The sequence below is a fragment of the Variovorax saccharolyticus genome, from assembly GCF_030316765.1.
GTDB classification, from domain to species: Bacteria; Pseudomonadota; Gammaproteobacteria; order Burkholderiales; family Burkholderiaceae_C; genus Variovorax; species Variovorax saccharolyticus.
Window position 1 is genome coordinate 54,571 of sequence record NZ_JASZYT010000014.1, and the last position, 57,671, is coordinate 112,241.

At 63.2% G+C, this 57,671-nt stretch carries 47 protein-coding genes and 4 pseudogenes (2 of these 51 only partly in view); 22 read left to right on the top strand and 29 right to left on the bottom strand.

The window, feature by feature from the left end:
• The 3 genes in view from QTI45_RS31525 to QTI45_RS31535 are tightly spaced (each overlapping or abutting the next) and all read left to right on the top strand, a layout consistent with a single transcriptional unit that may run on beyond the window.
• Positions 1–954: the 3' portion of a cytochrome P450 family protein gene (locus tag QTI45_RS31525; RefSeq protein ID WP_286657161.1), read on the top strand. It extends 354 nt beyond the left edge of the window; 954 of the gene's 1,308 nt are visible here — the last part of the coding sequence; its start codon lies beyond the left edge, outside the window; the stop codon is at positions 952–954.
• A complete protein-coding gene (locus tag QTI45_RS31530; protein ID WP_286657162.1) occupies positions 951–2,792 on the top strand; it encodes a hypothetical protein in 1,842 nt (613 codons plus the stop codon). Before QTI45_RS31525 ends, QTI45_RS31530 begins: the two co-directional genes overlap by 4 nt.
• Positions 2,789–4,183: a Dyp-type peroxidase gene (locus QTI45_RS31535; RefSeq protein ID WP_286657163.1), complete on the top strand. Its 1,395-nt coding sequence runs from the start codon at positions 2,789–2,791 to the stop codon at positions 4,181–4,183. Before QTI45_RS31530 ends, QTI45_RS31535 begins: the two co-directional genes overlap by 4 nt.
• A 224-nt stretch (positions 4,184–4,407) precedes the next feature.
• Here the strand turns inward: QTI45_RS31535 and QTI45_RS31540 are convergent, their stop codons facing one another.
• The 3 genes and pseudogenes from QTI45_RS31540 to QTI45_RS31550 form a co-directional block, all read right to left on the bottom strand.
• The gene (locus tag QTI45_RS31540; RefSeq protein ID WP_286657164.1) at positions 4,408–4,839 is read right to left on the bottom strand and encodes a hypothetical protein; all 432 of its coding nucleotides are present in this window, start codon (positions 4,837–4,839) and stop codon (positions 4,408–4,410) included.
• 166 nt (positions 4,840–5,005) lie between these two features.
• Positions 5,006–5,464, bottom strand: a complete 459-nt coding sequence (locus QTI45_RS31545; RefSeq protein ID WP_286657165.1) for a DUF6691 family protein — start codon at positions 5,462–5,464, stop codon at positions 5,006–5,008.
• Between the two features lie 10 nt (positions 5,465–5,474).
• Positions 5,475–5,687, bottom strand: a pseudogene (locus QTI45_RS31550) (YeeE/YedE family protein); the annotation flags it as partial.
• Between the two features lie 1,045 nt (positions 5,688–6,732).
• Here QTI45_RS31550 and QTI45_RS31555 point away from each other — a divergent pair.
• Positions 6,733–7,323, top strand: a complete 591-nt coding sequence (locus QTI45_RS31555) for a plasmid pRiA4b ORF-3 family protein (RefSeq protein WP_286657166.1) — start codon at positions 6,733–6,735, stop codon at positions 7,321–7,323.
• Positions 7,320–7,577 carry a hypothetical protein gene (locus QTI45_RS31560; protein WP_286657167.1) on the top strand — a complete coding sequence of 86 codons (258 nt, stop codon included), beginning with the start codon at positions 7,320–7,322 and terminating at the stop codon, positions 7,575–7,577. The genes QTI45_RS31555 and QTI45_RS31560 overlap by 4 nt, the downstream gene beginning before the upstream one ends.
• 456 nt (positions 7,578–8,033) lie before the next feature.
• On the opposite strand, the gene QTI45_RS31565 is transcribed toward QTI45_RS31560, so the two are convergent.
• From QTI45_RS31565 to QTI45_RS31580, 4 genes are all read right to left on the bottom strand, one after another.
• Positions 8,034–9,083 carry a hypothetical protein gene (locus QTI45_RS31565; RefSeq protein WP_286657168.1) on the bottom strand — a complete coding sequence of 350 codons (1,050 nt, stop codon included), beginning with the start codon at positions 9,081–9,083 and terminating at the stop codon, positions 8,034–8,036.
• Positions 9,037–9,756: an SIR2 family NAD-dependent protein deacylase gene (locus QTI45_RS31570; protein ID WP_286657169.1), complete on the bottom strand. Its 720-nt coding sequence runs from the start codon at positions 9,754–9,756 to the stop codon at positions 9,037–9,039. The genes QTI45_RS31565 and QTI45_RS31570 overlap by 47 nt, the downstream gene beginning before the upstream one ends.
• A 164-nt stretch (positions 9,757–9,920) precedes the next feature.
• On the bottom strand, positions 9,921–10,856 hold the full coding sequence (locus QTI45_RS31575) for a helix-turn-helix transcriptional regulator (RefSeq protein ID WP_286657170.1): 936 nt from the start codon (positions 10,854–10,856) through the stop codon (positions 9,921–9,923).
• A 102-nt stretch (positions 10,857–10,958) separates the two neighbouring features.
• A complete protein-coding gene (locus tag QTI45_RS31580; protein ID WP_353621356.1) occupies positions 10,959–12,605 on the bottom strand; it encodes a nuclease-related domain-containing DEAD/DEAH box helicase in 1,647 nt (548 codons plus the stop codon).
• A 338-nt stretch (positions 12,606–12,943) separates the two neighbouring features.
• Here QTI45_RS31580 and QTI45_RS31585 point away from each other — a divergent pair, with 338 nt between their 5' ends.
• From QTI45_RS31585 to QTI45_RS31610, 6 genes are all read left to right on the top strand, one after another.
• Positions 12,944–13,702 (top strand): hypothetical protein, encoded by a 759-nt coding sequence (locus tag QTI45_RS31585; protein ID WP_286657172.1) that lies wholly within the window; start codon positions 12,944–12,946, stop codon positions 13,700–13,702.
• A gap of 65 nt (positions 13,703–13,767) precedes the next feature.
• Positions 13,768–16,089 (top strand): AAA family ATPase, encoded by a 2,322-nt coding sequence (locus QTI45_RS31590; protein ID WP_286657173.1) that lies wholly within the window; start codon positions 13,768–13,770, stop codon positions 16,087–16,089.
• Between the two features lie 129 nt (positions 16,090–16,218).
• The gene (locus QTI45_RS31595; RefSeq protein WP_286657174.1) at positions 16,219–17,466 is read left to right on the top strand and encodes a hypothetical protein; all 1,248 of its coding nucleotides are present in this window, start codon (positions 16,219–16,221) and stop codon (positions 17,464–17,466) included.
• Positions 17,463–19,442 carry a phospholipase D-like domain-containing protein gene (locus QTI45_RS31600; protein ID WP_286657175.1) on the top strand — a complete coding sequence of 660 codons (1,980 nt, stop codon included), beginning with the start codon at positions 17,463–17,465 and terminating at the stop codon, positions 19,440–19,442. The genes QTI45_RS31595 and QTI45_RS31600 overlap by 4 nt, the downstream gene beginning before the upstream one ends.
• A complete protein-coding gene (locus QTI45_RS31605) occupies positions 19,439–22,921 on the top strand; it encodes a C-terminal helicase domain-containing protein (protein WP_286657176.1) in 3,483 nt (1,160 codons plus the stop codon). The genes QTI45_RS31600 and QTI45_RS31605 overlap by 4 nt, the downstream gene beginning before the upstream one ends.
• A gap of 128 nt (positions 22,922–23,049) precedes the next feature.
• Complete coding sequence (locus QTI45_RS31610) at positions 23,050–23,853, top strand: NYN domain-containing protein (RefSeq protein WP_286657177.1); 804 nt, start codon at positions 23,050–23,052, stop codon at positions 23,851–23,853.
• 154 nt (positions 23,854–24,007) lie between these two features.
• On the opposite strand, the gene QTI45_RS31615 is transcribed toward QTI45_RS31610, so the two are convergent.
• Both QTI45_RS31615 and QTI45_RS31620 read right to left on the bottom strand, forming a co-directional pair.
• On the bottom strand, positions 24,008–24,547 hold the full coding sequence (locus tag QTI45_RS31615) for a helix-turn-helix transcriptional regulator (RefSeq protein WP_286657178.1): 540 nt from the start codon (positions 24,545–24,547) through the stop codon (positions 24,008–24,010).
• The gene (locus tag QTI45_RS31620; protein WP_286657179.1) at positions 24,544–24,996 is read right to left on the bottom strand and encodes a helix-turn-helix transcriptional regulator; all 453 of its coding nucleotides are present in this window, start codon (positions 24,994–24,996) and stop codon (positions 24,544–24,546) included. The genes QTI45_RS31615 and QTI45_RS31620 overlap by 4 nt, the downstream gene beginning before the upstream one ends.
• A 608-nt stretch (positions 24,997–25,604) precedes the next feature.
• Between QTI45_RS31620 and QTI45_RS31625 the strand changes: the two are divergent.
• Positions 25,605–25,946, top strand: a pseudogene (locus QTI45_RS31625) (helicase-related protein); the annotation flags it as partial.
• A gap of 71 nt (positions 25,947–26,017) precedes the next feature.
• Here the strand turns inward: QTI45_RS31625 and QTI45_RS35585 are convergent.
• Positions 26,018–26,161, bottom strand: a pseudogene (locus tag QTI45_RS35585) (IS66 family transposase); the annotation flags it as partial.
• 859 nt (positions 26,162–27,020) lie between these two features.
• Here QTI45_RS35585 and QTI45_RS31635 point away from each other — a divergent pair.
• A complete protein-coding gene (locus QTI45_RS31635; protein ID WP_286657180.1) occupies positions 27,021–27,314 on the top strand; it encodes a hypothetical protein in 294 nt (97 codons plus the stop codon).
• Positions 27,301–28,383 carry a DNA-binding protein gene (locus QTI45_RS31640; protein WP_286657181.1) on the top strand — a complete coding sequence of 361 codons (1,083 nt, stop codon included), beginning with the start codon at positions 27,301–27,303 and terminating at the stop codon, positions 28,381–28,383. Before QTI45_RS31635 ends, QTI45_RS31640 begins: the two co-directional genes overlap by 14 nt.
• 464 nt (positions 28,384–28,847) lie before the next feature.
• Here QTI45_RS31640 and QTI45_RS31645 read toward each other — a convergent pair whose 3' ends face one another.
• The 4 genes from QTI45_RS31645 to QTI45_RS31660 all read right to left on the bottom strand — a co-directional run bounded on the left by QTI45_RS31645 (position 28,848) and on the right by QTI45_RS31660 (position 33,251).
• Positions 28,848–29,450: a hypothetical protein gene (locus QTI45_RS31645; protein WP_286657182.1), complete on the bottom strand. Its 603-nt coding sequence runs from the start codon at positions 29,448–29,450 to the stop codon at positions 28,848–28,850.
• Positions 29,451–29,452: 2 nt separating this feature from the next.
• Positions 29,453–30,028 carry a hypothetical protein gene (locus tag QTI45_RS31650; protein ID WP_286657183.1) on the bottom strand — a complete coding sequence of 192 codons (576 nt, stop codon included), beginning with the start codon at positions 30,026–30,028 and terminating at the stop codon, positions 29,453–29,455.
• 868 nt (positions 30,029–30,896) lie between these two features.
• On the bottom strand, positions 30,897–31,721 hold the full coding sequence (locus tag QTI45_RS31655) for a tripartite tricarboxylate transporter substrate-binding protein (RefSeq protein ID WP_286657184.1): 825 nt from the start codon (positions 31,719–31,721) through the stop codon (positions 30,897–30,899).
• Between the two features lie 198 nt (positions 31,722–31,919).
• A complete protein-coding gene (locus tag QTI45_RS31660) occupies positions 31,920–33,251 on the bottom strand; it encodes an arylsulfatase (protein ID WP_286657185.1) in 1,332 nt (443 codons plus the stop codon).
• Positions 33,252–33,347: 96 nt separating this feature from the next.
• On the opposite strand from QTI45_RS31660, the gene QTI45_RS31665 reads away from it, so the two are divergent.
• On the top strand, positions 33,348–34,250 hold the full coding sequence (locus QTI45_RS31665; protein WP_286657186.1) for a LysR family transcriptional regulator: 903 nt from the start codon (positions 33,348–33,350) through the stop codon (positions 34,248–34,250).
• A 144-nt stretch (positions 34,251–34,394) separates the two neighbouring features.
• Here QTI45_RS31665 and QTI45_RS31670 read toward each other — a convergent pair whose 3' ends face one another.
• The 10 genes and pseudogenes from QTI45_RS31670 to paoA form a co-directional block, all read right to left on the bottom strand.
• Entirely contained in the window at positions 34,395–34,664 is a 270-nt protein-coding gene (locus QTI45_RS31670) for a hypothetical protein (RefSeq protein WP_286657187.1), read from the bottom strand.
• 27 nt (positions 34,665–34,691) lie between these two features.
• A complete protein-coding gene (locus QTI45_RS31675) occupies positions 34,692–35,180 on the bottom strand; it encodes a cytochrome P460 family protein (RefSeq protein ID WP_286657188.1) in 489 nt (162 codons plus the stop codon).
• A gap of 16 nt (positions 35,181–35,196) precedes the next feature.
• A pseudogene (locus tag QTI45_RS35565) lies at positions 35,197–35,289 on the bottom strand (alpha/beta hydrolase); the annotation flags it as partial.
• 247 nt (positions 35,290–35,536) lie between these two features.
• A complete protein-coding gene (locus QTI45_RS31685; RefSeq protein ID WP_286657189.1) occupies positions 35,537–36,772 on the bottom strand; it encodes a multidrug effflux MFS transporter in 1,236 nt (411 codons plus the stop codon).
• A complete protein-coding gene (locus tag QTI45_RS31690) occupies positions 36,772–37,827 on the bottom strand; it encodes an NAD(P)-dependent alcohol dehydrogenase (RefSeq protein WP_286657190.1) in 1,056 nt (351 codons plus the stop codon). Before QTI45_RS31690 ends, QTI45_RS31685 begins: the two co-directional genes overlap by 1 nt.
• Positions 37,828–38,591: 764 nt before the next feature.
• A complete protein-coding gene (locus tag QTI45_RS31695; RefSeq protein WP_286657191.1) occupies positions 38,592–39,242 on the bottom strand; it encodes a 3-oxoacid CoA-transferase subunit B in 651 nt (216 codons plus the stop codon).
• On the bottom strand, positions 39,235–39,894 hold the full coding sequence (locus QTI45_RS31700) for a CoA transferase subunit A (RefSeq protein WP_286657192.1): 660 nt from the start codon (positions 39,892–39,894) through the stop codon (positions 39,235–39,237). The genes QTI45_RS31695 and QTI45_RS31700 overlap by 8 nt, the downstream gene beginning before the upstream one ends.
• 92 nt (positions 39,895–39,986) lie before the next feature.
• Complete coding sequence (gene paoC / locus QTI45_RS31705) at positions 39,987–42,185, bottom strand: aldehyde oxidoreductase molybdenum-binding subunit PaoC (RefSeq protein ID WP_286657193.1); 2,199 nt, start codon at positions 42,183–42,185, stop codon at positions 39,987–39,989.
• A 1-nt stretch (position 42,186) separates the two neighbouring features.
• On the bottom strand, positions 42,187–43,137 hold the full coding sequence (locus tag QTI45_RS31710; RefSeq protein WP_286657194.1) for an FAD binding domain-containing protein: 951 nt from the start codon (positions 43,135–43,137) through the stop codon (positions 42,187–42,189).
• Positions 43,134–43,775: an aldehyde dehydrogenase iron-sulfur subunit PaoA gene (gene paoA / locus QTI45_RS31715; protein WP_286657195.1), complete on the bottom strand. Its 642-nt coding sequence runs from the start codon at positions 43,773–43,775 to the stop codon at positions 43,134–43,136. Before paoA ends, QTI45_RS31710 begins: the two co-directional genes overlap by 4 nt.
• Before the next feature lie 917 nt (positions 43,776–44,692).
• Here paoA and QTI45_RS31720 point away from each other — a divergent pair.
• The 4 genes from QTI45_RS31720 (at position 44,693) to QTI45_RS31735 (ending at position 48,451) form a co-directional block, all read left to right on the top strand.
• Positions 44,693–45,697, top strand: coding sequence for a Bug family tripartite tricarboxylate transporter substrate binding protein (locus QTI45_RS31720; RefSeq protein WP_286657196.1), 1,005 nt, complete (start codon positions 44,693–44,695; stop codon positions 45,695–45,697).
• Between the two features lie 111 nt (positions 45,698–45,808).
• Entirely contained in the window at positions 45,809–46,597 is a 789-nt protein-coding gene (locus tag QTI45_RS31725; protein WP_286657197.1) for an SDR family NAD(P)-dependent oxidoreductase, read from the top strand.
• A 196-nt stretch (positions 46,598–46,793) separates the two neighbouring features.
• Positions 46,794–47,402, top strand: a complete 609-nt coding sequence (locus QTI45_RS31730; RefSeq protein ID WP_286657198.1) for an SRPBCC family protein — start codon at positions 46,794–46,796, stop codon at positions 47,400–47,402.
• 134 nt (positions 47,403–47,536) lie between these two features.
• The gene (locus QTI45_RS31735; RefSeq protein WP_286657199.1) at positions 47,537–48,451 is read left to right on the top strand and encodes a LysR family transcriptional regulator; all 915 of its coding nucleotides are present in this window, start codon (positions 47,537–47,539) and stop codon (positions 48,449–48,451) included.
• Positions 48,452–48,502: 51 nt separating this feature from the next.
• Here QTI45_RS31735 and QTI45_RS31740 read toward each other — a convergent pair whose 3' ends face one another.
• The 4 genes from QTI45_RS31740 to QTI45_RS31755 all read right to left on the bottom strand — a co-directional run bounded on the left by QTI45_RS31740 (position 48,503) and on the right by QTI45_RS31755 (position 53,128).
• Positions 48,503–49,483 (bottom strand): Bug family tripartite tricarboxylate transporter substrate binding protein, encoded by a 981-nt coding sequence (locus QTI45_RS31740; RefSeq protein ID WP_286657200.1) that lies wholly within the window; start codon positions 49,481–49,483, stop codon positions 48,503–48,505.
• Positions 49,484–49,610: 127 nt separating this feature from the next.
• Positions 49,611–50,372, bottom strand: coding sequence for an SDR family NAD(P)-dependent oxidoreductase (locus tag QTI45_RS31745; protein ID WP_286657201.1), 762 nt, complete (start codon positions 50,370–50,372; stop codon positions 49,611–49,613).
• A gap of 216 nt (positions 50,373–50,588) precedes the next feature.
• The gene (locus QTI45_RS31750; RefSeq protein WP_286657202.1) at positions 50,589–52,007 is read right to left on the bottom strand and encodes an MmgE/PrpD family protein; all 1,419 of its coding nucleotides are present in this window, start codon (positions 52,005–52,007) and stop codon (positions 50,589–50,591) included.
• Entirely contained in the window at positions 52,004–53,128 is a 1,125-nt protein-coding gene (locus tag QTI45_RS31755) for an amidohydrolase family protein (protein WP_286657203.1), read from the bottom strand. Before QTI45_RS31755 ends, QTI45_RS31750 begins: the two co-directional genes overlap by 4 nt.
• Positions 53,129–53,441: 313 nt before the next feature.
• On the opposite strand from QTI45_RS31755, the gene QTI45_RS31760 reads away from it, so the two are divergent.
• Genes QTI45_RS31760 through QTI45_RS31770 form a run of 3 tightly spaced genes read left to right on the top strand, consistent with a single transcriptional unit; the run spans position 53,442 to position 57,068 of the window.
• A complete protein-coding gene (locus QTI45_RS31760; protein ID WP_286657204.1) occupies positions 53,442–55,766 on the top strand; it encodes a xanthine dehydrogenase family protein molybdopterin-binding subunit in 2,325 nt (774 codons plus the stop codon).
• The gene (locus tag QTI45_RS31765; RefSeq protein ID WP_286657205.1) at positions 55,763–56,257 is read left to right on the top strand and encodes a (2Fe-2S)-binding protein; all 495 of its coding nucleotides are present in this window, start codon (positions 55,763–55,765) and stop codon (positions 56,255–56,257) included. The genes QTI45_RS31760 and QTI45_RS31765 overlap by 4 nt, the downstream gene beginning before the upstream one ends.
• 13 nt (positions 56,258–56,270) lie before the next feature.
• The gene (locus QTI45_RS31770; protein WP_286657206.1) at positions 56,271–57,068 is read left to right on the top strand and encodes an FAD binding domain-containing protein; all 798 of its coding nucleotides are present in this window, start codon (positions 56,271–56,273) and stop codon (positions 57,066–57,068) included.
• Between the two features lie 33 nt (positions 57,069–57,101).
• On the opposite strand, the gene QTI45_RS31775 is transcribed toward QTI45_RS31770, so the two are convergent.
• Positions 57,102–57,671: the 3' portion of a LysR family transcriptional regulator gene (locus QTI45_RS31775; protein WP_286657207.1), read on the bottom strand. 375 nt of this gene lie beyond the right edge of the window; only the last 570 of its 945 coding nucleotides appear in the window; its start codon lies beyond the right edge, outside the window; it ends in the stop codon at positions 57,102–57,104.

A 57,671-nucleotide genomic window follows, 5' to 3' on the forward strand; every position in this document is an offset into this window, starting at 1 on the left:
GTGCGCAGCCGGCGTCTTGCGAGCGCGAGGACCTCCTTCGACTTGATTGAGGACTACCTTCTGTGGGTCGTGTTCAACGCTATCAGACCGGCGATGGGACTTGCGGCGCCGGCAATGACGGCTGGTTCTACTGCCTTCCAACCGGACGAGGAACTCGAACGACAGTACCTACACGAGGTGCGCTATGTCGCAGGCCAGTTGTTCCTTGGCGCTGCGGCGCCCACTTCCATACAGCGGCGCGCCGAGCTTTGCGCCGATTCTCTGCGCGCGCGAGTCAAATGCGCCACCGCGCTGCTACGGAACGCCTGGGCGGGGAATGCAGCAGCGCGCCCTTTCGACTTCGTCTTCCGCAACGGCGTCGGGTTCGCTTGGGTGTCTCATCCAGTGACCGTTCAGTCCGCTGCGCTGGTGGTTCAAGAACTGCTGGAACGCCCCAAGGTGTACACGATGCTTCTCGAAAAAGCCCGGTCCCTGGGACAGCACGTATGGACTTGCGAACAGTTTAGGCAAGAAGTTCGGACCCACGTGATCGAGCTCATGCGTTTTCGGCCGGTCTTCACCGTCCTGTCGCGCGATGTGCCGCGCGAAACCGAATTTGAAGCCGGAGGGCGCCGAAACGCCGTTTGTCCGGCAGGAAGTTCGGTGACAATACTTTCGCTCGCCGCCCAGTTCGACCCACGGGGCGTGCCGACGGCGGCTGACTACTGCCCACACCGAGACTGGGGCCGCGAGGCCGACTCGCGCTTTCTGATGTTTGGCTACGGCAGTCGCCAGTGTCCGGCCAGGGACCAGTCGGTTGAGATGATCACGAGCGCACTGATCGGCTTGCTGACTCTGCCTCGGCTGACATTGGCCGACCCCTGGGGCCGCCGAATCCGCTATGACGGTCCGTTGATCCGGCGCATGCGCGTGCAAGCCGCCTGGGGTGTGCCGCCGGCTGGAGGTCATCCATGAGCGTTGTACGAGACCAGATGCTTTGCATCATCACGCCCGACTGGCCGGCCGGCAACGGCTTGTTGGATTCCGCAGCCAAGGCGTCACTCGAAAGCATGTTCAACGACGTCGGCGTCGTCCATTTTGCATCAGTGGCGCTGCTTCCACCGTTTCCAGGTGCGCCAGAAGGCTCTCTGCCTTCATTGATGCTCGAACTGGCCGTGGACGAGGGCATACGGCCGAAAGACCTCTTGCGCCGACTTTCGAACCACTCCAGCGGGGCTTTATGGATCCTCTACGGCGCGTACTGGATGCAGCGCCAGCCCGCAGCAGTAAGTAGGCGCAACCGATTGCTTTTTAGACACCTGTTCACTGGCCTCAACGTCTCCGATGGCGCATTTGTCGGTGTGCGTGACCGCACGCTGGCCCAGATCAAGCAGGAGCGGGCTTTGTTGGTGGCCACACGTGCGGAGGCGCGACGACTGCGGACGAATGGGTCGTCCGGGCGCAACGAACTGGCGAAAGCGCTGTCGCGCTGGGTTGCACAGGATTCGCGCTTTGAGTGGGCAACTGCAACCGCGCCGCGATCCTTCTGGCGGGGAGCTGGTGCAGCTTCGTCCGTCAAGCTGGCCTATTTCGGCTCGATCGCGGTAATTGTGATAGCCGCGGTTTGGGCTTTGCGCGGGGTCTGCAGATGGCTTCTGGAGCGACTCGACCCGTCGACCGGAGGGGTCAAGAGTCTTGTCGCTGTATTGCTCAATGGGCTGGAGGTCACAGCGACTTGGATCATTCACACCAGTTGGCGCGCCTACTTGTTCATCTTGATCCTGATGCTGATCTACTGGCTCGTGTTCGTCGTCTTGACCACCTTCTTTCCGCCTTGGCGAAGATGGCTGCGCAATGTAGAGGACGAACTCAACCGCCCCGCGGAGACTTGGTCGTCTCGGCTGACCTATGTCTCTGGCTGGTTGGTGATGGGCCTGCTGGTGATCCTGTTTGTCAACGCGTTCGTGCTGGTGGTGTCGGGCAAGGATGGCCACGAGGCGCTTTTCGGCACTGCGCCCATGGGGATCGTGCGATCGCTACGCATCGGATGCGGATCGTGGATCGCGGCATCCTTATGCGGCCTGACGTCTGCGGCCGTGTTCGCTGGTCTTCTCGTGCTGGGCACGTCCTCGGTCTGGCTACTTCGCAAGTTACCAGAGCCCATCCGACGCTGGTACAAGCGACCCAGCCTCAATGAAGTCCGCTGCGCTCAGCAAGTGCATCCCAGCATCGAGTGCTGCGAAGCTGATCTGGTGGTTGGTACCGCGCACATGATCAGCCTGACCGACCTACGTCGCCCTTATGCTTGGAGTGCATTCTGGACGCGATTCGTACTGCGCTCCGTGACGCTGTTAGGCCGCTTGTTCTTCACTGAAGGCAAGCTCGGCGATGCACCCGGCATTCACTTCGGTCACTGGCACCTTATCGGCGGTCGACGCCTTCTGTTCATCTCAAACTTCGATGGATCGTTCGGGGGCTATCTCGACGACTTCATCAATGGCGCCAACCGGGGGACCACGCTGTTCTGGCGCTGGACACGCCTGTTGGCCAGGCCGGCTGCGGTTCCGGGTCACCCAGAAGTCCGCACGAACCGGTCTTTTCCACCAACACGCTTTCTCATGTTCAAAGGAGTGAAGTGCGAGTTGGATTTCAAGGCCTATGCGCGGGACAGCATGCTTCCGCACTTGTACCGCTTCGATCCCTGCAAGCTCACCATCGACCAAATTGATCTCGCTACGTCATTGCGAGATGCATTGTGCGGGGAGCGCGGCAACGTGAAGGACGACTGCATCATGAGGACTTTGGAAAAATGAAACCCGCGAAGGAACTGTCCGCCGAGCTTGACGATGTCCAAGCAATGCTGGCCAGCGGCTTCAGCCGCCTCGCCAGCAGCCAGTTCTGGCTGCTGACTCTCGTGCCAGGGGAAGAGGCCGCCGCGCGCGCATGGTTGCGCAAAGTTCGGAAGTATGTGGAGAGTGCTTCAAAGGTCTTGTCGACACCCCCGTCGGCTTCGACGTTCACGGAGACTGTGGCAATCGCCTTCAGCTTCTCCGGGCTTGTGCAACTCGGCATGGTGGAAGAGGCGGACCATCCATTTCCGACGCCATTTCGAACCGGTATGGGGCATCGGCTCCGCGAGCGATTGTTGCGCGATACAGCACGCAACTCGTGGATCTGGGACGACATTGGTGACGACGGACGACAGGCGGTGCATGTACTCGTCATGCAATGGTGGGACTCGGCCTTGCCTCATCTTCCGACAATGACAGCGCCTCGCCACAATGACGGCTTTAAGGTACGAGTGGTCACTGGTCCGCCGCATTACTTCAGCGGCACGAAGATGAAGGAGCCTTTCGGCTTTCGCGACGGTGTCTCGCAACCAATGGTCCGCGGGCTCAGTGAACGTGTTGCGAAGGCCGCTGGCCCAATCCCCGTCGATCCCAAGTTCGTGGCGGACCGCATGGTGGAACCTGGGGAGTTCCTGCTCGGCTATCGCAACGAATACGATCAACTCAGCTATGTCCCGGACCTCGTCGGATGGTCACCTCTGGCTTCCTCTCGCAAAGAGCATCGATTCGGCTTCAATGGAAGCTACCTCGCGGTGCGCCAGATCTTTCAGGACGTCGGAGCGTTTCGTCAGATCGACGCGGGATGTCCAGTAGTTTCGGCCTACGGAAAGCCCAAATGGTCAGAGCGGCTGATGGGTCGCTACGAGAATGGAGCTCCTCTGAGTTGGCAAGGCCCGGCGCACCCATCCTCGGATCTGGAGGCGGACGCCTTCCGCTATAGGGTCGAGGACGCCGACGGCTTCGGCTGCCCGCGCGGTGCCCATATTCGGCGCGTCAATCCGCGGGACGCGCAGGGGCATGATGTCGAATCGGGGATCCGTACCTCCAAGCTTCACCGTCTGCTCCGACGTGGCCGTCCCTACGGAGATCCTTACCTGGGTCAGGGCATCTTCTTCATCGCGTGCAATGCCGATCTGGAGAGGCAGTTCGAGTTCATTCATCAGCGCTGGATACGCAATCCTCGCTTCGCTAAGTTCGAAGACCAAGACGACCCGATTCTCGGCGGTTCCCGTGCCTTCTCCGCAGCAGGGACGCCTATCGGCGAGTCGATCAAGCTATCGTCTTTCACCACAACGTTGGGCGGCGGCTATTTTCTGCTGCCGGGACTACGGGCGCTTGACTTCATCACGGCATAGTTGACCGCGGAATCATCTCCGCCCGGCTGGACCGGGCGTCATCCCGCCCAGCCAGTGCGAACTACATTCGCGGCCACGTCGCAATCGGGGAGATGCCCTGAATGCTCCACTCTTCGGACAACGGCTCGGCCTACAAGTCTCTCGACACCGGTGCCAGCCATGGAGGCATTGCGCATGGCACCGGTTCATTCAGGTCGTTGAGATGACTGTGGCTTGCTCCCCGTTCAATCGCCAACTTGCGGAGATTCGCCGACGTCGGACGTCGCCGATGCCAGCACCCGCACCGACATCTGTCTCGCGCTTGCATAGGCCTTCGGGGACAGCTGATTCATTGTGAGGCCGGTCTCGTTGGCCGCCAGCATGTCGCCATTGCGCATGGCCTGCGCCAGATCGGCTCGCGCCTGCGCCAGCGTCTTGCTGTAAACCGGTGGATCGGCCGGGTAGAAGCTGGGCGAGAGCCGCTTGAACGGTGAGCCATGCAGGCCATACAGGTCACCACTGGTGGTCGCGCGCACCAGTTCGGCTTCGACGGTTGCGCGCGACGCGATCAGAACCGTCGGCGCGCGATTCGCAGCGTTCTCATCCGCGTACGAATAGTCGGCCATGGCGCGAACGGCGACCGTCGCCAGTGCCGCAAACAGGAGTGCCTTGTTCATACTGATCTCCACGTTGGTTGCAGTCCCTCGCAGCACCTATTGCCGCAAATGGCAACCAAATCGTAGGCAGGGCTAGAAGCGCACGCATCCCCTGTCGAAATGACAAAGGCGCCGTCTCCTCTATATCAAGATCGGTTGCGTCGCGCAGTCATGCCGCGACCGCTCGTCAAGCGCGTGATTCACGGCAGCTTCCTTGCTTCCTTGCCACGAAGGTCTTGCGGCGCTCGAAGAGCTCGAAGGCGCCCATGCCCAAAAACATCGCGGCCACGAACACGAGCGCCCTGATTTCGCCCATTCCGAGGGAAACCAGGGCCGGGCCGGGGCAGAACCCTGCGATGCCCCAGCCAATACCGAAGAGCACGCTGCCGAGCACCAGGCGGCGGTCGATGTGGCGCGCCGAAGGCAGTCGCATCTCGGCGCCGAGAATGGACACCGCATGACGGTTCGCCAACGCGAAGGCGATGGCGCCCACCGCGATGGCGCCGGCCATGACGAAGGCCAGGGAGGGGTCCCAGTTGCCGGCGAGGTCCAGGAATCCGAGCACCTTGGCCGGGTTGGCCATGCCGGACACGATGAGGCCGAGCCCGAAGACCAGGCCGGCGAGAAGCGAAGCGAGAGCAATCATGAAGGACTCCTCAGATGCCGAGCAGATGACGCGTCACGAACACCGTGACGAAGCCGGCGCCCATGAAGGCGGCCGTGGCGACGAACGAGCGGGGCGACAGTCGAGACAGGCCGCAGACGCCGTGGCCGCTGGTGCATCCGGAGCCGTAACGCGTGCCTGCCCCCACGAGCAGCCCCGCCAGGATCAGCGCGCCGTACCCGGCATCAATATGTGGCCGGGGCAGCAGGAGAACATCGGCACTGAAAAGTGAGCAGTTTCTGCTGACTTTCGGCCCGTCAGGGCCGCCGTCGATCTTGGCTCGTCGTCGCTCCATCAGCATCAATGGGTGGAAATCCGCCCTTATGCTTCCGCTTGGCCGCAGCCATCGACGCACTCTAAATTTGATAGGAGAACGACCACATTCGTCGGATAGAGTCTGCGGACAACTGCGATTCCACCAATGATCGTAAACACTCATGCACAGTGACAGGAAGTCGTGAAATCTTTAACCCAACTCCTACGCTGCGGGAGCATCGAAGACTGTCGACGAATCCAAAGCGGCTCCTTGATCCGGCGGCGCTTCGGAAAATGGCTAACACTATTCTCGATCTCTGCAGTCCTGCTCCTAAACAACGCGACCGGTATTTGGATCGAGAGTGTGATTGCTCGGTATGAAGCTGCGCGCAATCAATACATCAAAATCACTGGTTCGCTGATCTACCGATCAACAATTGGCTCCATTGATCCGCCTACCCAAATTCCGAGATTGGATCTACGCCTCCTCGAGATTTATCAGGTCGTGAATGGGCTTGCCCTCGCAATGTTCTTGATCTGGAGCGGATACTGCCTCCGCTGGGTGTATGCAGACTGTTGCGTTCAAGGCACAGCCCGATCGTTTGCATATTTCTGCATCGCAGCGATCTTCGTGAACGTCTCTGTCCTGCTCACGATCGCATTGGTAGTCGCCGCGCTGATGAGGTGAAGGCGTTGGGCTGCCAGAGCAGTCGTGCCGATTCTCGCTCCCGCCCTGTTACGCGGGCCCATGGTGGACGGACGGCCTCGGACTGGCACCGGCGTGCGTGCCGGCTCAGAATCGTGCTGGGGCGATTTCTGAATGCCCACACGCGAAGGGAGAAACTCCAATGACGAGACCGAAGAATGTTCCGCCCAAGGTCGTGGGTCGTCCACCGATCGAGCGTGAGAGCATCCATTTCTTGGGGGTGTGCAGTGCAGCAAGGTAAGCTTCATGGATGGAAGCCGGGGCATCTTCTGGGCAGGAGGTCCTCCAGTTGCGCGCCGTCCTGCGTAGCATCAGCCCGCTGATCTGGCGGCGCCTTCTGGTGCGCGGCGATACCAGCGTTGCCCAGCTTCACCAGATCCTGCAGGTCTTGTTCGACTGGCAGGACCTGCACCTTCATCGCTTCGAGATTCGCGGTCGCGAGTACGGTGTCCATCAGGAGGGTGGGGTGTTCTTCGACACCGACGCGCATGAAGTCCTGATCGGCCAATTGAAGCTGCGGCGCCTTGAGCGATTCACATACGAATACGATTTCGGCGATCTGTGGATGCACGACCTGCGCATTGAGGCGACCTTGCCCCTGGAGCCCAAGCTGGTGTACCCGGTATGCATCGCAGGGCGGCGTGCCGCACCCCCAGAGGATTGCGGTGGTCCGCATGCGTTCATGGCCACTCGGTTCAAGTACACCCTGATCGGTGAGAGCAGGTCCCGCCAAGAGTTCGAGGATCTTCTCGACGATGAGGTGGACGACGAGGAATGGGCCATCTTGCGCCACTACCACCCTGACCTTTTCGATCGGCGCGCCGTCAACCGAAGGCTCGCCGCGTTGGCGGCGCCATCTCAGGAAAGGCGGATCCTATGAGAGTCATCGTTCAGATTTGCATTGAGGGGGCCGCGTCGCACCCCTTCACCGTGCCGCTTCACTCCACTGACTGTCGATGTGACCAGGTGCAGGACGTCGGACTCTCCCTCGGCGACGCCAAGTCCATCCTCGGCAAGATCCAGCAAGCGTTTGTTCGCCAGCAACTTGAGAGCTACCTGGCAGAGCGCAGGGCCTGCCCGCATTGCCAAAGGCCTCGAGCGATCAAGGGCTACCACCCGCTGCGCTTTCAATGACCGCCGGCAGGCGCGCGGCGCTGATGTAGCGAAAGTCCGATGATCGCCGACGATTTCTAGGGCGCGCCTTTGCATGCACCGCAATTGGCCTCCCCTGTAATCCGTGCGCAATGCCGATTGACAGTTTCGCCGCCTGGGCGGCCGTAGGGAGCGGAATGCCACGCGCGAGGACGCGGCGAATGTCATCCCTTGATCGAGACGATCTGCCAGCGCATCCTGGACGGCCGGTTGCCGGCCCTTGTTCCCGATGTCAGAAGCGTTCGCGATATAAACGGGCTGCCCGGGTACTACGAGGGGATGGGAGCGCACATTGGCGTCCGGGTGCGCTATTCGGATGGGAGCTTTTACGGCGTACTGTGCGGCTTCAGCTTCGGGCCTTTGCCGGCACTATGCGAAAAGGACGTCATTCGCCTCAATGTCGCTGCTCGGGCAGCTGCGCGTCTTCTTGCGTCGTCGTCATTTTGCAAAGGATGCAGCGAGCCGCTCCATCGTCGCCGATGGCGATCCCCGGCTCACGATTCGGACCTCGAGATCGAAGTCCGATGCCAACCGGAGCGCTCGCTCCATGGCAGCGTGGATCCAGGACTCCTCGTTGCCGAAGACGCCGCCTCCGAGGCGGGTGAGGAGCACGACGTTCGAGGCGCCGCGTCGAGCGTTGAGGACGGCCGCCAAAATCGTCGCTTCGTAGGCGGCTTCCAGCACCAGGCTGGCGAAGGCCGTCCATTCGATCGAAGGAATACGGGTGTAGGCGACGGGGAGCGCGGAGCAGAAGGCCTGCGAGACGGTTGGACCCGGTGAGCGGGGACTGTCGGTGACCTCGACATCGGAATGCACGCCGATACGCAGCAGGCCGCGCAGCTGGTCGACTTCTTCGTTGCTGCTAGACACGAGCGCCCTGGAGATCGCCGCAAGTCCCTCGTGCTTGCACAGTGCATAGCCATTGCGCATCCCCCACAGTGACGCCACCGACCGACCGGTCGCACGCTCCAGTGCGGCGCCAAGGTCCGCAAGGCCATCGAGCTGGCGATCGCGGACCTGTCCCGCGATGCCGTCCACGGGCGCGAAGTAGTTGCGGTAGATCGTCGCCGCGCCCGCTGCAATCGCACACGCCGGGCCCTGTGTCGGATCCCCCTGGTAGATCGTGACGCCATCCTCGGGCGTCACGTCCTGCGACACCATCTCGAGCAGATTGAACTGCGAGGCGACCTGGAACAGCGCCCCTGCATTCGCAGGGTCCTGGTGCAAGGCCCTCACGTCGCCGTTGACCAGGCTGACCCGCAGGCGGCCCCGGCCGCGGTTGCCTGACCGCACGCGTTCGCGCAGGCCGGCGAGAGATACAAGTTCCAGGCTGCCAATGGCGAACATCTTGCCGTTCACGCGGGACGTCAGCCGCTGGCCGTCCACCGCGAGCCGGTCGCGGGTCTCGCCGTAGGCGCCTTCCCTGAAACCCGTCAGCCGTTCAAACCAGTCCATCCCGATTCCCTTCAGGTTGGAGCGCAGCGACAAGCGCCGGCAATCCCGTCGCCGCCGTCACCTGCCAGTCGAGAGCGGAGCGTTGGTCCAGCACCGAGGCGTCAGGGTTCAGCGATGCAACCTCGACGCCATGCCGGCGCGCCGTGTCCGCCAGGCCGGCCGCCGGATAGACCAGGCCGGAGGTGCCGATGACCAATAAAAAATCCGCCTGCTCGATCTGCGCGAGCGCTTCGAGCCAGACTCCTTCCGGCAAACCTTCGCCAAACCAGACGACGCCCGGCCGTATGCGTGCACCGCACGAGCAGCAGGGAGGCGCCAGGCGGGTGGCACCTTCGTGCGAAGACTTTAGCCATGGATCCTCCAAGCCTGCAAAGGGGAGGCCGCAATCCTCGCACCGCGGCGCGGACAGACTGCCGTGCAGGTGCAGCACGTCCTTCGAGCCCGCCCGCTCGTGCAGGTCGTCCACGTTCTGCGTCACGACGGCCAAGGCCTCCAGATGAGGGAGCGCCGCGAGCGCGCGGAGTGCGACGTGTCCCGCATTCGGCTGTGCGCGGGCCACAGAACGCCGACGCCACTCGTACCAGGCCCACACGGTGTCCGGGTCCCGCCGGAAAGCCTCGGGGGTCGCGAGCTTCTGGGGATCGAATGCCGCCCACAAGCCCGTCGCCGGGCCGCGAAATGTCGGGATGCCGCTCTCGGCGGACATCCCTGCACCGGTCTTGACCACGATCCGGCGGGCGACGCGCAATCGCGCGAGAAGGGTTGGGGGCGGGCAGGGCAAGGGAGCGGGTGGCTGGGGCATATGCACATGGTGCCTCGTCCTGCGACAGGATGTGACGTGGGTCAAGCTCCGGGGCAGGTCGATTCGTGTCAAGCCTCCAGGAGGCGTGCTGGCTTCCTGAGCTCCAGGTCCTTGCCGAATCCGCGCAGCCACCAGCGCAGCTGCTGCGACTCTATGACGGTGGCCTTGAACTCGCTGCGCCCGTCGGGCAGTTCCCGCACCTGCTGGTCGGTGGAGACCGGCGACTCCAGCAGGTGCAAGGCAATGCCCTTGGGGAGGCGAAATACCAGTTCGATGCGCTTTCCAGCGCCGAAGCCAAAACGGCCCTCGTCGTCGAAGCGCTGCAGATCGAAGCCGGCGGGTCGCTCGAACGAGAGACCCGTGTCGCGCGCGACGCGCAGCCGGTGCAGCGCCAGCGTCCGATCGTCGTCGTAGCCCTCAAACCGGCAGACCAGGAACAGGCGTGACCCTTGTTGCGCGAGGCCCAGAGGCATGACGCGGCCCTCGACGCGCTTGCGAGCAGCGTTCTCGTAGGTAACGTCCAGCCAGTGGTCTGCATAGAGGGCATTGCTGACCGCCTCGAAGATGCCCGGCATCACCTTTGGCGGCAGCAGGGGCTGCGTGGTGCTGACCACACGCACCTTGTCCAACCAGGCACGCGCGCCTCGGGCCCCTTGCTGTGGGGCGAGCTGAAGGCGTGCCTGATCGAAGAAGCCCTGCATCGATCGCATGAGGGAAGCGGGCAGCAGGTTGCGCAGGTGCTGCTCGGCCAGCGACAACAGCACCGACTCCTGCTCGTTGAGGTTGGGCAGGGAGAAGCCCTGCGCCTTGCTCTTCCACGCGTAGCCGTAGGGCTTGCTGCGATCGTCCCGCTCGATGTCGAAGCGCTCGCTCAAAATTTCGAGTTGACGCTGGACGGTGCGCAGGTCACGCACGAAGCCGGCTTCGCTCAGCTGGCGCTGCAGCTCCGGCGCCGAGATCTTGCCAATCCGCGGGATGCGCTTGAGCATCTCCAGCGACATCATGAGGGTGTCTAGGTTGGGGGCGCGTTGGGGCATGCGAGATCGACGTGAGATTGAGCGGAAAAGGACGCAGGGCGCGCGCGAGGTCTGACGCCGAGGAGGGCGTCAGGCGGGTGTCGACGCCTCCAGGCGTTCACCCACCGACTGCGCGGCCGCGGGTGAGAGGACGAGATGGAGCTGGGCCTGGGCGCGCGTCATCGCCACGAAGAGCTTGCGCGCCGTCAGCGCATCGATCGCGGCGAAGTCCATCTCGCACACCACCACGATCAGCGCCGACTGGCCCTTGAAGCGGTAGACCGATTCGACCAGCAACTCGCCGTCGCGCCAGCACGCGTTGCCGGCGTCGTCGAAGGCACCGGTGATGCGACGAAGCGACCGCTTTGCCAAGTAGTCGGACGCAAGCAGCCGCGACTTTTCCCGTCCACGAAAGCTCAGCACCACGATGTCCTCGAGGCGCTCGCCGTCCGCGATCAGGGTTTCGACGATTCGAGCCGCGCACGCGAGCCCGCCCGGGTCGTCGTTTTCCTCGATGTGAAAGACCGGCTCGGTCCCGGTCTCCGGCCCGCAGGCCTCGATCGGTGTCGCCGACAAGCCGAGCAGGTTGACGGTCTCGACGATGCGCCGCGGGCTGCGGAAGTTGTCGCGGCAGGTGATGCGCGTCGCCTCGGCGAGATCGAAGGCGTCCTTGCGGTAGATGCCCTGGTCGGAGTCGCCCAGCACATACAGGCGGCCGGCGGGCTTCAGGAGCGGCAGGAGGTTCTGCAGCCAGTCGATTTCGAAGTCCTGGGACTCATCGACGATCAGCAGGTCGAGGATCGGATCGGCCGCAGCCGTCGCTGCGGCAAGCGCCTCGACGCCGGCGGAAAACGCCTGGCCGGAGGCGAAGTCGGGCTGGACGCCGCTCGCGCGAAGTGCCGCGATCGCCAGTTCGTGGAAGCTGCTTGCCTCGGCGCGCGGCGGCGCCAAGCGCACGATGTGGTCCGCCAGCGGGCGATTGAAGCAAACATAGCGCGCGCGCTCGCCCGCTGCCGCTGCCGCGTGCAGCAGCGCCAGTGCCAGCTGCGTCTTGCCGGAGCCCGCCGTGGCCTCGACGATGTAGGCGCCCGAGGGCGAGTGGATACGCGGCACCCAGGTCGCCAGTCCTTCAGCCAGCCGCCGGGTGGCCTGCATCCGGTGCCCGTGCCGACAAGCCGGATCGGGTGCCACCGCGAAGCGGTTCGACAGGAAACCGCACAGCCGATCGATCTGGCCGGCGTCCAGAGGTGCGTGGGACGTGGCCGTGGCGAGGATGTGGGCGATGCTGTCCTGCTCGCTGGCATCGATGATGCGCTCGCGCGGGAATCCCACGCTGCCGTCTGCCACGCGGAAGTCCGGCAGCAACAGGAAGTGGGCGACCTGTACCTCGCCGAGTTGCTCGCCGCGCAGGCGGCCAATCAGCCCCTGGTGCTGGGCATGGGCTTGGTGGTGCAGGTTCTTGCGCATCGTCCCATAGCGCTTGAAGGGGCCCTGGTCGCTCAGGTCGATCGTGCCAGCCTTGATCTCGAGGACTGCCAAGTGCCCGCACGGCGCGACCACGACGGCATCGAGCTCACCGTACCGCTGGGAGCCCTCGTAAAGTTGGGAGGTAGCCACCCCGTGGTAGATGCGGTAGCCCGCCGGCAGTACGTCGGGCAGCAACCGCAGCATTTCGTGCTCGCGGTACTGGCCGACGCCGAGCGCCGAGCCTGTGAGCGAGGGAAAGAGTGTGGCCATGGTGCACTGTAAGTGCAGCCCCGCGGCCGACCGGGGCGGGCGCGGGTCTTCATCGCAGCGAAAGCCCGCGAGTGCGACATTTGTCGCAGGCCATGCAGCCGCGGTGCTCGTCGTTGCCGCTGCTTTGCGCGTCGCGCACGCGACACGATGCGTCGTATGTCGTGGGAGCCTCGGACCACCAACTCCGAGCGACCGACGGCGACACGCTCCGATCGCGCCTCCCGATGTCCAGGTCTGCACTCCCGATCGCTGCGACGACACTTAGATCGCCTTGGCCGCACGGCCTCGGCTTCCTCGTCGCGTCTGGAGGCTTCTCGCAGGAAGTCGGGGACCGTGAGGTGGACGCAAGATCCATCCTCACCGTGCTAGTCGACCTGGGGAAGCATGCGGAGACCGTTCCGTTCGTGGATCGCCTCTTGAGGGCGGTCGACGGGGTGCAGGCCCATGGATGGCAGCGGCACTGCATGTGGCCCGGCGCCATGCTGATGGCACAGTTGCTCGAGCATCCGCCATCGACCTTGAACCTCGTCCTGCGTTTGCCGGCGCGCAACGAACTCGATGTCCGCATTGTCGATGACCTGGTGGATGGACTGCGGTCGCTGACGCCTCACGCCGTAGGGCTGGTCGCTGCCGTGGCGGTTACCCCGGCGGACTGGAGCGACTTGAATCACGTGTCGTCCTTCCTGCAGGCCGATGCCGACCGGAGCGCCGCAGCCGCCGCGGGCCTGTTCGAGGTGTTCGCTTGCTTGATGGCCGACGTGGCCCTGGTCGAGGTCGATGGTGCTGACCTGGCGTGTTTCCTCGGTCCTGCGAGCGCGCCCTCGTTCCTGATCGACGCGGCGTGGGGCCCGGGCACAGGGTTGCGTGTCGTTGGATGCTCCACCGTGCAGCCCGTGGCGCGCGGGGCGGTCGCATCCCTGGCCACGACCATCGCTTCGGAGCCGATGGTCGGATCGATGCGGGCACTCCACCGCGCCCTGATCGAGCGGCGTGTCTACGGCGACGTAGCGATGAGTGTCACTTCGGGCCTCTTCAAGGCCGCCCCGTCCCGCCAGCAGGATGAATGGCCGGTGAGGATCCTCTGTCGCCCAGTCTGACCAGGCGCGTTGAAGCGTTCGATCATTGTGTGCGACGCATTCTGTCGCCTCGACCACGAGACTCGATGCTTTCCCAGGAGGTGTCGATGTTCTGTTCCCCGGTACGCTGGAATCCGCGCGATCGCAGCCCGATCGCGGTGGCCAACGTCCGCGTGTGCCTTGCACTGCTGCGGCTGTTCCGCGGGGCACCTCTGGCCATCGACGAACATGGGCACGAGTCGATCGGAAAGGCGCTCTGGCCGGTCGTTCGTCTCGAGGCCAGGCGCCTCAGAGAGGCCCTTCGAACTCAGTCCGGCCATCGAACTTCCTCGCCTTCGACACCGAAGGCCCGCAAGGGCATCGAACTCATTGACCTCGAGGTGCCGGCTTGCGGGCCTTCGATGGGGACGAGGAACCTGCTCGATGCGCGCTATGCCCTGCCCGAGGATCCCGACGACGACGCCATGCTGCGATCCATCGGTCGGGGGCTGACCCATGATTCCGTGTCCTTCCGGGTGCTCTTCGATGCGCTGGAGCAGCGGCTCGAATCGCGCGCGAAGCAGGTTCTGCGAAGCGACAGGAACATTGCGTGGCTCTGCGCCATGTTGGAGCTCGATCCGGTCGAGCGCGACGTGCTGTCTCTGTGCGCGGCGATCGAGATCGGCTCGGTCGATGCGCACGTCTTCGCCCTTGTTATTTCGCCGGCGCGTCAGATCCGGGCCTTGCGCATGGCCCTCGGCCTCCCCGACGAACATGCGCTCTCGCTCGCGTTGAGCTCAAAGGGGCGACTGCACTGCGCAGGGTTGCTCCAAGCCCGGTCGGGCGGCCACTGCGACCTCGAGGATGCGATGCGCCTGTCCAAGTCGGGCGCAGAACTGGTGGCTGGTCACCACCGCTCGCTGTCGCAGATGTCCCAACGTGTGCTCCAGCCCCTGGCAGCAGGCGCTGCTCGCCAGCCTTTGCAATGGCCGCACCTTCAGGGCCGCACCGATCGTCTTCGCGATCTATTGCGCGGAGCCTTGCAACAACAGGCGCGCGGTGTCAATCTGCTGCTTTATGGCGCGCCCGGCACAGGGAAGACCGAGTACGCGCGGGCGCTGATCGCCAGCCTGCGTGCGGAGGGCTTTCGGGTACTCGATGCCGATCGTGCGGGCAACCCCGCCACACGCGCCGAGCGCCTGGCGAGCCTGCACATGAGCGCGATCTTCGCGCCACCGGGTTGCAGCGTCATCTTGCTGGACGAGGCAGAGGACATTTTCCAGAGCGACTACGGTAACCCCCTGCGTCGCGCCTTCGGCTCGGCGGAAGACAGCAAGGCCTGGATGAATAACCTGCTCGAACACAATCGCGTCCCGGTGATCTGGATCAGCAACGAGATCGAGCACCTGGACCCGGCCTACGTGCGGCGCTTCACCTACTGCCTGGCATTCCCGACGCCGCCGAGGGCGCAGCGCCGACAACTCGCGCTGAGTCATCTCGGACCCGTCGGCGTATCCGAAGCGATGTGCGATCGGCTGGCACTGCAGACCCGGCTCTCGCCGGCGCTGATCGCTTCGGCCGCCCGCTATCTCTCGCTAGGCGGCGTCGCGCCTGCACAGGCCGATGCAGCCGCTCAGGAGATGCTGAGCGACCATGCGCGGGCACTCGGCCATGCCGAGCCGATGTCGGTGGCTGACCCGCAGACGCGCATTGACCTGCGCTATCTGCGCACATCCGGCAACACGCAACCTGCCGCCATGATGTCTGCCCTCGAACGGGTGGGGCAGGCGACCGTGATGCTTGTCGGCCCCCCCGGAACCGGCAAGACCCAGTTGGCTGCCGAGATCGCGCACCGGCTGGGCCGCGACCTGACGTACCGAACAGCGGCGGACATCCACTCGAAGTGGTTCGGTGAGAGCGAGCAGAACGTCGCGCGCCTCTTCTCCGAATGCGACCCGAAGGTGGAGGTGCTCTTCGTCGACGAAGCCGAGACGCTACTCGGCAGTCGCGCGTCGACCGACCATCGGGCCGACGTCGCCGTGACGGCCGAATTCCTGCGTCGTCTGGAAGGGTTCGAGGGTGTCTTTATCTGTGCGACGAACCATGCGGGGGCCTTCGATCCCGCCTTGATGCGACGCTTCGTGTTTCGGCTCGAACTGCTGCCGATGGATGCCCGGCAGCGCGAGGACCTGCTAGTCGAATGCCTCGCTTCGGGCGATCGTCGACGCCGGCTCGCATGGCCCCTGACGCCGCAGCAACTCGCCCGACTTGGTCGGCTCGACCAACTGACGCCCGGCGACTTCGCCAATGTCCAGAGGCGCATGCGCCTAATGCGGGCCGAGCCGGACGTCGAGGCGTGGTTGGCCGAACTGGCCCTCGAAAGTGCGGCCAAGTCGACTGGCACCGGCAATGCGATCGGATTTCTCTGAACGGTGCGAAACCGCACGAAAGCGTCAAGGAACTGCGCATGCCGGACGACTCGCGCGCCGGGCGATGTGATTTTTAAGCATATGGTTTTTCCCCGTGCTCCCTCCAATCCCTCTCGAAGGCCGGCCAGCGTGAAATTCACCGAATACGTGATCGTCGAAAAGACCGGCGTCCTCATCGACCCCCTGGGCTTCCTGAAGCCCTCCCGCGACCTCCAGGACCTGATCTTCGAGCAGTTCACCGTCCTGACCCACCATCCTTCGTATCACGGCATGCTGTGCGCCGCGTCGCAGTGGCTGGGTGCCAAGGGGCACCAGCCGGACAGCACGGGATACGCACGCCGCTTCAGGCGCCTGGAGATCGTCTGGGGCCTCATGAACGCGGCCATGGACCAGCCCATCCTGAACGTGCGCAAGTACCAGCAGCTCGGCGCCGAGAGTGTCCGCCTGGCGGCGATTCCCACCGGCCACCCGATCTTCCAGAAGCTGGCCTACGGCACGCTGGGCCACTACCGCCGTCCGAGCATCGCCTGGGGCCTGCTCGATCCGAAGGGGAGGGCGCTGACCGCCTCGGGCACCGCGTTGGCGCGCGGCTTCTCATGCCGGCACGGCCAGGACCTGGATGCCATCCTCAGCCGATGGGAGAACGGCGATGCGTTCCAGTCGCAGGACCTCGCCCGAGGTGGCCAGGCGTTTCACCTGCACGCCGAACCGAGCACCAAGGAGAGGGCCGCTTGGCGAGGGGTGATCGACGCCTGGACTGCCAAGCGACCCGAGACCGCTCCCGTGTGGGCCGATCCCGTGCCCATCTCTCGATTGGATGCGTTCCAGGCCTCCCCCGGCGCCTACTGTGCCCAGTACGACTGGCTGGCCGACCGCTATCCCTCGCTGGGGGCACAGGTGGGCGCGATTCATACCTTCGAGCGGCTTTCGGGCGCAATCCAGTTCGTGTTCGATCGGCGGCTCGCGGCATTGGCTTTCGACGCGCCCGCGAGCCTGCAGCGCTACGTCGCCGATGACACGCTCGCCGATGCGATCGTCGACCTCGCGGCCAAGACGACGCGCCACGACGCCGGGAGGCTGTTCGCCACGCTGGCCGTAACGAAGAAGCGCTTCGCCGATGTCGAAGCGGTCATCGTGCAGCATCACACTGCGCACCAGCGCGCCAAGGGGGTGTCGCCGTACTTCGACGCCTCGGGCGTGCTCGTGAAGGACAAGGTGGCGCCTGCGGAGGTCGCCGAGGTGATGGAAGACCTCGAGGCGCTTCCCGACGTAGAGCGACAGCTGGACCGCCTGCAATACCGGTCACGGCGCGACTGGCACTTCCGGCGCTGTACCACCTACCATGCCCACGCCTGGGCGGGAGGCCATGCCGCATGAGCCGCCGGCTGCCCCACCAGTCGCTCCAGGATGCTTTCGCCGAGGTCTTCGACCGATCGGCGGACGATCCCGTCGAGCACATCCTGGCGTTGACCTACGAATTCGATGACCAGCAGTTGCTGAACCTGGTCGCCGGCCGGCCGCTCGGGGAGTCCTTCGAGCCGCGGCCCCTGGATCTCCAGAAGATCTCCGCGGTGGCGCCGGTGGTGATCTATGACGCCCGCAAGACTGGCGCGTTCAACCTCGTGCCTCACTTCATGGAACTGCTGCCGGTCAAGATGCCGGCATACAGCTGCCATCACAGCAAGGCTTACCTGGTCGTCACGCGAGACGCGGCTCATCTGTGGCTGGGCTCGATGAACCTCACGCGCACCGGGCTATTCAGCAACAGGGAGGTGTTCTGCGCCTATCGCCTGGACGCCGAGCACACCGACGATGCAGCGCTGTTCCTGGACTTCGCGGAACTGTTGGCCTCGGGCCATGCCTCCCACGGCTCGCAGACGCTCAGCGACATCGTCGCCGCACTGGGCCAGCGCGCCACCGCATTGCGCCGGCCGCCGGCGGTCGGCGCGCCGCGCCTGGTTTCCTCGGGCTATCACGGTGCCGGCCTCGAGCAGCTCGGAGCGCTCTGGCAGGAATGGATGGGGCCCGCGGCCCCGGACCGGGTGTTCGCGGTGTCGCCGTTCTTCGATCATGGACAGGAAGGCGACGTCTTCGCCGAACAGCTGCGCAGAACGCTGGGTGACTTCACGGCCCTGCACGTCGTGACGGATCAGTCCTGCGTGGAAGGCTTGTCGCAGGCCCACTTTCCCGGTCCGGCCCGGTTGACGCTGCAGGCCATCGCGGCCGAGATCTCGGCGGAGGAAGTCAAGCGGATCGAGGCGGCCAACGAGGGGGCGAGCACACGGGGGCGGGTGCTCGTGCGCAAGCTCCACGCCAAGGTCCTGGTGCTGCTGCGCGGACATGAAGCGCTGGTCTACGTCGGCAGCGCCAACTTCACCTGCAAGGCCTGGAACGGCGACAACCGGGAGCTCGGGGTCGCCTGGAAGACCCGGGACAAGGACCTGGTCCGAAAGATCTGCCACGGGCTGGAAGTCGGAACCTGCGACCTTGCCGGCAGCCTGCCGCCCACGGCACCACCGCTGCCGCTGGACGATGAGGACTATGCGGATTTGCCCGGCTACCCCGACTTCGTCCAGAGCATCGTGCTCGAGGAGACGGGCGTCGGATCCGACCGTTTCCATTTCCGGGTCCAGGGCGATGACCTCGATGCGCTGGCCGGCTATGTCATCTATTGGGGGCAGGTGCGCCTGCAATTCGATGGCGGCAGGTCGAATCCGCTGCCCGCCGAGACCTTGTTCGCGCGACTGCTGGGCGGACGGAACCTGGCCTTCCAGCCGCTCGGCCACCCCGACCGGCTCTACTTCGTTCCCTTCCGGCACGCGGACACGCTGTTCGCGAAGCGAGAGCAGCACGTGCATCCCAGCGCCGAGGACTGGATGGCCTTCCAGCTCGGCGTCGGCACCCGCCGAGCGGACGGTGGCGGACTCCTCGATGATGAAGAAGATGGCCTGCCGCCCCGCGAGGCGCCGCTCGATGCAGGGCGCGAGCAGAACCCAGTCGTCCGGATGCAGCGCTACCTGAGTCTTTTCTCGAGCATGGAGCGCGAATTCGTCACCCGGCATCAGCGCGCCATGCAGCTGCCCGACCCGCAGCGTTCCGAACAGTGGCGCGCCTTGGTCGAGCGGCCCTTGCAGACCCTGGCCACGGTGCTGACCAGGCAGCACAAGCCCTCGGCCGACCCCGCGCAGGAGCTGAGCTTCAAGCTCGGCGAGTTGGTCCTGCTCGCGCGCCATCTGCCGGGAGCGTCTACGCGATCCGTCGAGCTCGCGCGGGGCTTGGCCGCGCACCTCCCTCCCACCTCCACCGATCCCGTGGCGGCCCGTTACCTCGCCCACTGCCGCAACCAGTCATGACCCAAGACTCCTTCGACGACCTCCTTCGGCTCGAGGCGGAGCGTCCCGATCTGGCGCCGAGTTGGCAGCGCCAGCGTGCCACGGCACGAGAGCTGCGCCGCCGCTTCTCCGCCGGCAGCGACACCCAGCTGCTGGCCGACGAAGTCGGCATGGGCAAGAGCTACGTGGCGCTCGCAGTGCTGGCGGACTTCGTGCTGGGACAGCCGGAGAAAGGGGGGCAGGAGGCGCGTGCGCTCTTGATCACGCCGCCGAGTTCGGTGCTTCGCTCGAAGTGGGAGCAGGAGATCCGCAGCTTCAGCGAGGCCTACCTGAAGCCAGGGGTGCAAGGCGCGCTACGACCGCTGGTCCTGAAAAGCTTCTGGGAGCTCGTGGCCAACCTGCACGACCACGCGAACGAGACCGGCTCCCTGAAGGTGTCGGCTGGCACCTACCGGTGCATCCTGCTCTATTTGCGCCAGTGGGCGGTGCGCAAGAACTGGCTGACCAACAGGCACAAACCATGGGAGGTACTCGAGGACTTGGAGCTGACCTCGCCCGACGCCATGGCCTTTGCCTCACGCTACTCGATCGCGGGCTTCGACGCCTTCCTGGAACGCGCCAATGCCGCCGGCAACGATCATCTGCACGCGATGGTGCGGCCGCAAGGGAGCTTGCACACCGATCCCGAGGGGGCCGCGAGGACCATCAAGAAACTGTTCCGGGAATTCGCGGCGCAGCAGGACGCGTACGAGCCGAACGTTCTGATTCTCGGGATGAATGCCCTGCGCACGCCTCGGCGTGGAGACAACCCGCAGAACCGGCAGTTCGCGATCTTCGTGCTGTCGGTGTTGCTGAAGGGCCGGCACGAGCCCACACGAAAAGCCGTCATCCGGTCGCTGCGCAAGTCGAGCCTCATGTTCAAGGACGCCACGCTGAAAGAGCTCGACGCGCTGAAGGACGTCGACCTCTATCGCACCCGCAGCAGCGTGGATGCCGTCCTCAAGGCGAGCAGCGACCTCCAGAGCAGCTGGAACGCCATCGTCAGCGATCCTGCGGGGGTCGGTGGTCCCGGGATCAAGTCCTTTTTTTCCGCACTGTTCGATGGGGTCATTGCACACAAGCTCGCGCAATCGGGCATCCAGCTGGCGGTGGTCGACGAAGTTCACAACTGGAAGTCGGGGGCCAACGGGGCGCGCGACTTCCGGCAGAACTTCGCGAACGGCATTCGCTGCAAGCTCCTGATGTCCGCCACGCCCTTCCAGCTGGCCGAGGGCGAGATGCAGAAGGTGTTCAGCTTCGCGACATCGGCGGCCGGTGCCACCGAGAAGGTGCTGTGCCGCATGTTCGGCGCCGACGACGCTCCGCTCGATGCGGCGGCGAGCGGCAGCCTCGTCGAGGCTTGCCTGGTGGCCAACCGAGGCTTCCGGGCCGCGTGGGCGCGCTTGCCGGCTTCGGATCTCCATGCCTTTGATGACGCAAGCCTCGAGGAGGCGGAGCTGGTGCGGCGACTCGAGGTCGCGGCCACGGCCAACGGCTCCACCGCAGCGCTGATCGATTTCTGCCAGTCCGCGCTGGCCTACCGGGCCGCCGTGACGCGGCTGCTGGTCGAGCAGCGCCAGATCATGATCCGACATGTGAAGCCGCGAACCCGGCGGCAGTTCCACGCCGGGCGCGACTACATGGACCCGGCGTCGACACGGCGATCGCTCTACAAGGTGCCCGGACGTGTCGCCCCGGGCGATGCCTTCATCAACTTCCTCGCGATGCGGCTCGAGCAGAAACTGCGTGGTGAGCAGGACGACGTCGACGTCGATGTCGACCCCGCGGGCCCGGAGCTTCACGCGCCGGTGAATGCCCGGCTCGCGCGGGGCATGTCCTCCAGCAAGGCGGCCTTCAAGGAAAGCCGGTCCGACGGCGAGGCGGCGAGGGCCGACCTGCCTCCCGATACCCTGGCCTACATGAACCTCTTCGAGGAGGCCCTTTCCGGCAGCGACCACCCCAAGGTGACCGCCACCGTCGAGCTCGCCCAAGCGAACTACCTGCGGGGTCGCAAGACGCTCATCTTCTGCGAGCGCGTGAAGACCGTGGAGGAGATCGCCTCGAGCCTGCGCGCCCGGATCGACCTGGCGCTCGGCGATTCATCCGGAGACGCGACGGCGGCCCGGGACCGCATCCGCAGGGACGCCCTCTTCTGCGACGTGCAGTGGTACCGCGCATGGCGTCGTGTCAGCGCGCCGCGCGTCGACGTCGAAGCTCCCGACGTCCGCGCCAGGGCCGTGGCCTTCGTCGCCGACCGCATGCGCGCAGCACCCGTCACCGACCGCCGCGTCCTCAGGTTGCTCGACCTCTGGTTTCTCGCGGAAGAGGCCAGAGTGGCAGAGTCTCCATGCCACGGCGCACACCGCCTGCTCGCACATCTGGGCCGGTTGCTAGAGACCGGTGACGAAGCCGCGTTGCGGCAGGTGCTCAATACGCAGAGCGACACCGAGGCGCCTGACGATGACGTCGCAAGGTCGATCGACGAGGTGTTCCAACACGGATTCCTTACGGGCCTGAACATGTGGGTCGACCCCACCTCCGCTGACTTCGAGCGGGCTCTCTGGCAGCTGATCGACCGCGAGGCGGACGCGCTGGTGGCGCGCGGTGAAGCGCCCGATCCGGCCAACCTCCTGGCCTTCCATGCCATCCTCATGGGCGAGCATGGTCTTCAGAGCGGCTTGCGGCGCGTCGCCCTGCGATCCGACCAGCTGCGTCGGTGCCTGCCTCCGAAGGAGGGCGAGACTGAAGTCGAAGCGGTCTTTCGAGGACTGCGCGAGGACCGCGGCGGCGGAGAAAGCCTTTGGGCCCGGCTGCTGCGATTCGTCGTCAGCCTGGTCGAAGCCAACGGATCGATCAATCCTGTCGACAAGACCAACACGCGGCGACGCAGTCTCTGGCGCGGCGTCGAACTGCGTGACGAACGCCTTGTCGTCGAGATCGACGGCAGCACCAAGGCCGAGCAGCGCGTGCAATGGTGCGCCGCCTTCAATTCGCCCCTGGCGCCCGAGGTGCTCATTTGCACGGCCATTGGGTCCGAAGGCATCGATCTCCACAAGGAATGCGCCGAAATCATCCACCACGACCTTCCCTGGAACCCAGCTCGACTCGAGCAGCGCATCGGCCGCATCGACCGCGTGGGAAGCCTGGCCGAGGCGCTAGGATGCCACGCCCCCATCCGGGTCGGCATTCCGTTCCTCGGTCACAACTACGACCAATTCCAGTACGACAAGCTCCTCAGTCGCGCCCAGGTCTTCGAGGTGCTGCTTGGAACGCCCGACTTCGATCTGACTGTGGATGAGGCCCGCTACGAACAGGGAGACGAGGAGGGGGATGACACCAACGAGGTCGATGCCGAAGCGGATGCGACCCTGGAAGATGCGCTGCCCCACTTGCCGAGCCGGATGGTCGAGTGGCTGAGCATCGACCTTTCGCACGTGTACTCGCCGTCGACGGCGGCATGACGCAGCACGACGTCAAGTCTGGCCGGGAGGTCGGTTTCCCGTACCTCTTCCACAGCGTGCCCGAACAGACCCACTTTGCAACAGTCGCAGAGCCTGCGCAACCATAGGCCCGAGGAGGCCCTGTATCCATGAGCACCATTCCGTCGGCGAGCGCCGAAACCCGCGTGGCGGTTCTTGTCGATTGCGACAACGTCCCGCCGGAGATCCTCGACCATGCGTTGCGCGTCGTCGCGCAGTTCGGGCGAGTCGTGCTGCGGCGTGGCTACGGCAACCACACGACGCTGGCCAACAAATGGCAGGAGGCGCTCGTCCGCCAGGCCTTTACCCCGTGCCTGCAGTACCAGTACACCTCGGGCAAGAACACCGCGGACATCGCGCTGGCGCTGGACGCCCTCGAGGCCTTGTTCGACAGGCGGGCCGACACCTTCTGCCTCGTCACGAGCGATTCGGACTTTGCCTATCTGTGCCGCAAGCTCAGAGAGCGCGGCGCCACCGTGTGCATCGTCGGCGAATCCAAGGCCCCCGATGCACTGCGCAATGCGAGCGACCAGTTCTTTCAGTGGACGCGCCCAGAAGCCGTAGCCGACGTCAGTCTGGATGCAGGAGGTACGGCGGCCAAGGCCGAGGCGCCCAAGCCTGCCGCCGCATCGAAGGTCGAAGCCCCAGCGGCCGTCATCAAGCGGCGGCCTCGTTTCGTGATCGAAGCAGTCACCTTGCTTGCCGGCGACACCTCGGAAGGCAAAGTGCACCTGGGCCCGCTTGGCCAGTACCTGAAGCGAACCGATCCGGCATTCTCTCCCAAGGCATACGGTCACTCGGGACTGCTGGACATGGTCAGGACGTACGACCTCCTTAGGGTGCAGCAAGAACAGGGTGGCTGGACAGTCGGGCTGGCGCCGAAGGCCGAGGAATCGCCCGGCGCGGGCTCTTGAGCGCCGCTGCCGAGGCCCGAGAGATCTGCCGGATGCAACATCGTTGCCGTCGGCGTCCGATGGTCAGCGGCGTCGAAATGTTGGATCAGACTTCGATCTCTTAACCGGCTCCTCTTCACGTCCAGGCCCATCCGAAGGTTGGCCCGCCGGCGGCTCAGGGCGATGCGTCGTACTTCCTCTGCAGTTCGACGAGCGTTTCGATCAAGCGCCGCTTGAGCTCCTTCGGCGCTTCGATCGTCGCGTGGGCGCCCTGCCTCAGCACATCCATGATCAGTTCGGTCGGCTCGGCATAGGGCACTTCGAGCCGGTACCGGCCATCGGGCAGCGACGTGCCCTTCTGGAGCGGATGCCACACCTCGCGCGCCACCCAGCGGGCTGTCTCGGCGTCGAAGAGGATCGTGGCGCGCTGGATCCGGTCGCCCGTGATGACGCCGTAGCCGCGGTCAAACGCTTCCTCGAGCTTGTCCATCGGAACGTCCTTGCAGGCGTCATCGACGACTTCGGCCTGCTCGATCGCGTCCAGGGCAAACCGGCGCAATCCCTTCGCGGCGTGGCACCACGCATCGAGGTACCAGGTGTTGCGGTAGTGCACGAGGCGCTGCGGCGAGACCAGGCGTTCGCTGGTGGCCTTGCGCCCGCGGCTGAAATAGCGCATCTGCAGGCATCGCCGCTTGACGAGCGCGCTGCCGATCATCTCGAAAAACCGGGTCGGCACGGTCGCTTGAACGGGCTCATGATCTTGATCCGGCGCACCAGCTCGGCGGGCTCCGCATCGCTGGCACCCAACATGGCGCGCAGCTTGTCTAGCACGGGCTGCAGGTGCCGGCCGAGGACGCCGCCGTCGTCCAGTCCCTGCACCAACTGGTGCATGGTGAGCAGTGCATGGATCTCTCGCTCGCTGAACCAAACCCCCGGGAGTTGATGGTGGACCTGCCGGGCGTCTCGCGTGTCGGGCGCAAGCCGGTACCCGTTGTCGTGCCGATCGAACACGATGGGTGCATCCATCCGGGACCGCAGGTACAGGAGATCGCGGTTGAGCGTTGCGCGCGAGACGGCCAGCTCTTCCTGCAGCGCGGCAAAGCTGACGCAGCCGCGGCTGCGGATCAGTCGTTCGATCGTGTAGAAGCGCTCGGTCCGGTCCATGTGTGCGTCTCAGCCCCGTGAAGCCTGCAAATGTAAGGCCGCAGCGGCATGTGACATCAAAGCGCGAGGGAAGGCGGCCCCACAGGCTCACGCTGTGAGCTTGCGGCCTGAAAAACTGTGCCCTCACCAGCTCTTCAGCCCTCAGCCCCTTCCGAAAGCCATCGATGAACGAACACCTGTCCCTCGCCAGCCGGATCGTCCTGCTTCCTCTTCGCGCTGGCCTCTGCGCTGGCCGCGACAACATGGTCGATGTCCTCGTCCGGGTTCAGGCGCCCGAGGCGCCCGCAGGCCAGGCGACGGCCCGGCCGCAGCAGAACCTCGCGGTCGTGCTCGACCGATCGGGCTCGATGGACGGCCGCCCGTTGGCCGAGGCGCAACGCTGCGCGACGTTCGTGGCCTCGCGCCTGCGACCTACCGATGCGATGGCGGTGGTGCAATTCGACGGGGGTGTGGACCGCTTGCGGTCGGCCCTGACCAATCCCTCCGCCCAGCTTCAAGCGCTGCTGGCCATTCGAAAGATCTGCTCGGATCCGCACGGGCACGCGGAATCCGAGGTCCGAAGCATTCCCATCCAACGCCTCGTAAACGAATCGCCCAAGATGGGCTGGATGGTCGAGCGATTGAAGGCGCTTGCCCAGGATCGGGCAGGTGAACACAAGGTCATCATCTTCTGCGAGTTCCGGGAGCTACAACTTGCTCTCCAGCGCGTCATCGCGTCGTTCTTTGGTTTTGCGCCTAGCATCGTCAATGGTGACACGTCTGCCGATCCACGTGCGGGCGAAAACCGGCAACAACTTATTGATGCCTTCCAAGAACAGCAGGGATTCAATGTCATCATCCTCTCCCCGCTGGCAGTGGGTTTTGGCGTGAACATCCAGGCCGCGAACCACGTCATTCATTTCACACGCACCTGGAACCCAGCCAAAGAAGATCAGGCCACGGCTCGCGCCTACCGAATCGGTCAGCAGAGGACCGTGACCGTCTACTATCCAAGTGTTGTGAGCGACAAATTCCCAAGCTTCAACGTGCCGCGCCAACCGCCGCTGCCGTCCTCCTCGATGCCGAGGAAGCGGCGAGCGTGGCGCCCGGCCCGACTCTCTGCGAAGTCGAACACCACCGCATCGATGTCGTCCCAGGCTGTGGTGCAGTAGCTCCACAGGTAGGCGCCTTCATCGCCGCGGTGCAGGTTCTCGAACACGGCTTCCGACACCTCGGAGCGCCGTCTCCCTCCGGAGGCCCAGGCGAAGAGGAGGAGGGCGCGGTCGCGCTTTCCTTTCAGCGAGTCGTCGCAGGTCTCCAGCACCGCCTCCAGCGGCTCCTTGGTCAGAGCCCGCTGCTTGTGGGGCAGGGCGTTGCGCTTCGCGTAGGCCTTTCTTGTCTTGCTCAAGAGCGCCTTGACCGCAGGGTCGACGCACGGATTGGGCTGCTTGGACAGGTGGTGCGCCATCGAGAGCACGGAGACTCGGTGCATCAGGGTGTTCAGCGCGGGCGCCCCCAGTTTTCCTTTGAACCCGGCCTCGACCAGCGCCTCGTCGATCTCGGGCGGCAGCTGGTGCTCAAGGCCCGCCTTGGTCGATCGCTGCGCATGGTCGACGACGAACTGAACAACCACAGGGACTGCAACCGGCAGCGCCATCTGCCGCCCGTAGCGCGCACCGAACCAGGCCGCCCAGTAGCGCATGGCGGCGCGGTACGCCAGACGGGTGTTGTCCGATTCGCCCTCGGCCATGAGGTCGTGGGCGGCTTCCTCGGCCATGTCGGACAGCTGACTGGGATCAAGCAACGCGTGATCGCGCTTCAGCGGCATCAAGGCCTTGGACACCTTGGACGGCGGTGCTTTTTCAGCAGATTTCATGGACGGCCTCCAGCGGCATTGGCTTCACGGATAACGACGTTGAACAGTCAGATCAGCGCCGTCTTACTGTTATTTATAAAACATGTCATGTATGATGTCTTACGTATATTGTACATAGGTTTCGATAATCTATTATTATCGAAAGTAAAAGACGCCGAGGAAAGACCGCATGGACATGAAAAGTTCGAGCGACAACATTCATCCGATCCGAAGCGGCCGTGGCCCGCGGGAACAAAAACTTTCAGACACTTTGAGCAAAAAGCTTCAGACAAATGAACAACAAGTTCCAGACAAACCCGTGTTCGCACCCGGCATCGGATTCACTCTCACACGCACGGATAGGCCCGAAACGAAGCATCCCGCGATCGTCCAGCGCACGGCCGAACTCAACTTCGGCGCGCCGAATTTCGGGTCGGTCGTTCTGCAGTTCTTGGCACTAGGACGTCACCATGCTCAACAATAACTTTCCTCGTGTCGGAGGCCGCGGTGTCCAGGAAACCCAGGTCTGGCAGGCGGCCGACGCGCTGATCCACGAGGGGCTGCGCCCGACGATCGAGCGCGTGCGCCAGAAGATTGGCAGCGGGTCGCCGAACACCGTGAGCCCCATGCTGGAGCGCTGGTTCGCCACGCTCGGCAAACGTCTGGACGGCCATGGCGCCAACCTGGCCGACGGCGAAGCACACCAACTCCCCTTGGCTATCGTCCAAGCCGCCAAGCAGTTCTGGGATGTCGCTCGACGTGAAGCCGAGCAGGTGCAGGTCCAGAAGACCGAGGCCGTCCGGCGCGAGGTCGAACTACAGCGCGTCGACCTGGCCCAGAAGGAAGCCGGCCTGCAGCAGCGCGAGATCTCATTCGAACAGGCACGCATCTCGCTCGACGAAGCCCTGGCCTCCTCGCGCCAAGCGGTCGCGGCCATAGAGGCGCAGATGCACTCGCAGCAGCAGGAATGCTCCAGACTCCTAAGCGACTCAGAAGCCGAAGTGCGGCGCTTGCGTAGCCTGCTGAACGAAGCCGTGGCGAGCAAGGAGGCTCTGCGCGAAAAGTCGGAAATGGAGCTTGGCGCCAAGCAGCGCGCCGCGGAAGAAGCCGAAGAGCGCTACCTTGGCCAGCAGCGGCGCCTCCTTTCGGAGGTCGACAGGGAGCGCGTGGCTACCAAGCAGGTCGGGGCGGAACTTGCCAAGGAGCAAAAGGCACGCGCAGCCGATCACGACGCGGCCCGTCGGGCTCAGGATCTGGCAAAGCAGGCCCTTGAGGACGAGAAGACTTCGCACCGTGACGAATCGTTAGCTTGGTCAAACCAACGCCAGGAACTGCAGTTCGAACTCGCGACATTCCGAGAGCGCGCTGCGGGCGCAGAGCAGCGGGCAAACGACCTCGCCTCACAGCTGAGGCGCCAAGTGGAGCAATCGCAACAGGAACTCGCTCGACTGCGAGAGAGCCAAGAGACCACGGCCGCGGCGCTGCGCCAGCTCGAGGTTCGCCGCGAGGAGATCAAGAGATCGCGAACTCCGACGAAATCAAGGCAAAAATGAACTCCCATTCCCGGCCGTTTGGCGTGAGCCGCCCATCTTCGTCCCGGGATTTCGCGGCGCAGGTGATCGCATAACTTTGTTCGAAGCATCCACGCCGTTCTTGAGCATGAGAACGCTCAAGTCGTCGTAGTGGAACTACGATTCGGGCTTCAAAACCGAAGCATCGTTCGGTCTGCAGCATGAAAAGTCCTTATACATCAAGGACTTAGTAGATACAATGTGCCTTATGTTAAGTATGGTCGCCATGTACCAGGATCGCTGGCGACCCTTCAGTCCGCCGAAAACAATGTGCACATCGAATCGCCCTGCCCGCGACAACATTCGTGCACCCGGGATGATTTGCCGCAAAGTCTTGAAAGCCTGTCGCGTTGAGATCGCGCCACCTGCACGGTACTGGCGTTTGCGGTAGCCAAAACGGCCGGGCCGAAGACCGCGACCGAGACCCCGCGCCCGAAGCATCACATCTAGCTCTCGTGGAACCAGCCCAACGTCGGGCGCTGAGGGGCGCATTCGGTTGCGCTGATGCGCAGCCGGCACGCGCCGTGATCGAGCCATTCGCAGTGGTTGGCACCGGTCAGTGCGGTGGTGTCGCCGGGCCGCACAAAGTCGACGGCAAGCTCAATCGATCGATCTGCTGCCGTCGCCGCAAATTCGACAGTTCGCTGCGCGATGTCGCGGGTCCCTCCCTTGGCCTCCGTCAGCGACGACAGCGGTCTCGATGTGAAGCGCACCCACGGTACTTCGCCCTGCTGATCGACTGCCAGCGCGATGTCCGCGATCGCCTCGAACGTGACCCGATTTCCTTTGCTGGTCAGGTGCAGGTACGCCGGCACATGAAACGTCAGGTGCGGCTGGTCGATCGGCCTCGCCGCCTTCGGATCGTCAGGCACCAAGTAAGCGACGCGCACCCGGTTGAAGACGCTCCACACGAACAGCTGCGCGGTGAATTCGCGGGCGACAAAGGCGCGGTCGTTAAGCCCGCCTGATATGTCACCGTTGGGCTGCAGACTGATCCAGCCGATTCGGTAGGACTTTCCGTCGAGGTATGCATACAGCGTTAGGACCACTGTCAGGCGCTGCCTTCATCGAACGGTCGCAGGGTCCCGAAGAATAGGCCGTGCATGACCTCCAGCGCCAGCATCGCGTCCTCCTGCAGGATCACCCATGGGGGCCGCTTCTGCGCGCGGAACCTCGTGGCGATGGCATACGCGTGCCCGTCCGGCTTCCGGTGCGTCAGCGGATTGCGCACGAGCCGCAGCGCGTCGATCTTCGCCCGCACATCGGGATGCGCGAAGACATTGTTGACGTGCGCTATGGCGATCGCCCGATCGAACGACAGTGACCCGTCACTCGCCACGAGGTTGCGCAGTTCTAGTTCCTCGGCGAGCGTGTGCTCGACATGCGCAGCGGCGGCCAGGATCGTCGCCATGAAGTGCCGCTCGACGTAGCAGGCCCGCGCCTCGCGCAGCAGCGTCATGGGCTCGATCGCGCCCATGTAGGCGGACGGCAGCGGGCCGAAGAGATCCAGCCACGCAGTCCTCTCGGCCCTCGCGTCAGCCGCGAGGGCCGGCACAGCCACGTCTCGCGACTCGGGGGCGCACTGCCGCATCTCTGCGATGGTTGGGTCGGCGATCGGTGCAATCATGCGAAACGCGATCCGTCGATGCCGCCGGCAGGAGGTCCAACCTGGATACCGGGACGGCAGCGATCAGGGACATGTGCGCCATCCATCTGCCCGTCCGCCGGTCAAAGAATGACTGAGCGACCCGCTTGAGGTCAATCAGGATGGTCATGGGGAGGCAGGGATACCAAGCGATTCAGCCTACCCGCGGAGGCAGGTGGGCCTCAACGACTCTTGTTCGACTGGGATACCACGGTGCCAGCCAGCGACTTAGTGATAGGTGCTGACTTTGGGTTGTCCAGCGCACGAGACGCCCTCGCCTCCGTTTTGGAGCCGGTCTGGGCGGCGCTACCTGCCTGCCTGAGTGCAGACCCGGCAAGCGACCGTTGAATACTGCTGGACGTCGAGCTGCTCAGTGTCTTGCCTGCCACCGAGGCGATTCTGGGAGAGGTTTGCTTGCTGTTCTGAGCCATGTTGCGTTCCTATGCCCTCAAACTGACAGTGACGCCGAGCGACTGAAGGCGAGCGCCCAACAAGTGTGAGTTTATACAGTTATGGCTTTTTGTACAGTGTTGATGGCTAGCCCGTGATCGACGTGCTCGACGATGTCGGCCCGCTCGCGCCTTCATCCTCGCTCACTGCCTCGTGCAGTTGGAGCGTCAAGTCCTTGTCGCCATTTGGATCGGCTTCCGAGCCGTCCGTCCCGGACTGAACCAGACCTTAAGCCGCGGCGGTGAGGCTCGCGGACATTTCTGAGGTCGGCGGCCTGGCCGTCCGTCTAAAGTCAGGCCAAGAGCAGACCTTCAACGCTGCTACAGAATTCGCGGCCTCGATGGCTTTGAGAACTTTCATCCGCGGCCGCATGTAGTGCCGGCCGGCCCCGTAGTCGAACCTACTGGTCCAACGGCAGGTTGGCCTTCTTCGCCAGTTCCTGCCACCGAGCCACGTCCTTGGCGACGAATTCTGTGGTTTGGGGTGCGGTTGCGGAAGATGCAGTAACGCCCGCGGCTGCAAACGCAGCCAAGACCTCTGGGTCTTGGAGTGATTTTGCGATGGCCGAGTTCAATGCGGTGATGCGCTCTGGTGGCGTCCCGGCAGTCGTTGCGACCACGAACCACTGGTCGGCATCGAAGCCCTTCAAACCGGCTTCGGCGAGCGTTGGCGTGTTTGGCAGCATGGCGGAGCGCGTAGCGGTCGTGACGCCGTAAGCCCGCAGCTTGCCGGACTTGATGTGGGGCAACACGGTGGTGATGCCAAGAATTCCCAAAGGAACTTGCCCCCCTACGACGTCCGTGACAGCCTGGCTGCCGCCCTTGTAAGGGATGTGCACGAGCTGCGTGCCGGCCATCTGGTTGATGAGCGCGCCGGCGAGATGCTGGCTGGTCCCATTGCCGGAAGAGGCGAAAGCAAGGCCTTTGGGGTCCTGCTTGGCATTGGCGATAAGGGCATCCAGTGATGCAGGAAGCGGAGAGGCCATCGTCCCCACCAGCACCATGGGCCCCTTGGCAAGCATCGCAACGCCAGACAGTTCTTTTCCAAGCTGCGGCGCCGGCACGGCGGTGAGGATGGGGCCCGGCACCGTGACCAGCGTCAACCCGTTCTTCGGCGCTCGAGCAGTGGCCTGCAGCGCGATGGCCCCGGCCGCACCGGGCCTGTTGTCGACCACCACCGTCTGACCCAGCGTCTTCTCTACCTGCCGCGCGACCAGTCGGGTCAAGACGTCGACGGTCCCTCCTGGGGGCTGGCCGACGAGCCATGTAATGGATTGGCCTCCGGCACCGGGCTGCGCATTGCTCACGAGAACCGTGGATGCGAGGGCAATCCCAGCGAAGCTCCTGAGCAGGTGTCGACGGGGGAGGATTCTGAACGCATTCATCATGAGGACTCCAGTGGTGGCGGACTGTTATGCGGGCGGTCAGTCCAGCTGACCCGGTGGGGTGTTCGGGTGGTCTGCGAAACTGTCGTGGAATGCCTTGACCATCTTGAGGACGGGGCCCAGGACCCAGGTGTTGTGCACCAGTACGTCCGTCTCTTCCTTGGGGTCACGCGTGATGTTGAACAGATAGGGTGACTCCAGCTTGCCCTTGCCTTCGTTGACTTGTGGCTCCCAATAGAAGTGCAGCTTCCACTGTCGCCACTTGACGGCCCTCAGCTCGTTCTTGATGTAGAACGGAAAGCCTTCCCGGGCAGACTTGTCGGCCTCGCCAAGGAAGAATGGAAGCTGGTTCACGCCGTCGATGGGACGGTCTTGCGGCACCTCAGCGCCAGCAGCCGTTGCCAGCGTCGTGAAAAGGTCGGTGACGTGCACGATTTCGTTGCTGACACGGCCCTCCGGAATGCGGCCCGGCCAGCGGACGATGAACGGCACGCGAAGGCTGCCTTCCATGGCCGTGTGGTAGGTCCCGGTCCAAGGACCGGCGGTTCCGCGATAGGGTGCGCGAAACTCTGGGCCGTTGTCGCTGCAGAAAATGAGAAGGGTGTCATCGGCCAAGCCCATGTCGTCGATGGCTTGAACGACCTGGCCGACGCGATGGTCCATCTCCACCATGGAATCTGCGAACTCCCCCTGACCAGTGCGTCCTTCGAAATCTCGATGCGGGATGGTCGGGAAGTGCAAATGCACGAGCGGAAGGTAGAGAAAGAATGGCTTGCTCGCCGCCGCATTGCGCCGCATGAAATCGATGGAACGGTCGACCAAGTCAGCGTCGATTCCGCGGCGAGCATCAAGGTCGTAGACTTTGACTCCCTCCGACGGCTCTCCCCGCCGGCCTTCCATAATCCAAGGCAACTCCACCACACTGGGGTCGAATCCGACCGTGGACGTGAACTGGCTTTCGTCCGTGGTGCGCGGGATGCCGTACCACTCGTCAAAGCCGCGGTCCGAGGGAAAGCGGCCCGGCACGTCGCCGAGGTGCCATTTTCCAAAGTGCGCCGTCGCGTAGCCCTTGTCGGACAACAGCTGTGCCAAGGTGATTTCCTTGCGAGTCAGGCCTTGCGGCAACCCTGGAGGAACCGACTGAAGGCACCCGGTGCGGATGGGATGTCGACCGCTCATGAGCGCCGAGCGCGTGGGCACGCAGTCACTCTCGACGTTGAAGTTGTGCAGGAGCAGTCCCTGATTGGCCAGGGCGTCGATGTTCGGTGTCGGCGCTCCTCGCAGGGCGCCACCGCCGTAACTGCCGAGTTCTCCCCAGCCCAGGTTGTCGGCCAGAATGAGGACGATGTTCGGTGTGGTTGGGGTGGCCATGCTTTCTCCGTGTGGGTGCGTGCTGTGACGCAAAATTTACGCCCTACCTGAGCGCAAACATATTCCTCGAGGTGAACATTCCCATAAACTTCCGGAATGTCCCTTTCAATCCAGGATGTTCAGTACTTCTTGGCGGTAGCCAAGGCGGGGCAGCTTTCCTCTGCAGCAGACGAACAGGGGGTGACGCAGCCTGCGCTGACGAAGGCAGTCAAGCGTGTCGAGGACGAGTTCGGGCTCAAGCTGTTCGAGCGCAGTTCAAAAGGTGTTTCGTTGACCTCTGCTGGTCAGCGGATGGTTGAGCAGATGCGCCGGCTGCAGGCGAACTACGCAGACACAGTGCTCCTGGCGAACGACATGCGCGCACAGCACGCAGGGCTGCTGCGCCTCGGGGTGACGGACACGTCGGCCGGCAATCGAATGGCTCGGGTCCTCGGCCCACTGTTGCACCAACGACCCGGCCTGCGCGTCCGGATTCGAGTGGACCGCTCGGACGCGCTGGCGGCACAGGTGCATGGCGGTGAGTTGGACCTCGCACTTGTCCCGGAATACGAAGGTCAGCCGCTCGACGCAGAGCGGATTCAAATCGCGAGCGACCTCATGGTTCCAGTCGTGCGCGCCGGGCACCCGCTTGCTGGTCGAACCCGCATTTCTCTCAAGGAGGTCGTCAGCTTCGGCTGGATTGCAGGTCCATCACATTCGGCATCCTATCGGGCCTTGCAGGCGGTGTTTGCGCGACACAGTCTCCCAAGCCCCACCGTCGTGATGGACGTTCCGTTCGCTTCGGAGATGAACCTGTCTGTGCTCGCGGTCACGGACCTCGTCACGCTCGTGCCTCGGTCATTCATGCAGCATGCGCCGGATGACCGTTTCGCAGTCCTGTCGCTGCCGACGCTGCGCATACCCAGGACACTTGTATTGCTTTCTAGGCCGGGTAGCGAATGGTCCCTGCTGATGCAGACGGTCCGAGACGCACTCCTCGCTTTGGGGCGTAGTACGTAGGCGTCGTCGGGGATGTCCGATTGGTCTCGGCCTCAACATCCGCTCAAGCCCCCCAAGAAGCCCACCGCCCGTCGTGCCGGCAGTCGGCGCAGACTGAAGCTCCATCCCCATACAGGAGCTCATCGTGGAAGCAACTTCGACTTTTCATCGCGAGCCGTGGAACAAGGGCAAGCTCGTCCGGCAAAAGACCCCCTTCAGGCTGAAAGACATATGGGCCAGCCCCCTGTGCAACGGGTCCCACCGCACTGGACGCGGCTGGGCGAACGTGCCCCACCATCGGCGGTTGAACACGTGGTGCGCGACCACCAGCCCGAACATGACCGTGCCCACAATTTCGTGAAAGGCATTGCCCTGCCAGTGATACGCCATGGCCAGCAGCAGCAGCAGCCCGGCAGAAGCCAGGTCCAGCGCCAAACGAGATCGCAGCAAGGGGTGTATGGCCTACTCCACCGGCGTGCCACGGAACTTGGAAACCCGGGGCGCGGTAAACAGGTAGTTCTGGTCCTTCTGGGATTGGCGGCACGCCATGCAGCGCGCCGTGTTCTCGTTCAGGTTGACCTGCTTCGTCGGCAAGAACCACTGAAACTGCCAGTCGCCGGTGCGCCGGCGCTCGCCGAAGTCCGCGCCCCAGCCCGCGCCTTTCTCCATGACGAAGTAGCGAAAAATCGCGCCGCCACGGTAGCCGGCTAGCACGAAATGCGTGCCGTCCGGAATCGGCGGCCTCTTCTGCATGGCTTCGAGCGCCTCGCGCGTCGTCGAGATGTGCTCAGTGACATTGCCGCGTTTCACTGTGGTGTAGTGCACCTGCTCGCCAAGATCAGGGAAGGTCACGCGATTTGGTTCGGCGCCTACGCGTAGCGCGAGGATCAGACCGCCGACGGTCAAGCCTGCGCACAGTCGCAGGCGTTTCAATGCTCGCTTTAAGGTCATGGTAGATCGCCGTGGCTCAGTCGGGCTTCTTGTCGGCTAGGAATTTCGAGACCAGATCAGCGATCTGCACGTTTTTCAGGTCCGAGAACGCAAAGTGCGTGTCGCCGCGATAGGTCTGGCCCGCCGACTGCAGAGGATTGCGCGAATCGAAGCCGCCCGTCGCTGCGGCCAGCGCGCAACCAGCCGAAATGCTGCCTTGTTGGATCACCCGCGGAGATGGTGGTGCGGGCTGCGCGCTCACGTTTGCGCCAAACACGGCGGCGGACATGGCCAGAAGCACGGATACAAGCGATGGGTTCATTGGGGTGGACTCCAGGGCGCGGACTGGATTGCGACAGTGCCGAACTGAGCCGACTTCAGCACGGCGGCGCCTCGGCCAGCGCGCTACCGCGCCGCCAGAACGCAGTGGTGGCGGAGGCGACCGCGAACACCGCCATCACCACGATCAAGGTATGGGGTGTACCGTCGGACAGCGCCGCCAGCAACAGCGACGAGACGATGCCGCTGCCGTACTGCAGTGAACCGATTAGGGCCGCAGCCGAGCCGGCGAGCCGCGGCTGCACACCATCGAGGGCGGCGGCAGTCGCGCTGGCCGCGATGATTCCGTTCATCGAGAAGAACACGAACACCGGCGCCACGATGCCCAGGAGGCCGCCGACGCGCATTTCTGCGAGGCCTACGCATGCCAGCATCGCCACGGCCGCGACCACTGTGGCGGCGCGCAGGAGGGTGTCCAGGCTGAAGCGGCTGACGAGCTTGCGGTTGATGAGGCTCACGATCATCAGTCCAACGATGTTCAACCCGAACAGCCAACCGTAGTGTTGCGGCGCTACGTGGAAGTACTCAATGTACACGTGGGGAGACCCCGTGATGAAAGCATAGGCGCTGACATAGAACAGGGTTACGCACAGCGTGTAGCGCATGAAGACCGCGTTGCCCAACAGCGCGCCGTAGTCGGCAAAAGCGTTGAGTGTCGATGTCGTCGCGCGTCGCGCCACCGGCAAGGTTTCGGGCAACTCGCGCAGCGCCAGCAGCATCATCGCTCCCACGGCAGCCAGCAGCCAGAAGATGCCATGCCACGAGCCGAAGCGCACGATCTGCCCGCCGAGGAGCGGGCCGATGATGGGAGCGACGGCCATGATCACCGTCAGCGTGGACAGCGTCTTGGCCGCCTGGGTCCGCGGATACAGGTCGCGCACCATGGCGCGGGCCAGCATAGGGCCAGTGCAGGCACCGAAAGCCTGGAACATGCGCCAGAAAACCATCTGGCCCATCGTCTGCGACAGGGCGCAGCCCACTGAACCGACCACGAAAAGCGTTACGCCGATCACCAGCGGCCTGCGCCGGCCGATGCGGTCGCTCACCGGGCCCCAGATCAACTGCGCGAACGCGAAGCCGATCAGAAAGCTGGTGATGGTCAGCTCCACATTGCCTTGCAGTTCGCGTTGCATCTGCGGCATCGCGGGCAGATAGATGTCGGTGGACAGCGACGTGAAGGCCATAAGCGCACTGAGGATCAGCAGCATCCGCAGTTCGCCCGCTCCACCTTTCGCCAGCGGATGCTCGGCTGCGTGAGAGGAGGCGGAAGTCATCAAGGCTCCTGCGCCGGCAGCGAGGCCATGTCGATCACAAAGCGGTAGCGCACATCAGCCTTCTCCATGCGGTCGAAGGCTTCGTTGATCTGGTCCATGCGAATCATCTCGCAGTCGGGCAAGATGTTCTTCTTGGCGCAGAAGTCCAACATCTCCTGCGTCTCGCGAATGCCACCGATCGGCGAGCCGGCGATGCGGCGGCGACCCAGAAGCAGCGGCAAGGTGCTGGACTCATCCATTGGCCCGATCTGGCCGACGATGACCAGCGTGCCGTCCACGTCCAGCAGCGGCAGGTAGGGTCCCAAGTCGTGCTTCACAGGCACCGTATCGATAATGAGGTCGAAGCCGCTGGCGGCCTGCAGCATCGCTTCCGGGTCCGCGGACACCAGCAGGCGGTCAGCGCCCAGCGCCAGCGCATCGGATTGCTTCTCGGCATTGCGACTCATCACGGTCACTTCGGCACCCAAGCCCACGGCCAACTTCACGGCCATGTGACCCAGGCCACCCAGCCCCACTATGCCCACGCGGCTGCCGGGTCCGACACTCCAAGTGCGCAGCGGCGAATAGGTGGTAATGCCGGCGCACAGTAGTGGCGCCACCTTGGCCAAGTCCAGAGCCTCGGGTACGCGCAAGCAGAACTCCTCGCGCACCACCAAATGCTTGGAATAGCCGCCTTGCGTGTTCTCCCCCGTGATACGGTCCTGGCCGGCATAGGTGCCGGTGTTGCCGGCGCGGCACAGCTGTTCCTCGCCGTTGCGGCACTGATCGCACGCCATGCAACTGTCGACCATGCAGCCCACGGCCACGTGGTCGCCGACTTTGTAACGGCTGACCTGTGCGCCGACAGCTGTGACGCGGCCGACAATCTCGTGGCCCGGCACGATGGGGTAGTAGCTCCAGCCCCAGTCATTGCGCGCCGTGTGCAGGTCCGAGTGGCAGACGCCGCTGTACAGAACCTCCATCGCAACGTCGTTGGCCCGCAAGGTGCGGCGTTCGAATTGGAACAGGGCCAGAGGGGATTCGGGGCTGTAGGCGGCGTAGCCGGTGGTGCGCATGTTCAAACTCCATCAAGAAAACCGCAGTAGCCTGGCGGCACTTGCGATGGAGTGAACTCTATGCTGGGCCCGACACGCGCACTAGACTGAAACGCCTTGAAGGATTAGCAAGCTGCACTTTCGAACGATGCATACCACTCCGGGCTCTCGAGACTTGCGGGGGCTCTGAAGTGCTTGTGCTGGCCAGAGATAGACGCAGAGACCGGGGAAGTCTCACCGGGGCCCGCATTGCTCTGAGTGCAGTTCAGCGGGCGCTGCGGGACGAGTAGGCTGCGCACAGCGAAGCAGCAGCGGCTTCGTCGCTCCACCATCAACCGGCTCAAGCCGAGCCAGGGCGGTTGGAGTGCCGACAGAGCCATACTTCGACCATGACCATGCTGCGCCCACTGGAGGCACACTCCTAGAACGTGAAAGTGCACCACTCGGCCGCGGCACGCCAACCACGGGTGCGCGCATACGCCAGCGCCTGCTCCACTTCCATTAAGCGCGCACGTCAACCAGGTGGATTTCGCTGCCCGACATGGGTTAACCGGCAATTCGCACATGCGGGTGATGGTGCCAACGGTCTTCTCATCGCCGATCATGTCGAGGCTGGGCTGAGCGCTGGGGTCGGATGTGCCTGTAGTCCGCTTTCAGCAGTTCGCCGAGATCATGCGCTCGGTTGCTAGCGGCGGGGCAAGACAGTACGCGCAGGGATTGGGCAGGGTAGCCTCTTCTCAACCTTAGGATTTCGGGGCGAAGCGCAAGAGCTTGCCGCTACCCCTTCATTGTTTCATTGCTTCGATGCAGTCCGGAACAATCAGACGGGCTTCTGTCGCGCGCAGAACCCGGTCGAGCGTCACGCCCTCTGCCATCTCCAGCAGCAACAATCCCTCAGTTGTCGGTTCAATCACAGCAAGCTCCGTGACGATCAGATCCACGCGGCGCACGGACGTCAACGGCAGCGTGCAGGTCTTGACGAGCTTGGGCAAGCCTTTTGCCGTGTGCGTCATCGCCACGATGACACGTTTAGCTCCCGTGACAAGATCCATCGCACCGCCCATTCCCGGAACCATGCCGCCTGGAACCAGCCAGTTTGCTAGATGTCCGGCTTCGTCAACCTGCAAGCCACCAAGTACGGTCACATCCAGATGACCGCCTCGGATCAACCCGAATGACATTGCCGAATCGATCGCGCAGGCGCCAGGGCCAGCACCAACGGGTCGCCCCCCGGCATCCGTCAGATCGCCCCACGCAAATCCTTCCTCCGGAAGCGGCAACATGCCTATCAAACCATTCTCGGACTGGAAAAAGACGTTCACCCCTTCTGGCAGGTGGTGAGCAACTTGAGTAGGCAATCCGATTCCCAAATTTACGAGCTGCCCGTTGCGCAGTTCACGTGCCACTCGGCGCGCAATAATGTGCTTTTCATCCATGAACGCGCTCCTTCGCGACCAGATAGTCGACAAGTACGTGAGGCGTCATAACCGCATCGGGCGGAATGACCCCAATCGGTACTACATCGTCGGCCTCTGCGACGACGGTTTCCCCGGCCATCGCCATAACCGGATTGAAGTTGCGAGAGGTGAGCGCGTACTCGAGGTTGCCGAGGTAGTCGGCTCGGCGTGCGTTCAGCAAAGCGAAGTCCGCTTTGAGAGGCAACTCCAGCAAGAACGCCCGGCCTTCGACTTCGATCGTACGCTTGCCTTCTGCCGCCAGTGTCCCAACTCCAGTAGCCGTCAGGACGCCGCCAAGCCCGAAGCCTCCCGCACGGATTCGCTCGATGAGGGTTCCCTGGGGCACCAATTCCACTTCGATCTGACCTATGCGCATCTGTCGCTGAGTCTCAGGGTTTGTGCCAATGTGGCTAGTGATCAACTTTTGGACGAGCCCTGCGTCGATGAGCTTTCCTATGCCTACCCCTGGGCGAGCCGTGTCATTCGCGATGACGGTCAAATCACGACGACGACGACGCACAAGTTCGTCGATGAGCCGTGGGGGCGTGCCGGCGCCCATGAAGCCACCAACCATCAGCGTGGCACCGTCCTCGATGAGTTCAGCAATGTCGGCGGGTAGTGCGATCTTCATGGTATGTAACGTCTCATCGTTCCAGTCAACTTTCTCCAGCCTGAAGGTTGGCCATCGCCGCCCCTACTAGATCCGCCACGCTGCCGCGGCGGTCACATAGGAGGTGGCAGGTTCCCGACCAGCTTATCCAATGTCAGAGGGTAGTCGCGGATGCGCGTGCCCGTCGCGTTGTAAACGGCATTGGCTATGGCCGCGCCAACCCCGCAGATACCCAGTTCCCCAACGCCCTTTGCTTTCATGGGCGAAGACGTCGGGTCCGTTTCGTCGATGAAGATCACCTCCTGAACCGGAATGTCGGCGTGGACTGGCACTTCGTAGCTGGCGAGGTCATGGTTCACAAAGAACCCATGGCGCTTGTCGATGGACAGCTCCTCCATGAGCGCCCCACCAACTCCCATTGTCATCGCGCCAATCACCTGGCTGCGAGCGGTCTTCGGGTTCAGAATGCGTCCCGCTGCGCACACGGAAAGCATTCGGCGAACACGGACCTCGCCGGTAGAGGCGCTCACCCCTACCTCCACGAAATGCGTTCCAAAGGTCTGGTGAGCGAGACGGTCACGAGATGCACCGAACTCGACGCGATCTTCCGCTACCAGCTCCCCCAATGCGACGGCGCGAAGAAGCGGCGCCCGCCGAGAGCTGGAGGAAACCTCACCGTCCTTGAAGTCCAGCGGCTGATTGTCGAAACCGAGGCGCTTGGCTACCAACTCGCGCAACTTCACACAAGCCGCATAGACGCCCGAAGTCGAACTGTTGGCGCCGCGCTGGCCCAAAGAACCCGGCGCTTCAGGAAAGGACGAATCGCCCAGCCTCACGCTAACATGCTCAAGCGGCAGACCCATCATTTCAGCGGCGGTCTGCGCAAGGATCGTGTACGTGCCCGTGCCGAGGTCGGTCATGTCCGTCTCGACCGTCAGTTTTCCGTCAACGCCCAGCCGAACGCGTGCGCCCGAATCGGTGACGTTGTCCCCTCGAATGGCGCACGCCATGCCCATTCCGATAAGCCACTGGCCATCACGAAGCTGGCCAGGCTGTGCAGCGCGTCGGCTCCAATTGAACCGCTCGGCGCCGGTTCGCAGACAGTCGGCGAGGCGGCGCGTTGAGAATTGACGGTGAGGTGGGGCGGGCTCTGTCTGCGTGTCGTTCAGCAGACGAAGTTGAACAGGGTCGATCTTGAGCTGTTCCGCGAGCTCATCCATGGCGATCTCCAATGCCATCATCCCCGGCGTTTCGCCTGGAGCACGCATCGCGTTGCCCTCGGGAAGATCCAGCGTGGCAAGCCGCAGGCGAAGCATCCGGTTCGCTCCCGCATACAGCGAAACCGTCGGCAAAGTCGCTCGCTCGGCAGCGCCGCCCGCGAGGTTCCCGGACCAGCTCTCGTGCCCGATTGCCGTGATGCGGCCGTCCCTGTCTGCGCCGAGGCGAACGCGCTGAATGGTCGCTGGGCGATGCGACGTGTTGTTGATCATCTCCGGCCGCGCCAATGCGACCTTGACCGGTCGGCCCGCCTCGCGTGCTGCCAGCGCCGCAAGGACGGCATCCGACAACACTGAGGCCTTGCCACCGAATCCACCACCGATGTAGGGCGAAATGATCCGAATCTTTTCCTTCGGGATCCCCAGAATCTTTGCCATGTCCCGCAGTGCCCATTTGATGATCTGCACAGAGGTCCAGATCGTCAGTCGGTCGCCATCCCACGCTGCGACCGTCGCGTGAGGCTCCATCATTGCGTGAGTCTGATCAGGTGTCGTGTAGGTCTGATCCACCTGGACCGGGGCCGATGCGAACGCAGCTGCGAAGTCCCCCGCACCGGAATCAGGATTGTTCCTGGGAACGATGGTAGAAGTCCTCGCGGAACTCAGATCGTAGGCACCGTCTTCGCTACGTGAGTAGGCTACGCGCACAAGCTTGGAAGCCGCGCGAGCCTGTTCGAAAGTCGTTGCAACAACGACGGCCACCGCTTGGTGATAGTGCTGAATCTCTGGTCCACCCAACGCTTTTGCTACGTAGAAATCGCCGACGCCGACGGGCCCGGCATTTTTTGCCGTCACGATCGCAATAACCCCAGGGGCCTCGCTCGCAGCGGCAAGGTCCATGGATTCGACGCGTCCTTTCGCGATGCCTGACGCGACGATGCACCCATAAGCTTGATTGGGAACGACGTCGTGATTCTCAAATGCATACCGTGCCGTGCCCGTAACTTTCAATACGCCCTCGACGCGATCGACCGGCTTGCCGACCACCCTGAGCTGGTCTATGGGATTGTTGGTAGCAGGGGTGTCGAATTTCATTTCAGCTCCGTGCTTCTGACAGCACGGCGTCGAGCGTGCGTTGGACCAGCGTCACCTTGAAGGTGTTGTGTTCGGTCGGCTTGGCGTCAGCCAGCAACACGGCGGTGGCGGCCGCAGCGCCGCGCGGCAACAAATGGTCTGCCGCATCGATGCGCCAGGGCTTGTGCGCGACACCGCCCAGCGCCACGCGGCCGGAGCCGTCGCTCTGCACGATAGCGGCGACCGAGATCAGCGCGAACGCGTAGGACGCGCGGTCCCGCACCTTGTGATAGACATGCTTGCCGCCGACAGGGGGAGGCAGTCGAACCGAGGTGATCAGTTCACCGGGTGCCAGTACCGTCTCGACATTCGGGGTGGAGCCCGGCAGGTTGAAAAAGTCCGCGATCGGGATGGTCCGCCGTGCGCCGTTGGGGCGCATCGTCTCGACGCTGGCGTCGAGCGCGCGCATGGCCACGGCCATGTCGCTCGGGTGCGTCGCGATGCACGCATCGCTTGCGCCGACGATGGCATGCTGCCGGTTGACCCCGCCGATCGCTGAACACCCGCTGCCGGGCAGGCGCTTGTTGCACGCCTGGTTGGTGTCGTAGAAGTAGGCGCAACGGGTTCGTTGCAGCAGGTTGCCGGCCGTGGTCGCCTTGTTGCGCAACTGGCCCGATGCGCCTGCAAGCAGGGCTCGCGACAGCAGGCCGTAGTCGCGCCGCACGCGGGCGTCTGCGGCCAGGTCCGTGTTGCGCACCATTGCGCCGACGCGCAGGCCCCCATCCGGGGTAGCTTCGGTCTTGTCGAGCCCCAGCCCGTTGACATCGATCAGGTGGCGGGGCGTTTCGATCTCCAGCTTCATCAGGTCGAGCAAGTTGGTGCCGCCCGCGATGAAGCGCGCGCCCGGCACGCGCGCCGCCGACGCGATGGCCTGCTCGGGTGAAGTCGCGCGTTCGTAGCTGAATTCCCTCATACTTTCACCCCGCCGACTTCACTGATCGCTTCGACGATGTTGTTGTAGGCACCGCAGCGGCAGATGTTGCCGCTCATGCGCTCGCGCAGTTCGGCCACCGACAACAGTGGCTTGACCGTCAGGTCGCCGCTTACGTGACTCGGTATCCCTCGCTCGATCTCCTGCAGCACACCCACCGCGGAACAGATCTGCCCCGGCGTGCAGTAGCCGCACTGGTAGCCGTCGTGCTTGACGAAAGCGGCCTGCATCGGGTGCAAGTTGCCCGGTTGGCCAAGGCCTTCGATCGTGGTGACCTTGGCGCCATCGTGCATGACGGCGAGGGTCAGACACGAGTTGATGCGCCGGTCATCCACCATCACCGTGCAGGCCCCGCACTGGCCGTGATCGCAGCCCTTCTTGGTGCCTGTCAGATGCATGTGTTCGCGCAGCGCATCGAGCAGCGTGGTGCGGGCATCGAGCACGAGGCGTTGCGTCTTGCCATTGACGCTCATCGCCACGAACACGGGCGCAATCGAACGCGCAGCCGCTGCGGGGGCGGCCGCAGCCGGACCAGAGAGTAGCGCCGGCGTCGCAGCAGAGGCGGCCCCGGCCTGCAGCAGGCCGCGGCGGGAAATCGAAAACTCGTCGGAGGTCGTCATGGGGCGTTTCCACTCCTGGTCGTGGGTGCTGGCCTGCTCGAACGTCGGGCCTAGACCGAATCTAAGCTTCGCAGTGCTTGACGAATAGACCTATCAGCCCTTCGGGACTGCCAAGTCATCCTTGCTAATCGATGCCGACGGCACCCTGGCCAGCCAGCCCCGCCTTCTCATAGCTCTGGCTGACCAATGTGAGATTTGGGCCCGCGGTTCAGAAATTCCAAGCACCGCCTGCTGTACTCAATCGTTCAAGAATCAACACCAGTGGGTGCACGCCGCCAGCAAACACTCGGCAGCAATTTCGCAACTGTCGCGCGGCAAGTGTAGCTGGTAGCGACTTCATGGTCAACCATTAACTTTTACGTTTGAACGCGAGATTGCAATGCGATCCCGCAGAGCGCCAACGCCAGCTCATGATGCGGCGAGTCAGCACAAAGCGGCGGTGACGGCGTGGGGTCGATCTGCCACACTCCCTTGACTTCGAGGCCGTAGGTCAACGGATCATCCTTGCAGGCGTCGAGCTACTTGGCGACCCTCCGACGACCCAGGTAGCCGTGCGCGCCTTCGATAAAGATGGTGTACTTGCCGTGAAGCTCCATGGCGGAAAGATCTCGACCAGGCGGCGAAGCGTCTGCGCCACGTTTCTTTTGGCCAGGGTTGGGTGTAAGCCCAAGGTCGACTAGGTCAGATCCACCAAGTTCGACCCAAGGCGCGCTGGAGCGCTTGCCGTCATCGCGTTTATCCGCGCGTGTTCATGGTCGGTTCCACGCATCGCGGAATGTCGGCGCACTTTGCTTTCCTCCCAAGAAATCATCTCCATCGCATTCATCAAACCTCTTAGTGCATCGCGAACCTAGTATTTGGCATCGATGGCCGCATCGACAAAAGCCAGTCCCTCGGCGCCAATCAAGGAGTCATGTTTGCAAGCCCAACTGAATTGCACGCGCAGGCAAGTGTTGAAAGACATTAGCCTTATCGTCTTGGCTCCCGCAGCGTCCGCAGCGTCCGCAGCTGCAGCCGCGGACGGCAAGTTCCCTTTGCGACCGATTCGAATCATCGTGCCCTTTGCGCCGGGGGCCAGCACCGACTTCTTGGCACGCGTGATCGCAGATCGGCTAGCCCTGCAGATGGAGCAACCGGTCACCGTCGAAAACAGGCCGGGCGCAGGCGGCATCATGGGAACGCAGCAACTGGCGCGTTCAGCGTCCGACGGCTACACGATCGGAATTTGCTCTCTCGCGACGCTGGCGATGGTGCCCACGACTCTCAAGGACGCGCCGTACGATTCAGTTCGAGATTTCGCGCCGCTGTCCGCTGTGGCCAGCAATGACATGGTCCTGGCGACAACTCCGCACATTCCCGCCACCACGCTGAGAGAGTTCGTTGCTTGGGCATCGGCTCAACAATCGGCGGCCTTTCTGGGAACCCAGGGTGCCGGCACATCTGGACACTTTGCCGGCTTCATGTTCGGCAAGGCCGCAAAAATCAGGTTCGAGCCGGTTCACTACAAGAATGTTGGTGAACTCATCACAGGCGTGATGGCCGGCGACGTTCACGCGTACTTCGGCGCTCCTTCCACGGTACTGAGCCACGTGTCGTCAGGAAAGCTACGCCTCCTGGCCACCAACGGATCAAGTCGTCTGCCCGGACATCCCAATGTTCCGACGTTCGGAGAGGCCGGGTTCCCCGATATGCAGTACCTCAACTGGGTGGGTCTCGCAGCGCCAAGCAAGACCCCTCCCGAGGTACTCGCCAAGCTCAGTGCGGAGATCCTCAAGGCGTTGAGCGTCCCCCAGGTACGCGCCAGGCTCGAGGAAGGTGGTTTTCGTGTCATCGGGAGCAGGCCGGAAGAGCTGTCGAACCTGATTCGCAATGATGTGGCGTTCTGGACCGACATAGTGAAGACCACAGGATTCAAGGTCTAGCGACCGAGACGCGTCTAAAGAGTCCCCTCCCAGCGCTCATGCGTGGCTTGCCAGTCGCAGGCGGCGAGGCAGTTCGAAGTATTTTCAGCAATCAACCAAGAGGTAGTTTCAATGAGATTCACAGATCAAGTGGTCGTCGTGACAGGAGCGGGCCAGGGAATTGGGTTGGCGACTGCAAGGCTGGCAGCCAGAGAAGGCGCCAAGGTCGCCGTATGCGATCGAGACCCGGGCTCAGTCAGTTCGACCGTGGCGCGGATCCGGGAGGAAGGCGGAGTAGCGATTGGCGTGTGTGGCGACGTCAGCAACCTTACGCAGGTACGCGCCAACGTCGATGAGGTGATGCAAGCCTATGGACGGATTGACGTGTTGATCAACAACGCCGGCATCCTCAAACACACCCCAGCGCGATTGGTCGAGGAAGCCCAGTGGCGTCGCGAGATCGACGTATGCCTGACCGGTGCTTTCTTCTGGGCCCAAACCGCGGCGGTGGCGTCCATGATTCCACGCAAGCAAGGCGCCATCGTGAACCTGGGTTCCGGAGCCGCCGTGGCAGGCGCTCCCGGTTCGACATCCTATTGCGCCGCCAAACACGGCGTCGTGGGCCTGACACGAGCGCTTTGCGTGGAATGGGGTCAGTACAACATCCGTGTTAACTGTGTTTGCCCAGGAATCACGGCAACTGAGATGACGATGTCGGTTGCCCGGGACTATCCCGAGCGCATACGGCAACGCGAGCAGCGGATCCCCCTCGGACACATGGCGCAGCCGGACGATCAGGCCAAGGCCATACTGTTTCTTGCATCGTCTGACGCCGCGTCGATCTCAGGGCACATCCTGAGTGTCGACGGCGGCACGGCCGCACTTTCTTCAGGCTACAGCGCGCCGCGCGACGGTCATTAAAGCCTGGAGCAATCGACGCGAACTCGCCAGCTGCGCGCTGACGGCCGAAGCCGTACAGCACACGGCCATGAACACGCGTAAATGCTCAGTGGGCGTGGCCCCTCATCATCCGGATTCGTCCGGGTTTCGCTCAACGTAAGGCTGCGAGGACAGGTCGGTCCGGGAGCGAAGGTCCGTACAGGTCAGGAGAACGACGATGGAAATGTCTAGTACGTGCTCGATCCCAGCGAGCGTCGAGGTGACGTGGCGATCTTTGAATGATCCGCTGTTCCTCAAGGAATGCATCGCAGGTTGCGAAGCCATCGACCGTGATGGCGACAACAGCTTCAAGGTCACTTTGGCGGCAAAAATCGGCCCGGTCAGCGCCCGCTTTGCGGGTCGAATGAAGATGGAAGACCTGGATCCACCAAATGCGTACACCCTCATCTTCGAAGGGCAAGGCGGCGCGGCTGGCTTCGCCAAAGGACGCGCCAGGGTGAGCCTGGCACCGGAAGCCGTAAACACTACGTCCATGTCCTATCAGGTCAGCGCGCAGGTGGGCGGAAAGCTTGCCCAGATTGGGTCGCGGTTGGTGGACTCAGCAGCGCGCAAAGTGGCAAACGATTTTTTTGTGGCGTTCATCGCAAAGCTCGCCAGCCAACAGACGCCCTCTACGGATGTTGCCGAGCCCGTAACGGACTCAGCCATTCCGCGCTCCGGTGGCATGAAACAGGGCCTTCTCCTTGGCAGTTCCTATGCGCGATGGACGCTCGCCGCGGCGATCGTCGTTGGCGCGGGCATCGCATGGTTCGCACGAAATGCTTGACTCGCAGCTCTGATCGAACGTCGCTGCGGATCCTGCCGGCAAACCCACTAGACAAGGACTCGGGGAACCGATGCTCGGTTTGTCCGAGCGTTGCGAATCCGCAAATACAATGGTGCACCTCAAGAAGATTAGTGATGCACCACTTTGATCCCGTGTCGCTGCGCTTGTTCGTCGCAATTTGTGAAGAACAAAGTCTGACCGAGGCTGCCGACCGCGAGAACCTGACGGTTTCTACGGTGAGCAAGCGACTTTCGGCGCTTGAAGAGCAGTTAGGGGTGCCGTTGCTTGAGCGAGGTCGCGGCGGCGTCAGCCTCACTGCCGCTGGCGAGGCGCTGCTCCCCTCAGCTCGAGGGTTGCTGCAGTCCATGGCGCGAATTCAGGCCAACCTTTCCGAATATGCGCGCAGCGTTCCTGGCCGCGTACGGGTGGCGGCCGCCTTGTCTGCCATCACATCGTGCTTGCCGGCAGACATCGCTGTTTTCGTCAAGCATCATCCGAATGTCAGGGTCAGTGTCGACGAACATACGGGCCCCGAGGTCGTCTTGAATGTCGAGGGAGGCCGAGCCGATCTTGGTGTGTGCTGGGACGCAACGGGAACCCGGCGGCTGCGAACCGTGCCCTACAGGGTGGATCACATGGTGGTCATCACCCACAAGGAGCACGAGCTAGCCAACCGCACGAGCGTCAGCTTTGTAGACACCCTGCCGTATGAACGGGTTGCGGTTGATGCCGCCAGCGTTGGGCTGCACTTGCAGCAGCGGCTAGCGATCGCTGAAGGTAAGGCACTAAAGATGCCCTTCCACGTGCGAACTTACGACGCGGCCTGCCGTTTCGTCGCGGGCAACCTTGCGATCGCCATCGTGCCGAAGGAATCTACGTCGCTTCTGGTCAACGCACTCGGGCTCACGACCATCGCGCTCTCTGACGACTGGGCGCGCCGGCGCCTGGTTTTGTGTGTGCGCGACTACGCCGAACTGAACGCGCCGGCCCGTCATCTTCTGGACGCGCTCGCAGCGCGACCACTGGGCCACGGCGACCCGCTGCTCTGATTCGCCCCTTCAAGGGCACAGGCGTATCCGCTCGGATGCTCGTCTGAAGCATCAGTTGCTTGTCGCGCCCGAAGCCTTGACGATCGGGCGCCATTTCTCAATCTCAGATTGAACCAGTCCTTTGGTCGCCGCAGGCGACGTGCGGCTTTCAAGTTCGACGCCCATGGCCAGAACTCGACTCTTGAAGCTTTCGTCGGCAAGCACCTCGTTGAGCGCCGAGTTGAGTCTGTTGACCACGGCTGTAGGCGTGCCCTTAGGGGCGGCGATGAAGTACCAGGTGTTGATCTCGGAACCAGGAAATCCTGCCTCGCCCACAGTCGGGACCGTGGGTGCCAGAGCGCTTCGACTGGTCGCGGTCAGGGCCAGCGCCTTCAGCTTGCCGTCCTGCAGGCGCGGCACGCATGTTGCAATCGAGCAGAGCATGAAGCTGACCTGGCCCCCCATCAAGTCTGAAAGACCTGGGCTCTCGCCTCGATATGGCACATGTACGGCCTCGCCATGGGCGACTCGTTTCAGGAGTTCGACGCCCAGGTGACTCGGCGTCCCGATTCCTGACGATGCGTAGGAAACATTTCCATTGGCGCTGCGCATCAAAGCGACAAGCCCACCTAGGTTGTCAACCTTGACGTGTTGCGGGTTCGTCATGATGAGCAACTGGATCTGCCCAACCTTGCCTACAAACGCAAAATCATTCACTGAGTCGAACGGCAAAGCTGCACTCATCGTGGCGTTGAGCGAATGCGCCAGCGTGCTGAACAGGAGCGTGTATCCGTTTGGCGTCGCGCGCGCAACAGCCGCGGCACCTATGGCAGTCCCTGCTCCAGGTCGGTTGTCTGGAACAATCCGTTGGCCAAGTCGATTACTGAGATTCTCGGCCACCAAGCGGCCAAGCGCATCCGTGATGCCTCCTGCGGCATACGGAATTACGAGTTGGATGGGCCGATCTGGATAGTCCTGGGCGGCGGCCGGTAAAGAGACGGCGACACACAACAGACCAGCGATTGCGATCAAGCGCGAAAAAAGGTTCTTCATTTCTATGCGTCTCAGTTGGTCCTACTGGCCTTTGGCACCGGCCGAGGGTTTCGATTGGATCTGCCAACGCTGCGCAGGGGCAGTGACGGGCAGCTGGATGGTTTAAGCAGGGTTACAGCCGGGCGTCTCAGCCTTTACTTCCCCGCGGCACTATGCTCATCAGGGTGTTGTCGAAACCGCCATCCACCAACAGGTCCTGACCGTTGACATAGCCTGCGCGATCGCTCGCCAGAAATGCAATGACCTCGGCCATGTCCGTTGGCATCGCAACACGGCCCGCCGGAATCAGTCGCTGTCTGGCTCCTGCCGTTTCGCTGTCGGCATACACCGTCTCCGTGGCAGGCGTGCGGGTAAAGCCGGGCGAGACGACATTGCTGCGAATGCCGTGAGGAGCCAGTTCCAACGAAAACAGCCGCGACATCATGATCAGTCCTGCCTTGCTGACGCTGTAGGCTCCACTCTGGGCCAGCGGGTGATGACCCAGTATCGACGCCACGTGCACGAGGCTGCCTCCCCTGCCCCCATTGATCATCTGCGCCGCGAAGATTTGGGTGCACGTCAGGGCACCCGTCAAGTTGACCGAGAGCACATGATTCCAGTCTCGCAGGCTCATGCCCACCAGCGGACCGCGGTGGCGAACCGCGGCATTGTTCACAAGCACCTGGCAGCGACCGAGTTCCTTCTCGATGCGCTCGGCGGCCGCAACGACCATCTCAGGGCTCGCGACGTCAGCTTGGGCGCCAATAGCGCGCATTCCGCCCCCCCTGAGTTCCGCCGCGACCGCTTCGGCGGAACCCGCATCCTGGTCCAGTATCGCTACCAACGCACCAGCCGACGCCAGCTGGCGTGCGGTTTCCGCGCCGATCCCGCTGCCCCCGCCGGTGATCACACAAACGCGCCCTGTCAACCCTAGCCAACTGCTCGCCACGGAGCCCGCCCTATCTGTCATATGTGCCTCTCTTTGATCAACAGGATCGCCATCTGCCTTTGCCACTGGTTCGAAGATGCCACCCGCGGCTGGCAGCACTTGTCGTCATGGAGTCGTCCTTCGATGCCCATGTCGGGTGTACCGTGACGGCAAATTGCGAGGTGCAGAGCAAGATGTTCATCCCCAGAAACCTGGAGCCGCCCGGCCGACGTCCAGAGCCAAAGGGAGACGCCAGCACAACGCGATCAGGTGACGAGTCCGCTCCGTGCCCAAGTGATCTTGGGCCTGCGACAGGAACTTAGCCTCGAGTTGCTCGTCGCTGAGGGGGCGCTTCGCGGAGCCGATGTGTGGACTAACCTGTGCCTCCAAGCGCTGGCCACTTTGCAGCACGATCGAGGCGCGCGCCTCGTCAGGACGCAGGTCCGACGCGACCGATGCAAAGATGCGCCGGCGTAGGGCAATTATCGCTGGATCGCGCACGCAGGCATCACTGGCTTCGTTCAAGTCGGCTCTACCGTAATACAGCGCCGCCGCAGCCCAGTGATGCAGGCTCACCTGCGCTTCATAGCTGTCCTTTGGCTCATCCTTGCCCGTCAAAGCGAGGCTGAGTTCGTGAACCTGGATTTCAACGCGCTCGATGTCACCTCGCGAGAAGGAATGCAAGCGTGCCAGTTCAAGACAGACGTCGGTGGCAGCGTGAATCAGGCATCCGTTGGGGAACGGCTTGATGGCCACATTCATGCATTCCCAATGTTGGCCTAGACGTTCCGTCAATGCCTCCGGGTATGACGGGCGTCCAACCACCGACAAAAGGCCATTCGGGCTCGACAACGGCTCAGCGTGACAGGTGAAGTCGTTCGCTGCCAGGTGGGCGGCGAGCAGGCCGCTACGTCCGGCATTGCCGGGTATGAATGCCGCGGACATGGTCCCGTGGGACGACCGGAACCCTCCCCCCTGCATAGCAGCGATGCCCATCGCCCAGACAAGTTGCTTCGCCGACAGACCCATCAGCTTGCCCACGCCTGTAGCGACCCCGATCGCGCCTGTCAAACCTGTCATGTAGTGCCCAACATGACAAGCCGCAGGTCCAACGGCCAACGCGCAACTCAACCGGCACTGAACCTCGTGAGAGATCATTAGGGCGTGCAGAAAGTCGGATCCTGATACCCGGTGCTGTTCGGCGTAAGCAAGCAACGCAGCCACAGTGGGTGCCGCGGGATGCACGACTGTCTCAACATGAGCATCGTCGAACGCGTGCGCTCCAACGCTCAACCCATTCAACAGCGCCGCACTGAGCGGGTCCAGGCGGACGCCTCGGCCAATCACAGTGCAGGCTTGAGAACCCGACAGCGCTTTTAGTGCCGGCAGTGCCTGCTCTACGGCGCTGTGGAAGGCGCCGCCGTGCGCGCATCCCACCCAGTTTAGGAAAGCGCGCGCCGCCTCATGCTGTACCGGCGCCGGCAGGTCTGACCAAACCGACTCAATCACAAAGCTCGCAAGTTCCTCGGTATGCCGGGCCCCAAGCGGCCGCGCATCGGAAGCAGTGGGCTGAATCAGGCCGCCTTCACAGGCAGCCACGGGCATGGTACCGATCATGACCCGCTCGCAAGATCGCCCGCTTTTTCCAATGCTGGTAGTCGATATGCCCGGCAGGCCGTCCGATAGAACAAATCCCGACGCTCGTCTGGAGCCAATGCGGCTGTCGCCCGTTTGAACACGTTCCACAAAGCGGTGTAGCCGCAAGACTGCCGGTCGACCGGAAAATTGCTCTCAAACATGCAGCGCTGCGGGCCGAATGCTTCAATGCATTCGTCGATCAACGGTGCCCACGCGGGCGCCAAGTCAGCCGACGTCGCGGGGGCTTCACGATGCTCAAACCCGAAGCCAAACATGGGCATGCCCATCCCACCGATCTTCGCAAAGACATTCGGCCTTGCGGCCAGCTTGCGAAGGTCAGCTCTCCATCGGGAGATCACAGATGCGCGCTCTTTGCCAAACTTGCCAACCCCGATCACGCCCCCGACATGGTTCAACACGATGCGCGTATCGGGAAAAGCTGCTGCCAGGTCGACCAACTCCTCGATCTGATGGTGGAAGATCCAAGCGTCAAAGCTGAGATCCCGCCGCCTTAACAGCGCGAAGCCCTTTCTGAAATCCCCGTCCAGCAACAGGTGCGGAACCGCCGGATGCTTGATAAACCGCCCTACGGGTCCGTCGTCATGGGCAGCGTTGTGCCGCACGCCACGGAGCCTGCCCTGACCTGATTCAAGTTGCGCATCCAGGGTTTCCGACACGCCCGATCCGAGTGTGAGATCGGCGCCTGAAACGATCCCCGCCGCGACTTGACAGGGGCCCCACCGGCTCTGAATTGGCGCGGCAGTAGCATCCACTAGGAACTCGACCTCACCGACGGGTTTCAACGCTTCCGCGCCGCCTTGTCGCCAACCCCATCGGTACGCCTCGACGCACACCGTCCCGATGATGTTGTGTCCGGCGCTGATATCGCGCCGCAGGTCTGTTGGCTGGTAGTAATGCGGGTCCCCGGCGGCCCCGAATACATGGTGATGAGCATCGACTATAGGAAAGCCCGGTTCCACCGCGACCTCACCCAGCGCGCGCTCGTGCCATTCATTGAGCGCATTGGTGTTGCGCGGCGTGCTGCCACGATAGCTGGACGCATGGTCCTCAATTTCCGCCGCTTCGATGACGCTTGGCACTCTGGTCTCCTGAATGGATGACAGATGTTAGGAGGAGGCACGTGAGCATAGCTTGAGGAATTAGACGCAGCCACTTTCCGATTCGGAAAGGTGCACAGCGCCGGGTAACAACCCGCTGAATGGGAAAGCGATACGGGCGTCACCGTCGACGCCAGGGCCAGGCCCCGCGCGATTTCTACGCACGACACGATCACAGTCGCTTTCATCAAACTTCCAAGCCGACAGCGCGCCTAACATTGCCAGCTTTCAAGGACCCCGAAAGGTGTTCCGGAACCGTGCAGGCGCACACTTCGAGGCAAGGTACCCCGCAGACATGAATGTCCCTTCACTCCATACCACAGGCAGCCGGCGCGAAGATGCCCGGTTGACTGTCGGACGCGGCCAGTACGTCGATGACGTTCCCATGGATGCCGCTTTGCGCGTTGTTTTCGTGCGCTCGCCCTATGCCTCAGCCTTCGTTAAATCCGTCGACGTCAGCGCTGCGCTTGCGCTCCCGGGCGTGGTGGCTGTCCTTACCGGTGCCGACATGTTGGCTGAGGGCTTCAATGCATGCCCGACGCCCTTCAAACTTGACCAGGGAGACGGGACCTTCGCATTTGAGACGCCTCGGCCTTTCCTGGTGCAAGACCGCGTGCGTTTCGTCGGCGAGCCAGTCGCCATGGTGCTGGCCGACAGCTTTGCCTCCGCCCAAGACGCTGCGGATCTGGTGGTGGTCGAATTTGAAGACTCGCCAGCGGTCACCGACGTTCATGCCGCCCAAGATGCTGCCGCGCCCCAGGTCTGGAACGATCGTCCATCCAACATTGCATTCCACTGGCGTGGCGGTGACATGGCCAAGGTCGATCGCGCACTGGCCTCGTCGCATCATGTGGCTCGCCTGGCATCCCACATCAGCCGCGTCGCCGCGATGCCGCTGGAGCCGCGCGCAGCGCTCGCGTATTTCGGCGCGGACGGAAGGCCGGTCTTGCATCTCTCGCATCAAAGCCCGCACCAGATGCGTGACGAACTCGCCCGCCTGTTCAAGCTCGGTGCGGACCAACTGCGAGTGATCGCAAGTGATGTAGGCGGCTCCTTTGGCATGAAATGGGGCCCGCAACGCGAGGAGATACTCGTTTTTTGGGCCGCGTTGCGTTTGAGGCGAGTCGTGCGATGGACCGCTCAGCGCTCAGAGTCTTTTCTGTCAGACGAGCACGCCCGAGACGTGGTCGTGACAAGCGAGCTTGGACTCGACGCCCAAGGCAGGTTCACGGCCCTGCGGGTGAGGTACGACGTCAACGTGGGGGCATACATGTTCCAGCGGTCGACCTCGCCAGTGAACAACATCGGCGGCATTGCCGGTGTCTACACAACGCCTGCAATCGCCGCAGAAGCCGTCGGTATCTTTACGAACACGCAATCAACGGCGGCCTACCGCGGCGCAGGCCGCCCCGACGCCACCTACGCCATTGAGCGGATCATCGACGTCGCGGCCGTCGAGATGGGCATCGATCCTGCAGAACTGCGGCGGCGCAACTTGATCCCCACCACCGCCATGCCGTACCGAACCGCCTTCCGCTTCGAGTACGACTGCGGCAACTTCGAGTCCAACCTCGACAAGGCCATGGAGCTAGCAGGCTATTTGACTTTCCCGGAGCGGCGAGAGGCGTCAAAAGCACGTGGGAAGCTGCGCGGAATCGGCATCGCCATGCCCATCGAGATGGCCGGCGCTGTCGGCAGGGATCGGTCGAGAGTGCACGCCCATCCTGACGGCCGCGTGACATTGACCACTGGAACCATGTCTGTGGGTCAAGGTCACGAGACAGGTTTCTCCCGCCTTGTGGCCAAGGCCCTAGGCCTACCGCTGGAGAAGGTGACGTATTTGCAAGGCGATACGGACCGCTTGATCGATGGCCGAGGAAACGGCGGTTCTTCCGCTCTGATTCAAGGCGGCTCTGCAGTCACCAAGGCAGTCGATGATCTGATCGAAAATGGCCGAGTGGCGTCGGCCACGTTGTTTGAGGCGCACTATTCCGACGTCGAATTTTCTTACGGTTCCTATCGTGTTCGCGGTACTGACCGTTCAATCACGCTAGCTGAACTCGCTCAGCACCTCGCGGCACGCGAGGGGGAAAACAAGGATTTGGCAGGAGCTGGAGAGTTCGCGCCGAACAGGCCGACTTTTCCGAATGGTTGTCATATCTGCGAGGTAGAGATCGATCCCGAGACCGGCCTGGTTACGCCGATGCGATACGTCTCGGTTGAAGATGTCGGCCGTGTCCTGAATCCCGCTCTTGTGGAAGGCCAGATCCACGGCGGTGTCGTGCAGGGCATCGGGCAGGTGCTGTTAGAGCAGATCAGGTACGACAGCGCCGGCCAACTCGTGACAGGCTCATTTAGTGACTACGCGATGCCCCGGGCTTCCGACATGCCTGAGATCGAAAGCGTCAATCTGGAAACGCCTACTGCGCTAAATCCACTTGGCGTCAAAGGCGTCGGCGAAGCCGGGACCGTCGGGGCGTTGAGCGCAACGATCAATGCCGTTTGCAACGCGCTGCAGCCGGCGGGCGTTCGTCACCTTGACATGCCGGCAACGCCTATGCGGGTATGGAAGGCATTGCGTGATGCCGGCTACGCAACACAAACATCGACCAAGCCATGAAGAAGAATGTCACCCTCAAAGTCAACGGCAATGCCGTTGCGCTGAACGTCGACGCGCGCACACTGCTAGTCGAATTGCTGCGCACCCACCTAGGGCTGACTGGTACGCATGTGGGTTGTGACACATCCCAATGCGGTGCCTGTACCGTGCACGTGGACGGGAGAGCGATCAAATCGTGTTCTGTCCTGGCCGTGCAGATGCAGGGATCGGAAGTCATAACCATCGAAGGGCTGGCGGCCGCCGATGGGACGCCCCATCCGATGCAGAAAGCCTTCATGGAGGAGCACGCGCTGCAGTGCGGCTTTTGCACCCCAGGCATGGTGATGAGCTGCATTGAGCTCGTCAAGCGCTGCCCGAATGCCGACAACCATGCAATCCGGGATCAACTGCAAGGAAATCTGTGCCGATGCACCGGCTACCAGAACATCGTCAAGGCGGTCCTTCATGGCGCGCGCGCGATGGCCGCGGCCGATGCGCCGCAGCAGACGTAAAGGGGCAACGAGCATGTACGAAACTGATTACGAGCATCCTTTGACATTGGCTGAGGCGGTTCAGGCCCTCAAGCGCACCGGCGGCCGGCCCCTGGCCGGAGGTCAGACCTTGGTTGCAGCGATGAAAACGCGGCTCTCGCAGCCGGGCACATTGGTCGACATTGCAGGCGTTCCCGGTCTTCGCGGGGTGCGAATCACCGGTACGTCGATCCTCATCGGCGCAATGACACGCCACGTTGACGTCGCATCATCACCAGAGGTCATGCGGGCGATCCCGGCGCTGGCGCACCTTGCCGGCGGCATTGGCGACAGGCAGGTGCGAAACATGGGCACCGTCGGAGGGTCGGTCGCCAACAATGACCCCGCGGCTTGTTACCCGGCCGCCGTGCTGGCACTCGGAGCAATCATCCACACGAGCGAGCGAGCGATCCCGGCCGAAAAATTCTTCGTGAGCATGTACGAAACGTCGCTGAACGAGGACGAGCTGATCACCGAGGTCGAGTTTCCTATCCCGCGGCGGGCGGGCTACGTTAAATTCGAACAGCAGGCTTCACGTTTCGCACTGGTCGGGGTCTTTGTTGCTGACACTGGGACCGGCGTCAGGGTGGCTGTCACTGGTGCAGCTTCCGTCGTTTTTCGCGTGGCCGAGATCGAGCGCAGCCTGACGACCGCCTTCACTCCGGAGAGCGCCAAGAGCGCGACCGTGTCATCCAAGGACCTGTCTTCGGACATCCATGCAACTTCGGAGTACCGCGCGCACCTTATCGCTGTCATCGCGGCGCAAGCGGTCAGTCAAGCGCTCGCCGGCTGATGACCCATGCCATCGCAGCCGCAGACGTCACTTCTATGCCTCGGGTCCGGCGGGACGCGCGACCACCGTGTGATCGGCAACTCCAGCCAGGGTTTCGGCAACGAGAAAATCAATGAACTGCTTGGCAACGGGTGATAGGGAGCGTCCCATCCGCGTCACGACGCCGACGGGACGCGACATGGTTGGTCTTCTCAATGGCACACCGACCAGATGGTCCGTGTTTACAAGGTGCATCGCAAGAAGCGGAAGCGCCGATAACCCAAGGCCAGCTGACACCAGCGCCCCTGCCGCGGCGATGCTTGGGTACTCGATGGCAGGCGTGACGCGCAACCCTTGTCTGAGAAACGCCGCATCCGTGATGGGGCGAATGCTGCTCTTGTAATCGGCAGAAATGAACGGGCGGGTTGTGAACGCCGTCCAGTTCACCGTGGACCTGGCGGCCAGCGGGTCGTCCCTGCGACATAGCAGGACGAACGGATCATCCAGCAGGTGCCGATAGTCCAAACGTTGGTCAGGCCGCGGACGCACCGTGATACCAAGGTCAGCGCGACCTTCGTCAATCAGGGTGCTAAGGACCTCGGCTTGGTTTTCGAGCAGGGAGAA

Coding starts and splice junctions, on each gene's coding strand:
- QTI45_RS31530 (WP_286657162.1), top strand. CDS start 951: ATGAGCGTTGTACGAGACCAGATGCTTTGCATCATCACGCCCGACTGG.
- QTI45_RS31535 (WP_286657163.1), top strand. CDS start 2,789: ATGAAACCCGCGAAGGAACTGTCCGCCGAGCTTGACGATGTCCAAGCA.
- QTI45_RS31540 (WP_286657164.1), bottom strand. CDS start 4,839: ATGAACAAGGCACTCCTGTTTGCGGCACTGGCGACGGTCGCCGTTCGC.
- QTI45_RS31545 (WP_286657165.1), bottom strand. CDS start 5,464: ATGATTGCTCTCGCTTCGCTTCTCGCCGGCCTGGTCTTCGGGCTCGGC.
- QTI45_RS31560 (WP_286657167.1), top strand. CDS start 7,320: ATGAGAGTCATCGTTCAGATTTGCATTGAGGGGGCCGCGTCGCACCCC.
- QTI45_RS31570 (WP_286657169.1), bottom strand. CDS start 9,756: ATGTCCGCCGAGAGCGGCATCCCGACATTTCGCGGCCCGGCGACGGGC.
- QTI45_RS31575 (WP_286657170.1), bottom strand. CDS start 10,856: ATGATGTCGCTGGAGATGCTCAAGCGCATCCCGCGGATTGGCAAGATC.
- QTI45_RS31580 (WP_353621356.1), bottom strand. CDS start 12,605: ATGGCCACACTCTTTCCCTCGCTCACAGGCTCGGCGCTCGGCGTCGGC.
- QTI45_RS31590 (WP_286657173.1), top strand. CDS start 13,768: ATGCTTTCCCAGGAGGTGTCGATGTTCTGTTCCCCGGTACGCTGGAAT.
- QTI45_RS31600 (WP_286657175.1), top strand. CDS start 17,463: ATGAGCCGCCGGCTGCCCCACCAGTCGCTCCAGGATGCTTTCGCCGAG.
- QTI45_RS31605 (WP_286657176.1), top strand. CDS start 19,439: ATGACCCAAGACTCCTTCGACGACCTCCTTCGGCTCGAGGCGGAGCGT.
- QTI45_RS31610 (WP_286657177.1), top strand. CDS start 23,050: ATGAGCACCATTCCGTCGGCGAGCGCCGAAACCCGCGTGGCGGTTCTT.
- QTI45_RS31615 (WP_286657178.1), bottom strand. CDS start 24,547: ATGATCGGCAGCGCGCTCGTCAAGCGGCGATGCCTGCAGATGCGCTAT.
- QTI45_RS31620 (WP_286657179.1), bottom strand. CDS start 24,996: ATGGACCGGACCGAGCGCTTCTACACGATCGAACGACTGATCCGCAGC.
- QTI45_RS31635 (WP_286657180.1), top strand. CDS start 27,021: ATGGACATGAAAAGTTCGAGCGACAACATTCATCCGATCCGAAGCGGC.
- QTI45_RS31640 (WP_286657181.1), top strand. CDS start 27,301: ATGCTCAACAATAACTTTCCTCGTGTCGGAGGCCGCGGTGTCCAGGAA.
- QTI45_RS31650 (WP_286657183.1), bottom strand. CDS start 30,028: ATGATTGCACCGATCGCCGACCCAACCATCGCAGAGATGCGGCAGTGC.
- QTI45_RS31660 (WP_286657185.1), bottom strand. CDS start 33,251: ATGGCCACCCCAACCACACCGAACATCGTCCTCATTCTGGCCGACAAC.
- QTI45_RS31665 (WP_286657186.1), top strand. CDS start 33,348: ATGTCCCTTTCAATCCAGGATGTTCAGTACTTCTTGGCGGTAGCCAAG.
- QTI45_RS31675 (WP_286657188.1), bottom strand. CDS start 35,180: ATGACCTTAAAGCGAGCATTGAAACGCCTGCGACTGTGCGCAGGCTTG.
- QTI45_RS31685 (WP_286657189.1), bottom strand. CDS start 36,772: ATGACTTCCGCCTCCTCTCACGCAGCCGAGCATCCGCTGGCGAAAGGT.
- QTI45_RS31690 (WP_286657190.1), bottom strand. CDS start 37,827: ATGCGCACCACCGGCTACGCCGCCTACAGCCCCGAATCCCCTCTGGCC.
- QTI45_RS31695 (WP_286657191.1), bottom strand. CDS start 39,242: ATGGATGAAAAGCACATTATTGCGCGCCGAGTGGCACGTGAACTGCGC.
- QTI45_RS31700 (WP_286657192.1), bottom strand. CDS start 39,894: ATGAAGATCGCACTACCCGCCGACATTGCTGAACTCATCGAGGACGGT.
- paoC (WP_286657193.1), bottom strand. CDS start 42,185: ATGAAATTCGACACCCCTGCTACCAACAATCCCATAGACCAGCTCAGG.
- QTI45_RS31710 (WP_286657194.1), bottom strand. CDS start 43,137: ATGAGGGAATTCAGCTACGAACGCGCGACTTCACCCGAGCAGGCCATC.
- paoA (WP_286657195.1), bottom strand. CDS start 43,775: ATGACGACCTCCGACGAGTTTTCGATTTCCCGCCGCGGCCTGCTGCAG.
- QTI45_RS31725 (WP_286657197.1), top strand. CDS start 45,809: ATGAGATTCACAGATCAAGTGGTCGTCGTGACAGGAGCGGGCCAGGGA.
- QTI45_RS31730 (WP_286657198.1), top strand. CDS start 46,794: ATGGAAATGTCTAGTACGTGCTCGATCCCAGCGAGCGTCGAGGTGACG.
- QTI45_RS31735 (WP_286657199.1), top strand. CDS start 47,537: ATGCACCACTTTGATCCCGTGTCGCTGCGCTTGTTCGTCGCAATTTGT.
- QTI45_RS31740 (WP_286657200.1), bottom strand. CDS start 49,483: ATGAAGAACCTTTTTTCGCGCTTGATCGCAATCGCTGGTCTGTTGTGT.
- QTI45_RS31750 (WP_286657202.1), bottom strand. CDS start 52,007: ATGATCGGTACCATGCCCGTGGCTGCCTGTGAAGGCGGCCTGATTCAG.
- QTI45_RS31760 (WP_286657204.1), top strand. CDS start 53,442: ATGAATGTCCCTTCACTCCATACCACAGGCAGCCGGCGCGAAGATGCC.
- QTI45_RS31765 (WP_286657205.1), top strand. CDS start 55,763: ATGAAGAAGAATGTCACCCTCAAAGTCAACGGCAATGCCGTTGCGCTG.
- QTI45_RS31770 (WP_286657206.1), top strand. CDS start 56,271: ATGTACGAAACTGATTACGAGCATCCTTTGACATTGGCTGAGGCGGTT.